Origin of the sequence: Ensifer sp., assembly GCF_035999135.1 — a bacterium.
Classification (GTDB): Bacteria; Pseudomonadota; Alphaproteobacteria; order Rhizobiales; family Rhizobiaceae; genus Ensifer.
Genome location: NZ_DASYGZ010000068.1, coordinates 1 through 43,036, shown reverse-complemented (window position 1 = coordinate 43,036; position 43,036 = coordinate 1). Strand labels below are relative to the sequence as shown.

The 43,036-nt window shown below is 61.4% G+C and carries 35 protein-coding genes and 1 pseudogene; 30 read left to right on the top strand and 6 right to left on the bottom strand.

Annotated features, from left to right (window positions below; translation table 11 throughout):
* The 6 genes and pseudogenes from VGO12_RS07790 to VGO12_RS07765 form a co-directional block, all read left to right on the top strand.
* Window positions 1-643: TonB-dependent receptor domain-containing protein (locus tag VGO12_RS07790; protein ID WP_327512154.1), on the top strand; the 643-nt coding region annotated here is incomplete at its 5' end.
* A 55-nt stretch (window positions 644-698) separates the two neighbouring features.
* Entirely contained in the window at window positions 699-1,616 is a 918-nt protein-coding gene (locus VGO12_RS07785; RefSeq protein ID WP_327512153.1) for an ABC transporter substrate-binding protein, read from the top strand.
* A gap of 27 nt (window positions 1,617-1,643) precedes the next feature.
* Window positions 1,644-2,633 carry an iron ABC transporter permease gene (locus tag VGO12_RS07780; RefSeq protein WP_327512152.1) on the top strand — a complete coding sequence of 330 codons (990 nt, stop codon included), beginning with the start codon at window positions 1,644-1,646 and terminating at the stop codon, window positions 2,631-2,633.
* Window positions 2,630-3,637, top strand: coding sequence for an iron ABC transporter permease (locus VGO12_RS07775; RefSeq protein ID WP_327512151.1), 1,008 nt, complete (start codon window positions 2,630-2,632; stop codon window positions 3,635-3,637). Before VGO12_RS07780 ends, VGO12_RS07775 begins: the two co-directional genes overlap by 4 nt.
* On the top strand, window positions 3,630-4,436 hold the full coding sequence (locus VGO12_RS07770; RefSeq protein ID WP_327512150.1) for an ABC transporter ATP-binding protein: 807 nt from the start codon (window positions 3,630-3,632) through the stop codon (window positions 4,434-4,436). Before VGO12_RS07775 ends, VGO12_RS07770 begins: the two co-directional genes overlap by 8 nt.
* 91 nt (window positions 4,437-4,527) lie before the next feature.
* Window positions 4,528-4,778, top strand: a pseudogene (locus VGO12_RS07765) (type II toxin-antitoxin system RelB/DinJ family antitoxin); the annotation flags it as partial.
* Between the two features lie 77 nt (window positions 4,779-4,855).
* Here the strand turns inward: VGO12_RS07765 and VGO12_RS07760 are convergent.
* Window positions 4,856-5,521 carry a Fe2+-dependent dioxygenase gene (locus VGO12_RS07760; protein ID WP_327512149.1) on the bottom strand — a complete coding sequence of 222 codons (666 nt, stop codon included), beginning with the start codon at window positions 5,519-5,521 and terminating at the stop codon, window positions 4,856-4,858.
* Window positions 5,522-5,665: 144 nt separating this feature from the next.
* On the opposite strand from VGO12_RS07760, the gene VGO12_RS07755 reads away from it, so the two are divergent.
* The 8 genes from VGO12_RS07755 to VGO12_RS07720 all read left to right on the top strand — a co-directional run bounded on the left by VGO12_RS07755 (window position 5,666) and on the right by VGO12_RS07720 (window position 16,446).
* Entirely contained in the window at window positions 5,666-6,898 is a 1,233-nt protein-coding gene (locus tag VGO12_RS07755; protein ID WP_327512148.1) for an imelysin family protein, read from the top strand.
* 71 nt (window positions 6,899-6,969) lie between these two features.
* Entirely contained in the window at window positions 6,970-8,391 is a 1,422-nt protein-coding gene (locus tag VGO12_RS07750; protein ID WP_327512147.1) for a hypothetical protein, read from the top strand.
* 127 nt (window positions 8,392-8,518) lie between these two features.
* Window positions 8,519-9,019 carry a DUF3016 domain-containing protein gene (locus tag VGO12_RS07745; RefSeq protein ID WP_327512146.1) on the top strand — a complete coding sequence of 167 codons (501 nt, stop codon included), beginning with the start codon at window positions 8,519-8,521 and terminating at the stop codon, window positions 9,017-9,019.
* 174 nt (window positions 9,020-9,193) lie between these two features.
* Window positions 9,194-9,715, top strand: coding sequence for an RNA polymerase sigma factor (locus VGO12_RS07740; RefSeq protein ID WP_327512145.1), 522 nt, complete (start codon window positions 9,194-9,196; stop codon window positions 9,713-9,715).
* 65 nt (window positions 9,716-9,780) lie between these two features.
* On the top strand, window positions 9,781-10,722 hold the full coding sequence (locus VGO12_RS07735) for a FecR family protein (protein ID WP_327512144.1): 942 nt from the start codon (window positions 9,781-9,783) through the stop codon (window positions 10,720-10,722).
* 110 nt (window positions 10,723-10,832) lie between these two features.
* Window positions 10,833-13,310, top strand: a complete 2,478-nt coding sequence (locus VGO12_RS07730) for a TonB-dependent siderophore receptor (RefSeq protein ID WP_327512143.1) — start codon at window positions 10,833-10,835, stop codon at window positions 13,308-13,310.
* On the top strand, window positions 13,304-15,364 hold the full coding sequence (locus VGO12_RS07725; RefSeq protein ID WP_327512142.1) for an alpha/beta fold hydrolase: 2,061 nt from the start codon (window positions 13,304-13,306) through the stop codon (window positions 15,362-15,364). The genes VGO12_RS07730 and VGO12_RS07725 overlap by 7 nt, the downstream gene beginning before the upstream one ends.
* Window positions 15,365-15,432: 68 nt before the next feature.
* The gene (locus VGO12_RS07720) at window positions 15,433-16,446 is read left to right on the top strand and encodes an ABC transporter substrate-binding protein (protein ID WP_327512141.1); all 1,014 of its coding nucleotides are present in this window, start codon (window positions 15,433-15,435) and stop codon (window positions 16,444-16,446) included.
* A 13-nt stretch (window positions 16,447-16,459) separates the two neighbouring features.
* On the opposite strand, the gene VGO12_RS07715 is transcribed toward VGO12_RS07720, so the two are convergent.
* The 3 genes from VGO12_RS07715 to VGO12_RS07705 form a co-directional block, all read right to left on the bottom strand.
* A complete protein-coding gene (locus VGO12_RS07715; RefSeq protein ID WP_327512140.1) occupies window positions 16,460-17,257 on the bottom strand; it encodes an ABC transporter ATP-binding protein in 798 nt (265 codons plus the stop codon).
* Window positions 17,254-18,300 carry an iron ABC transporter permease gene (locus VGO12_RS07710; protein ID WP_327512139.1) on the bottom strand — a complete coding sequence of 349 codons (1,047 nt, stop codon included), beginning with the start codon at window positions 18,298-18,300 and terminating at the stop codon, window positions 17,254-17,256. The genes VGO12_RS07715 and VGO12_RS07710 overlap by 4 nt, the downstream gene beginning before the upstream one ends.
* A 162-nt stretch (window positions 18,301-18,462) precedes the next feature.
* Window positions 18,463-19,353: an AraC family transcriptional regulator gene (locus tag VGO12_RS07705; protein WP_327512138.1), complete on the bottom strand. Its 891-nt coding sequence runs from the start codon at window positions 19,351-19,353 to the stop codon at window positions 18,463-18,465.
* Window positions 19,354-19,566: 213 nt separating this feature from the next.
* Here VGO12_RS07705 and VGO12_RS07700 point away from each other — a divergent pair, with 213 nt between their 5' ends.
* From VGO12_RS07700 to VGO12_RS07690, 3 genes are all read left to right on the top strand, one after another.
* Window positions 19,567-21,768: a TonB-dependent siderophore receptor gene (locus tag VGO12_RS07700; RefSeq protein WP_327512137.1), complete on the top strand. Its 2,202-nt coding sequence runs from the start codon at window positions 19,567-19,569 to the stop codon at window positions 21,766-21,768.
* Entirely contained in the window at window positions 21,762-23,351 is a 1,590-nt protein-coding gene (locus VGO12_RS07695) for an alpha/beta hydrolase-fold protein (RefSeq protein WP_327512135.1), read from the top strand. Before VGO12_RS07700 ends, VGO12_RS07695 begins: the two co-directional genes overlap by 7 nt.
* A 145-nt stretch (window positions 23,352-23,496) precedes the next feature.
* Window positions 23,497-24,396, top strand: coding sequence for an AraC family transcriptional regulator (locus VGO12_RS07690; RefSeq protein WP_327512134.1), 900 nt, complete (start codon window positions 23,497-23,499; stop codon window positions 24,394-24,396).
* A 39-nt stretch (window positions 24,397-24,435) separates the two neighbouring features.
* Here VGO12_RS07690 and VGO12_RS07685 read toward each other — a convergent pair whose 3' ends face one another.
* A complete protein-coding gene (locus VGO12_RS07685; RefSeq protein ID WP_327512133.1) occupies window positions 24,436-26,577 on the bottom strand; it encodes a TonB-dependent siderophore receptor in 2,142 nt (713 codons plus the stop codon).
* 304 nt (window positions 26,578-26,881) lie between these two features.
* On the opposite strand from VGO12_RS07685, the gene VGO12_RS07680 reads away from it, so the two are divergent.
* The 6 genes from VGO12_RS07680 (at window position 26,882) to VGO12_RS07655 (ending at window position 32,902) form a co-directional block, all read left to right on the top strand.
* Window positions 26,882-27,877 carry an iron-siderophore ABC transporter substrate-binding protein gene (locus VGO12_RS07680; protein WP_327512132.1) on the top strand — a complete coding sequence of 332 codons (996 nt, stop codon included), beginning with the start codon at window positions 26,882-26,884 and terminating at the stop codon, window positions 27,875-27,877.
* Window positions 27,874-28,920, top strand: coding sequence for an iron ABC transporter permease (locus VGO12_RS07675; RefSeq protein WP_327512131.1), 1,047 nt, complete (start codon window positions 27,874-27,876; stop codon window positions 28,918-28,920). Before VGO12_RS07680 ends, VGO12_RS07675 begins: the two co-directional genes overlap by 4 nt.
* Entirely contained in the window at window positions 28,917-29,957 is a 1,041-nt protein-coding gene (locus VGO12_RS07670; RefSeq protein WP_327512130.1) for a FecCD family ABC transporter permease, read from the top strand. Before VGO12_RS07675 ends, VGO12_RS07670 begins: the two co-directional genes overlap by 4 nt.
* Complete coding sequence (locus VGO12_RS07665) at window positions 29,954-30,793, top strand: ABC transporter ATP-binding protein (RefSeq protein ID WP_327512129.1); 840 nt, start codon at window positions 29,954-29,956, stop codon at window positions 30,791-30,793. The genes VGO12_RS07670 and VGO12_RS07665 overlap by 4 nt, the downstream gene beginning before the upstream one ends.
* Window positions 30,790-31,857: a DUF2218 domain-containing protein gene (locus VGO12_RS07660; protein ID WP_327512128.1), complete on the top strand. Its 1,068-nt coding sequence runs from the start codon at window positions 30,790-30,792 to the stop codon at window positions 31,855-31,857. Before VGO12_RS07665 ends, VGO12_RS07660 begins: the two co-directional genes overlap by 4 nt.
* A 130-nt stretch (window positions 31,858-31,987) precedes the next feature.
* Complete coding sequence (locus tag VGO12_RS07655; RefSeq protein ID WP_327512127.1) at window positions 31,988-32,902, top strand: DUF6929 family protein; 915 nt, start codon at window positions 31,988-31,990, stop codon at window positions 32,900-32,902.
* 68 nt (window positions 32,903-32,970) lie between these two features.
* Here the strand turns inward: VGO12_RS07655 and VGO12_RS07650 are convergent, their stop codons facing one another.
* Complete coding sequence (locus VGO12_RS07650) at window positions 32,971-33,471, bottom strand: hypothetical protein (protein ID WP_327512126.1); 501 nt, start codon at window positions 33,469-33,471, stop codon at window positions 32,971-32,973.
* A gap of 464 nt (window positions 33,472-33,935) precedes the next feature.
* Between VGO12_RS07650 and VGO12_RS07645 the strand changes: the two genes are divergently transcribed.
* From VGO12_RS07645 to VGO12_RS07615, 7 genes are all read left to right on the top strand, one after another.
* Window positions 33,936-36,008 carry a TonB-dependent siderophore receptor gene (locus VGO12_RS07645; RefSeq protein WP_327512125.1) on the top strand — a complete coding sequence of 691 codons (2,073 nt, stop codon included), beginning with the start codon at window positions 33,936-33,938 and terminating at the stop codon, window positions 36,006-36,008.
* Window positions 36,009-36,119: 111 nt separating this feature from the next.
* Window positions 36,120-37,874 (top strand): ABC transporter ATP-binding protein, encoded by a 1,755-nt coding sequence (locus tag VGO12_RS07640; RefSeq protein WP_327512124.1) that lies wholly within the window; start codon window positions 36,120-36,122, stop codon window positions 37,872-37,874.
* Window positions 37,871-39,604, top strand: coding sequence for an ABC transporter ATP-binding protein (locus VGO12_RS07635; protein ID WP_327512123.1), 1,734 nt, complete (start codon window positions 37,871-37,873; stop codon window positions 39,602-39,604). The genes VGO12_RS07640 and VGO12_RS07635 overlap by 4 nt, the downstream gene beginning before the upstream one ends.
* Entirely contained in the window at window positions 39,597-40,583 is a 987-nt protein-coding gene (locus VGO12_RS07630; protein WP_327512122.1) for an ABC transporter permease, read from the top strand. Before VGO12_RS07635 ends, VGO12_RS07630 begins: the two co-directional genes overlap by 8 nt.
* A complete protein-coding gene (locus VGO12_RS07625; protein ID WP_327512121.1) occupies window positions 40,580-41,530 on the top strand; it encodes an iron chelate uptake ABC transporter family permease subunit in 951 nt (316 codons plus the stop codon). Before VGO12_RS07630 ends, VGO12_RS07625 begins: the two co-directional genes overlap by 4 nt.
* The gene (locus VGO12_RS07620) at window positions 41,527-42,303 is read left to right on the top strand and encodes an ABC transporter ATP-binding protein (protein WP_327512120.1); all 777 of its coding nucleotides are present in this window, start codon (window positions 41,527-41,529) and stop codon (window positions 42,301-42,303) included. The genes VGO12_RS07625 and VGO12_RS07620 overlap by 4 nt, the downstream gene beginning before the upstream one ends.
* A partial coding sequence (locus tag VGO12_RS07615) for a siderophore ABC transporter substrate-binding protein (RefSeq protein WP_327512119.1) occupies window positions 42,300-43,036 on the top strand: 737 nt, incomplete at its 3' end. The genes VGO12_RS07620 and VGO12_RS07615, both read left to right, overlap by 4 nt.

Sequence of the window (43,036 nt, the reverse complement as noted above, 5' to 3'; positions counted from 1 at the left end):
AAAGGCAAAGACCTACGAAATCGGCACCCACTACGAAGGCGATGCCCTGAGTGGCGAGTTGACCGCCTTCTTCATCGATTTCGACCAGGAACTCTATCTGAGCCGCAACATCGTCGGCGAGGGGCTGTGGACCGATCTCGGCGCCACCAAGCACCAGGGCGTCGAAGCGGCGGCCCGCTATGATCTGGGCAGCCTCAGCAACACGCTCGACGGCCTGTCGCTCTATGCGAACTACACCTATACCGAGGCCACCTACGAAGCTGGCCCCTTCGCCGGTCGGGACCTGCCTTTCTATTCTCGCCATTTCGGCACGGTCGGCGCAAGCTACCGCTACGAGGACTGGGTGTTCAACGCCGATCTGTCGGCCCAATCGAAGCAGCGCTCGCCCGGCAATGCCGCCGAGGGTGCGCCCTACGTGGAAGACGAGGATGCGACCGGGCGTCTCGGCGACATCCCGGGATATGGAACGGTGAACCTTCGGTTGGCCTATCAGCCGGAAGACCAGGAAAATGCCCCGAAACTTGCGTTCGGCGTCAAAAACCTTCTCGACAAGGAATACTTTACACGCTCAACAGACAACAATGGTGGCAAGTTCGTCGGGCAGCCGCGGACCTTCTTCGTCAATGCGTCGGTCGCGTTCTGATCAACAGCGCTGCGCCAGTCCGGAGCAGCAAGACTACCAGGAATCGGATAAGCCAATGAGCAGCCTGACCCGCCGCGCCTTCAGCTTCGCCATCGTGACTGCGGCCTTAGCCGGGGCCCCCTTTGCCAAGGCCGAGGACGGACCGCGCACCATCGAGCATCGGCTTGGCACGACGGAACTGAGCGGCAAGCCGACAAAGGTCGTCGCTTTGGAATTCTCCTTCGTCCAGGCGCTCGACGCGCTCGGCGTTGTGCCGGCCGGCATCGCCGACGACAATCAGACGAAACGCATCGAGCAACTGCTCGGCAAGACAATCGACTATGCTTCCGTCGGCACCCGCCTCGAACCCAATCTCGAACTGATCAGCAATCTGGCGCCGGATCTGATCATCGCTGACGAAATCAGGCATTCGGCCATTTATCAGCAGCTTGGCTCCATCGCCCCAACCATCGTGCTCAACAGTTGGGAAGGGGACTACGAGACCATCAAGACTTCGGTCGTCACCATCGCCGATGCGCTTGGCGACAAGGCCCGAGGCGAACAGGCGCTCGCAGAGCATGAGGCGCGGATCGCCGCCCTCGTTGCGCATATCCCGAAGGGCGAAAAGCGGCGGATCTTGCTTGCTGTCGCCACGCCGGACTCCATGAGCCTGCATACCTCCGCCTCCTTCACCGGTTCGGTGTTCAAGGCCATGGGACTGACGCCCGCGATCGAATCGAGCGATGCCGTTGAAAGTGGCGCCGGCCTGGAGCGGCTCGTCTCGGTCGCTCCCGATATTCTGCTGGTCGCCACCGATCCGGGCGGTACCGTCCTCGACCAATGGCAGGACAACGCCGTCTGGAATGCCATCCCGGCCGTCAGGAACAAGATGGTCTTCGAGGTTGGTCGCAATCAGTTTTCCCGGTTCCGTGGCCTCAAAACTGCGGAGATGATCGCCGGTGAAGTTCTCGCCAAAGTCTATGATGCCAAATGAGCGCCGCCCGGCAATGATGGAGAAGGAATGACGGATCGTGCGCGCCATCCCGTTCTGATTGCGGCGCTTTGTCTTCTGCTCCTGGTTGGCGTGCTGATCGCCGCCGTATCGTTCGGCGCATCCGGCCTTTCGATCCGCCACGCCCTGTGGCTGCTGTTTTTTCCGGATGCTTCGCCCGAAGCCGCGCTTGTCTGGGATGTCCGCCTGCCGCGGGCCGTTCTGGCAATGCTTGTTGGCGCAAACCTCGCAATTGCCGGGGTCCTGATCCAGACGCTGACACGCAACCCGCTTGCCTCGCCGCAAACCTTTGGCATCAACGCCGGCGCCTCGCTCGCCATCGTCGCCTGTCTCATCGCCTTTCCTTCGCTCAAAGGTTCAGGCACCGTCGGGCCCGCCTTTGCCGGTGCCGCCGGGGTTGGGCTCGCTATGTGGGCGTTGTCCGTATCGCGCGTGATGAACGAATTGAAGCTCGCGCTTGCCGGCGTCTCCATTCAGCTTGTGCTGTCGGCACTCGTGCAGGCGATCCTGATCGCCAACAATGCCGCACAGGACATCGTCTACTGGCTCGCAGGTTCTCTCAGTGCAGCGCAATGGCCGAAGGTCTGGCTGATCCTGCCCTTCAGTCTGATCGGCGGCGGGCTCGCGCTTGCCGGTGCCCGTCACTTCGGCGTTCTCGCGCTCGATCAGACGACCGGCCTCTCGCTCGGGCAGAATGCCCGATACACCGGCGGCGTCGCGGCTATGCTGGTCGTCGTGCTCGCAGGATCGGCCGTAGCGGTATGCGGGCCGATCGGTTTCATCGGGTTGCTCGTTCCGCATGTCGTTCGCCGGCTTGCGGGCGGGGATATGGCGGTTGTCCTCGTGCTTTCCGCAATCGTCGGACCGCTCCTGCTCGGTACGGCCGATCTCGTCGGGCGCATCGTTGTCTTTCCGGCTGAAATGCCTGTCGGCGTGGTGACCGCGCTCATCGGGGCTCCAGCCTTTCTCGCAATCCTTTATGGCCGGAGAGCCAGATGAAGGATACGCACGAACACCATGAGGACCGGCGTGCTTTCGTGGTCGGCGGGGCCATGCTGCTTTTGCTCGGTCTGGTCTCGCTTTTCGGCATCATGATCGGTGCGGTCAACTTGAGCTTCAGCCAGGTGCTGGAAGCCTTCGGTGGCGGCAAGAATGCCTTCATCGTCACGGAGTACCGGCTACCGCGCGTTGCAATCAGCATCCTTGCAGGAGCCGCCTTCGGTCTCGCCGGGGTCTTTCTCCAGGGGGCGCTGCGCAATCCGCTCGCCTCTCCCGACGTCGTCGGTATCACGAAATGGGCGGGGCTCGGCGCCTTTTCCGCAGGGCTGTTGGCGCCTCCGGCCTGGTCTGCCTGGGCGATACCGCTTGGTGTGATGGCGGGTGCCCTTATCGGGGCTGCGGCCCTGCTTGCAATCGGTCGACGGTTCGGTGGCAGCACGACGGCGCTTGCGCTCACGGGCGTTGCTCTCGGCATGTTCGCGCAGGCGCTGATCCAGTATGCCATGGTTCTCTTCCCCAGCCGGGCCGACCAATCCATGGTCTGGCTGGCTGGCAGCGTTTATGGCAGCACCGGCGCCGATGTCGCCGCACTTTCACTCTGGCTTCTTCTCTGCCTGCCAGTGGTCGTGATTGCGGCCGGAAGGCTGGATGCCGGTGGCTTCGGCGACGACACATTGACGAGTATCGGACTTGCGCCGCCCTGGCTTCGCGGTGGCTTGATCGTCGTCTCGGTTCTTCTGACTGGCGGCGCGGTCGCAGCCGTCGGCAGCATGGGTTTCCTCGGGCTGCTCGCGCCGCATGCTGCCCGCCTATTGGTTGGGCCGCGCAGCCGGCACCTGGTTCCCGTAAGCGCTCTTCTCGGCGCGCTCGCACTGTCGATCGCCGATCTTGCCGGGCGCGTTGTTGCGCTTCCGAACGAAATCCCCGCCGGCATCGTCGCAGCCGTTATCGGTGGTCCCTACCTGGTCTTCCTGCTGTCTAAGGAAAAGAGCCGACATGATTGAACACCATCCAGCCCGGCTCTACGGCAGGAACCTCACGGTCGGCTACGGCCAGACGACGGTCCTTAAGGACGTCGACGTCACCATCCCGGACGGCCGGATCACGGCACTGATCGGCGCAAACGGCAGTGGCAAGTCGACGCTCTTGCGCACACTCGCCCGCGCGATCCGTCCTTCGGCCGGGACCGTCTATCTCGACGGTCAGTCGATTGCGGCCTTGTCCAACCGAACGATTGCAAGAACGCTGGCGCTCCTGCCGCAAAACCCGGTTTCTCCCGATGGCCTCACCGTACGCCAGCTCTGCCGCTTCGGCCGCCACCCGCACCGCCATCTTCTCTCCCGGCTCTCGGGGCACGACGAGGAGATTATCGAATGGGCACTGGCTGTCACCGATCTTCTGCCGTTGGCTAACACCAATCTGCCCCGGCTCTCCGGTGGTCAACGCCAGCGGGCATGGATCACGATGGCGCTCGTCCAGGAAACGCCAATTCTGCTCCTTGATGAGCCGACGACTTATCTCGATATGGCGCACCAGTTGGAGGTGCTCGAGGTTCTAAGGTCGCTGAACAGGGATCAAGGGCGAACGATCGTCATGGTGGTCCATGATCTCAACCACGCGGCGCTCTATGCCGACCACATCGTCTCCGTTGTCGATGGGAGCATTCATGCCGCTGGGCGGCCGGCGGAACTGCTGCGGCCCGATTTGATCAGGACGGTGTTCGGGGTCGAGTCGTTGGTCATTCCCCACCCTGTACACGGTGGTCCGCTATGCGTTCCACTCGCTCGACAAGGTGCAGGTTAGGATCGCTTAATGTATCGTCTGCAACGTCCTGATCCTGACTGGATTCTGTCATGCAATCGCATTGCATTGAATTCAGTGAAGGAGATTAGCGATGGTTTCGAATGCACTCATTCAAACGCGAATTGATCCCGACATTCGCGACCGTGCTACTGCAGTGCTGCAGAACATGGGTCTAACGGTTTCGGATGCCGTGCGAATCCTTTTGGTCCACGATGCCTAGTTTCGCGCCAAGGTGTTGCAGGCTCTTGAGGACACGCGACCCGACTGTGAGGATACCGACGCTGAGCGCGCTTCCGCAAGCGCCGGAAGGCGGCTGCGCGTAAAGCAGGAGCGGGCGATCGCGACGCTTCAAAAGCTCGATGTACATCGAGGATCCGCGCGCCGAGAATATTATCGCCATCTCCCGTCGACGTTCTCGATCACGAATCCACCCACATGCGTCGCAGATTTGCGGTCGACTTGTTGATGAGATCGAATGCTTCGGATTTGCCTTCTCTTTCGAAGATGGCGTGTCCGACCCGATCGAGATCAAAGAGGATCTCACGTTGATCGGCGCGGCGGACGAGGCTTTGGACCCATGTCACCGCAACCTCGCGCACGCCGCGCGTTACAGGCTCGACCCGGTGCAGCATTGTTGTCGGGTAGGCTATCGCGGAGCCGGCCGGCAACTTGTAGGCGGCCTCCCCGGAGTTGCTTTCCATCACCAGTTCACCGCCGTCATAGTCGTCAGGATCGGAGAGAAAGAGCGTCACCGAAACGTCCGTACGCAAATGGTCGGGGCCAATCACGGCGTTATCCATATGGGTCCCGAACTGCATGCCGGGTATGTATCGGGCAAAAAGCGGCGGCGCAAAACGGCGCGGCTGGACGCCGGCCGAGAACACCGGGTTGACTGAAAGGATCGAGATCACGATCTTTTGAGCGGCCTCGAGGGCAGGTCCTGCGCCCAGCTGTTCGTTGTTCTTGACAAGCCTCGACGCCCAGCCCGAGGTCAGCACGCCATCGACAAACACCCCGCTTGCAATGGTGTCGCGCAATTCAACCAGCGCCGCGCTGTCCAGAACGTCGCCGATGCACAGGATCATACAGGAAGCTCCAACCGCTCTCGGGGCGCCGATAAATGTTGACTCGTTTTCTCAGTTATTTTACCCGTTGATAATATTTCGGCAAGTCATGAACCAAACGACGTCGAGGGTCTCGTGCAGCGACGGACTCGCATTTGGATCGGATTGAGCACGACCCTGCTCGTCGGCGGCACGGGTCTTCATGACATGGCGAATGCCCGTCAAACAACCGAAACGGATATCGCTCCGGCGCGCGCGGACGTTCGGACGGCTTCGCCGGCGGCGGTTCTCGTCGCCCAGGCAGAAGCATCCGGCGAAGGCGGGCCGGGCGAGGGCGGTGGATCCGTGCTCGGCACGATCACCGAGTTTCGGCTTGCGAACAATGACCCCAATGCCTTCGGCTATGACGCCTCACGCCAAATATCGGCCTATGCCGATCTGGTCTCCAGAACCTATATGGCAGCACGGGATGCAGCATCGAACCTGAAGACGGCGATCGATACCCTGCGACATTCGCCGTCGGTCGCGACGCTCAAGGAGGCGAAAGCCGCCTGGCTCGCAGCACGCGCGGACTATCTGCTTAGCGAGGCTTTCCTCTTTTACGGCGGACCCGTCGACGGACCCGAGGGCCCGCTGCCGCGGCTGAACGGCTGGCCGGTGGACCCCGCCGTCATCGAAGGTCTCATTGCCGAGCCTTCTCAGGCCCTGGATTTCCGCTCGCTCGCTCGGCTCAACAAGGCGGAAGCACCGGTCAAGATCACCACCGGTCTGCACGTCCTCGAGTTCCTGCTCTGGGGGGCTGACGGCGAGGCCGCCGCTGCCGATTTCGAAGGCCCGCTCGGCTCTCGCCGCGGCGAATATGCGGCATCGGTCGCCAGGCTTCTCAGCAATGATCTCGGCCTTCTCGCGGCGGCGTGGTCGCCGGGCAACAACAATTATCGCGCGTCGCTCAACTCCATGGACAAGCGCAACGCTATGGGGCGTGCGTTCAACGGCATGGCGGTGCTAGTCGGCTACGAACTGCCGCTTCGCCGCATCGGCGCCGGGTTGTTTCCGGCAAACCGCAATTTCCAACCGTCGCCGTTCAGCGGGACGTCGGAGCTCGACAACCGCACCTCCTTTGAAGGGGCGAGGCTTGTCTATTTCGAAAGCGGGCTGGACCGTCTCGTCGACGCAACCGATGCGGCGTTAGCAAAGAAACTCACCGACGGCTTCGAGCGGGCAGAGACCGCATTGGCAGCTATGGACGCGCCCTATCAGCGATTCTTGACGCCCGCGCCGAGGAGTGCCGAGCGGGCGACGGCCGAAGCGGCTGCGCGTTCCCTGACCGATCTTGCCGCCGATCTTCGCCAGGCCGCGAACCGGCTCGGCGTGCTCGTCGTCATCCCTGGAATGTAGCTCCTGGCGGTTTCGCCATCGGCTTCCCGAAACACGGAAATCATCAGCGTACAATCAACAGGAGGAGATCGATGTTTGCTCGCAGTCTCATAGCGCTCAGCGCTATCGCTATGACCGGAACGGCCTTGGCCCAGGAGAGCACGCCGCTTGTTGATTTCACGACCGACAAGGCGAACGATTTCCGCGGGCTTGCCTATGGCGCCGACGGCAAAATCTACGTCTCCGGACATCGCGGCGACGTCGAGAAGGAAACGGCCGTTGTCGTCGGGCGGTTCAACGCCGATGGCGCGCCTGACCTAAGCTTCGGAGAGGATGGTTTCGCCGAAATCGATATTGCGTCCGGAAAGGTCGAACAATCGCTCGCCGTCGCACCGCTCGCCAATGGCGACGTCGTGGCAGCAGTCAATGCGTCCGAGGACGGCAAGGGCAGCTCGGTCTATCTCGTTCGTTTCGATTCCAAGGGCGCATCCAAAGCCGGATGGGGCGGCGACACCGGCGCCGTAGAGGTCGTGTTCGGCTGGCCAAACGCCAAGAACGACAGCTTTCCGGGTGTCGAGTCGCCGCCCGCGGATACCGCTTGGGATCTCAAGGTCGACAATTCGAACGGCGACGAGAAGCTTGTTGTCGCGGGTCACGGTTCGGCGCCGGACGGATCGGGGCGAACCGATGCGGATCGATACATCGTCCGGCTGCTTGCGGCGGACGGCAGCCCCGATCCATCGTTCAATGGCGGAAAACCGTTCACCTATCATTCGGCCCAGTCCTTTGCAGAAGGCGGACGACGGGTCACGCTTGAGCCCGATGGTGCGCTTGTCAGTGCCGGCTACACCAACCTGGGTGACACGCTCAGAAACCACGTCATCCTGATCCGACTAAAGCCCGATGGCACGCCCGATCCCGACTTCGGCGGCTTCGTCAGCCCGCAGTCGTCGGCCGATGCGGTAGGTCTGAAGCCGACACCGGGCGTTGCGGTGTTCAACCCCTTCGTCGGCGACGGCGGTTTTGCCGAGTGCTACGCTGCGGTGAAACTCTCAGACGGAAGCTATGTCACCACCGGCTATGGCGGCGCGACCGGTGAAGGTGTTGCCTCGAAACTTGGCTTCAAGACGACGGAGGGGCCCGATATCGTTTCGTTCCGGGTGTCCGGCAAGGTGCTCGATACCAATTGGGGTAACGGCGGCCTGCAGGCGATCCAGAGCGAGGGCGCAGGCAAGCCGTCCGTCGAGGATCGGGGGCGAATGCTCGTCCCGTTGCCGGGCGATCGCACGATGCATGTCGGGTATTTCGGCGGTATCCCCGCAGTGGTTGTTCTTGACGCCTCAGGCAAACCCGACACTTCGATCGGGAAAGACGGCATCATCGAACTCCCGAACCAGAAACTGTCGGCCCAGTTCTTTGGTGCCGCGGTCGCGCCGGACGGCAAGCATGTTGCGCTCACGACCAACAACAACAAAGGCGGAGCGCGCCTCGTCGTGCTTGAGATCAAAGGCTGACGCTTCGGGCCGGTTATCATGGGCGCGCCGGATGTGCGACGATGCTTGCGGTCGTCGCACATCGCCCGCTTTGTCCGTGAGTTGGCGGGCTTTCGGACTACATTTTCGATAATCGATGGAGGCTGCCATGCGCTGTGCAACCTGCTTTGCCTTTGCCGTAATCTTCGCGATGCTTTTTGGCGTCGCCGCGAATGCGTCCGTGTCTGTCGACTTTGTCCATCCCGAAAAGTTCCGGGATCCCGATTTCCGCAGCTTGAGCGAGCGCAATCGCCTGATCTCCGAGTTTCGCGGCTATTTCGAGAAACTCGCGGCGCGCTACTTGAAGAAGGGGCAGGCGCTGAAGATCGACGTTCTGGATGTGAGACTTGCTGGCCAGTACGAACCGTGGCGCCCCTATTTCGATGACGTGCGCATTCTTCGCGATTCGACCCCGCCGAGGATCAAGCTGCGGTACAAGCTCACGGAAGGGGGAAGGGTTCTGGCGCAGGGCGAAGAGGTGGTCAGTGACCTGAACTATCTCTGGAACTCGTCAGGCCGTTCCGCGATGGAGAGCCACCCTTATGAAAAGGAAATGCTGCGCGACTGGTTCCGCAAGCGTTTCGTCAAGCTTCAGCCTGCAACACGCTGATAACGGCAATGCGCGAGCGTTGATGCTCACGAGCGATCCTCACTCGATAAATCTTGACTATTTTACGAAGGTTATCTTGACGCGGGCGGATAGTGTGGCGAAAACGTGTCCGCGCTGCTGAGGCTGAATGACCTGTGCGGCGAGCTCAGACCATCGCCGGCAGCCTCGTGGGACATGACGATCGACCTTTCCGAACTAGCGACGCTCTATGTCGATGAGCATCAGCGCATGCGGCGAATGCTGATACGTCGCGGCATGAGCGCGGAAACGGCGTCCGACGCGGTGCAGGACGCCTTTCTGCGGCTTCTGGCCGCGAAACTCGCGGGGATCCGAGACCTCAGAAGCTACCTGCGCCGCAGCGTCAGCAACGCCGCAGTGGACATCGTCCGCGCCGAGCGACGCGCGGGCGAGACCATTGGCGTCGACGAGCTCGAGCAGGAAAAGTTGCGCGATCCCGCACCCCTGGCAGACGCCACGCTTGTGATGCGCGAGCAGATTGAGGCGTTGTCCAGGGCGATCGAGATGCTGCCACCAAGGAGCCGCGAAGTTCTCTTCCTTCACAAGTTCGAGGGTCTGAGCTACCAGGAGACCGCAGAGAGGCTCGGCATAGCGAAGAATACGGTCATGGTGCATATGGTAAAGGCGCTCGGACTTTTGCGGTCGCGTTTGCGGGCTGGCGATGAAGCTACAATCTGAAATACCGAACTGTCGACATTGCCCTGACGTCACCGGTTGCACAGATCCTGAAATCAGGTGTGATCATGGCCGGTGAACGGGATGAAAGCCTCGACGAAGAGGCGCTTGAATGGTTCGTCGTCATGCGCGATGACGAGATCACCGAAGAGGTTCGCTCCTCGTTCGAGCAGTGGCGAAATCGTTCAGAAGCCCATGAGCGCGCCTATCGTGATGCTGAACGTCTGTGGTCTGATCTCGATCTTCTTGCGCCGCACACTGTCGTGCCAGGCGGGGGGCGGGGCGGCGTGGCGCTTGGGCGTCGCAAGCGTATGTCTGTCCGCAGGGTCGCTGCCGCCGTTCCACTCTTGATCGCCGTCGCCTGGCTGGTGCTTCCGCAGCATCCGTTCGCTGATTACAGGACGGGGATCGGCGCGCGCGCGACCATTTCGCTTCCGGATGGCTCGGCTGTCGAGCTCGGGCCAGACAGCGCAATGGACCTCGACTTCGACGACCGGTCGAGGCGGGTCGTGTTGCTGGGCGGCGAGGCTTATTTCACAGTGGCGAAGGATGCCTCTCGCGCCTTTGAGGTTCGCGCCGGTGAAGGCGAGATCCGGGTGCTGGGAACGGAGTTCAACGTCGATATCCAAGAGGACGTCAGCGTTGCCGTGGCCCACAATTCGGTCGAGGTGACCGCCGATGGTGGCGCCGTCAGGATCGGGACAGGCGATATGGTGCGCTACGGAGCGTCTGGCTTGAGCGCGCCAATGCCGGCCGACATCGAAGCGATCCAGGCCTGGCGGCGCGACCGACTTGTCTATCGCGATGTGCAGCTCTCCGAAATCATCAAGGATCTGAAGCGTTACAAGCGCGGGCGGATAGAGATTGCCGGCGCCAATCTCGCGCAGGAACGATTGACCGCGGTCTTCGATGCGCGCGATCCCGACGAAGTGATCGCAAAGATCGCAGACGGTCTCGGGCTGCGCGTCTACACCATTCCAGGCGTGCTGACGGTCCTTGCGCGCCAGTAATTTTTTCGTCGCGCCGACTAATTGTTTTCCCACCCAGCTCCGTCTTTAGCTTCGGTGCCCCAAGCGGCGCCCGCTCGCCGAGCGCTCTGGAAGCCGATTTGGAGTTCGAAATGTATCTAAGGGGAATTGCGGCGGTGCTGCTTGCAAGCACTGTCCTCATGTCGTCACCGGTCGCCTCGCAGCAGGCGAGCGGCAGTGAGATTGTCCTTCATCAGACAGACATCCCCTCGCAGGCTTTGGCGTCTGCACTCATCACGTTTTCGCGCCAGACCGGCATTGAAGTGCTTGTCCGTTCCGAACACGCGTCGGGCAAGACCTCGAAGGCCGTTCGTGGCGAGATGACCGGCGATGCGGCCCTTCAACTTCTGCTTCAAGGCACCGACCTCGGGTTCCTCAGAACCGGCAACGACAGCGTCAGGATTGTTCCTGCAGGTGACGGTGGGATCCAAACCGGGGCGATCGAGCCAGACGGAGCGACGCGCCTGCAGCCGATCATCGCAACCGGCGCAGGCGAAACGGCAGGAGGACCTTTCAAAGGCTATGTCGCGCACCGAAGTGCGACGGCAACCAAGACCGATACACCGTTGATCGAGACGCCGCAGGCCGTCTCTGTCGTCGGCCGGGATCAGATGAACGCCCAGGGTGCGCAAACCGTCTCGGAAGCGCTTCGGTATTCCGCGGGTGTCCTGACCGGCACGGCCGGCGCACAGACGCGCTACGACAGCGTCTTCGTGCGCGGCTTCGGCGGTTTTGCGAGCCTTGCAAGCTATGCGGACTATCTCGACGGCCTGAAGATCGTCCGCGACGGGCGCATCTCGACACAGGTCGATCCCTACCTTCTTGAGCGGGTGGAGGCGTTCAAGGGACCCTCATCGGTGCTGTTCGGCCAGGCAAACCCCGGTGGCTTCATCAACATGGTGTCGAAACGGCCGACGGACGAACCGTTCCGGGAAGTGGAGTTGCAGTTCGGTCAGCACAAAAAAATCCAGGCCGGCTTCGATTTCAGCGGTCCGCTCGATGACGAGGGAGCGCTCAAGTATCGCCTGACCGGGCTTGGCCGATACGCGGAGACCTGGATCGATTTCAGCACGGACGAACGCCTTGCGATCGCGCCTTCGATCCAATGGACACCGGACGACGCCACCTCGCTGACGCTCCACGGCAGCTATCACAACGACCCCTCGCAGTTCAATTTCGTGACGCTTGAGACCCTCGGCACCCTGTTGCCGGGTAAGCCGAAGGTTCCGTCGAGTTTCTATGACGGCGACAAGGACTGGTCTGAATTCTCGAGAAAGCAGGCGCATGTCGGCTACGAATTCGAGCACGAATTCGATTCCGGTATCCAGATCCGTCAGAACGTGCGTTATCAGAAGTTCAGCGCTACCACGCGCGAGATCAGTGTGTGGGGCTTCAACGACTACAGCGATCCTCAGAGCACGCTCCTGGACCGGGCGGCGATGATCATGTTCCATGATTGGACCGGCCTGTCGACCGACACCCAACTGCAGGCCTCGCTCGACACCGGACCGATCGAACACACGTTGCTCTTAGGCTTCGACTACCGGCGGCTGTCGGCGGACCGCAGCTGGAGCCGCTACGATACGGGCGTGCCGCCGATCGACTATCTGAACCCGGACAATTCTCAGCCGATCGCCGATCCGGCACTCGCGATCGCCACGGATCTCGTGGACGCCCAGAAGGGGGTCTACGTCCAGGACCAGATGAGCTGGCAGGATTGGCACCTGATGATCGGTGCGCGCTATGACTGGGCACGCGAGAATTCGCTTCGAACGGACCTTGATACGGGCGAGGGCGAACGCTCGGTCACCAACGCCGACGCGCCGTCATGGCGCGTAGGGCTGGTCAAGGTGTTCGACAATGGTCTGGCGCCCTATGTCAGCTATTCGACGTCGTTCGAGCCAGCCTATGGCGAGGATTGGAAGGGTCGTCCGTTCAAGCCGACCGAGGGCCAGCAATATGAAGTCGGCGTGAAGTATCAGCCCCCGGAGATCGACGCATCGATCACCATCTCGGCGTTCCAATTGACAAAGCAGAATGTCACGACCACCGACCCCGATCCGACGCACCTTTGCGACGGCACCCCGGACTGCTCGGCGCAGACCGGCGAAATCCGAAGCCGCGGACTTGAGATCGAGGCGCAGGCAAGCCTCGACAACGGCTGGGATATAGCCGCCGCGGCGAACTACTGGGACGTTGAGAAGACCCGCGACGAGGACGGCTTCCTCGGCAAGCGACCGAACGCCGTGCCCGAGCACTCGGCCTCCCTTTGGCTGAACCATACGTTCCTCGGCGGCCGACTTGAGGGCCTGGCCGTTGGCGCCGGCGTTCGCTACGTCGGATCGACCTTCGCCGACAACGCCAACACGCTGAAGGTACCGGCCTACACGCTTGTCGATGCGGCCGTTTCTTACGATTTCGGCGAGACGAAACCGGAGTTGGTGGGCCTCAAGGCATCCCTCAATGTGCACAACCTCTTCGACGAGGACTATGTGGCATCGTGCGACGAGGGTTGGTGCCAGTATGGCGAGCGGCGCACCGTGTTCGGGACATTGCGCTACACATGGTGAAACATCGCCGTCCGATTGCGCCGCCCGCAGCTGCCCGCCACGACGTGCGGCATGAGACCCATGGCCGCCATCGTTTAGACCCCTACCAATGGCTGCGCGCTACCAACTGGCGCGATGTCGTTGCCGGAAACGGCGCCCTCGATGAAAAGATCCGCGCGCATCTTGCAGATGAAAACCGTTATGCAAGTGAGCTTCTCGGCGAAGCAGCGTCGAGCGAGCGGGAGCTTTTCGCCGCCATGGTCGCGCGCACGGCATCATACATGTCGGCTCCAGCCAAGCGGCGCGGAAGCTGGCTTTATGAGGAGGCGTACGACCCGGGCGCCGAGCACGCCCGGCACACCCGGCGTTCCGGTGACGACGTGCAATTGCTGCTCGACGAGCCGCTGCGCGCCAGAGGCCACGCCTATTATGCGTCCGTCGGCGCGAAGCCGAGCGATGACGGCGCTTATTATGCCTGGGCTGAAGACACATCCGGAGACGAGCGTTACACGATCCATATCGAGCGCATCGGCGCGGGTGCAAGCCGGCCGCCGATCGCAAATACCACGGGCCGGTTCGTGCTTTCGCCCTGCGCGAACTGGGTCTTCTATGTCACGCGCAACGATGATGGCCATCCGGACCGGGTGTGGATGGCTGCTCTCGACGGGACCGAACGGCGGCTCGTCTATGCGGAAAGCGATGCCGCCTTCTTCCTCGGGGTCACGAGGACAGCCTCGCGGTCCTTCATCGCGATCAACATCTTCAACGATGCCTGTAGCGAGGTCTGGCTTGTCGATGGCACGGATCCGACCGCTCCGCCCACATGCGTCGAGCCCCGCCGGGCGGGCGTGTTTTACGAGGTGGAGGATTGGGCTGGTTCACTGCTTGTCCGAACGAACCTTGAGCGCTCCGATTTCCGGCTGATGCAGGGCAGGTTGGGCGAAGGTGCTGCCGGCTGGCGTGAGTTTCTTGGCGACGGCCAGACGACCGCGGTGGAAGATTTCAGGCCCTATGGCGCGAACCTGGCCATTCTGGAAAAGCATGGGATGAAGTATCGCCTGCTCGTCATCGGGCAGGACAGGATTGGCGTCTCCGTTGTCTCGTTACCGGCGGGAGCGGCAGTGAGCCTGGAGCATGACGTCGAGCCGGGTGCGACGACAATCGCGTTTCGGTGCTGGTCACATGTCCTGCCACAGACGTTGATGGCCCACGATCCGCAGACTGGGGCAACCGAGACACTGTGGCAACGCGAAGCGCCAAACTTCGACGACAAACTCTATGAGACGCTGGAGTTGGAGGCTGCAGCCCCCGATGGTGTTCTCGTACCCATCAGCCTGTTGCGTCGCCTTGACCTGCCACGTGACGGCAAGGTCCTCCTCTACGGCTACGGCGCCTACGGGCATTCGGTTGGCCCCTGGTTCGATCCTTGTGAGCTCGCGCTTGTCGACCGCGGGTGGACCTATGCGATCGCCCATGTACGCGGAGGTGGCGAGAAGGGACACCAGTGGCACGAACAGGGAAGGGGGGCGTTCAAGCAGAACTCCTTCGACGATTTCGCGGCCGCAGCCCGCAAGCTGCTCGAGGCGGGAATTGCTACGCCCGGACGCATCGTCGCCCATGGGATATCGGCCGGCGGCCTTCTGGTCGCGGCAACCCTGGAGCAGAACCCCGATCTCTTCGGCGCAGTGATTTCAGAGGTACCGTTCGTCGATGTGCTCAACAGCCAGCTCGACTATTCACTGCCTTTGACCAGACCGGAGCGGGCGGAATGGGGAGATCCGAAACACAACGTCGAAGACTACGATCTGATTGCGCGCTACAGCCCCTATGAGCTCGTCGACGGCAAGGCCTATCCGCCGGTGCTTGCAACCGCGAGCGTGCGGGATGCGCGGGTTCCCTATTGGGAAGCGGCCAAGTGGATCGCGCGCCTTCGTCATGCGGCGCCCGCTCGGGGACCTTTCCTCATCGAAACACGGCTTGATATTGGCGGGCACGGCGGTGTCGCTGGTCGTTATGCCGAACTCGCCAAGGCCGCCCGGCTCTATGCGTTCGCAGAATGGGCGATAGACGAATGAGAACGGTTGTCCTTTTCTTAACCGCGCTCCTCTTCTTTCCTGCCAAGGCGGCGCAAGCTGAAGCACGGATGCTTGTGGACGCCTATCAACGCGAGGTGCGCCTTGACCGTAATCCGGTGCGGGTCGTCCTTGGGGACAGCATCGATCTCCTGTCTCTGTCGCTCGTGCACGAACGCCCTTTAGAAAGCCTTGTCGGCTGGGGGGGCCGGCGCCGTCTCGATGCGGGGTTCGCAGACGCGATCCGCCAAGACCATCCGGAGATCGATGCCATCGCCGATCTTGGCGATCCGAACGCGAGCGGTTTCCAGGTCGAGAGAGCGTTGACGCTCGATCCGGATGTGGCGATTTTCAGCGGTGGTTTTTCGCCCGACGATATCGCTGTCAGGCAGCTCGAGGCGGCGGGCGTTCCGGTCGTCTTCATCACGGGGCCGGAGGAAGCGATGCCAGCGGGCACCGATATCAAGGCGGCGATATCAATCCTTGGAACGCTATTCGAACGGCAGGCTGGCGCCGGTGCGTTTCTGGCTTTCTACGACGAACGCGTTCGGCGTCTCGAAACGCTGGTATCGGGTGTGCGGGACCGTCCGAAGGTTCTGGTCGAAGCGCATGCCAATTCAGCCGACTGCTGCTGGACGCCTGGCAGCAGCGCGAACTACATCGAGCGCGCAGGCGGGGACAATGTTGCGCGTTCGCTGGTTCCCGGGGCAACGGGCCAGGTCAGCCTGGATTTCCTGCTACAGACCAGTCCGGATGTCATCGTCGCCACCGGAAGCGGGACGGTCGGCGTCGGCGACGGGCTGGCGATCGGGCCCGGTGTGGATCTTCGTACATCGCAGGCGTCGCTGAGTGCGCTTTCCAGACGCCGAGGTTTCGACAGCGTCGCCGACAATGGCCGGCGCTACCATGGCATCTGGCATCAGCTTCTGGCCACGCCCTACAGCCTCGTTGCGCTCGAAGCGATGGCGGTCTGGTTCCATCCGGACTTTCGCTTAACGATCGACCCGGAGCTGACGCTGGCAGAAATCAACGACCGCTTCGCAGCACTACCGCTCCCCGGTACCGTCCTGGTGTCATTGCCTTGAGGAGGGTGCGGCATTAGCCGTGCCGTTTCATCGATGCCGGCGCCAGGTCCTTTACCGCGATCTGCAGGGCGCCATGCCAGAGCCCGACCGAAGCATCGACCCCGTAGACATCCGCAAGCAGCTGTTGCGAGATAATGTCGCCCGGCCTGCCCTCAGCGACGAGCGAGCCGCCGCAGATCACCGCCATATGGTCGGACCAGCGCGCCGCAAGCGCAAGATCGTGCAGCACGACCACGACGGCGTGGCCGGCCTCGGCGAGCGATCGCATGATCCGCATCACCGCGACCTGATGATGCAGGTCGAGTGCGCTGGTCGGCTCATCAAAGAGGAAGGCCTTGGGCTCCCGCACCATCGCCTGGGCGAACGCAACCATCTGGCGCTGACCGCCCGATAGTCTCGAAATCGGTTCGAAGGCAAGATCCGCTATGCCCGCGCGCGCAAGCGCCTCGGCCGCGTGCGTGATCGCTTCTCGCGACCCGGCGGAGCGACGGGAAATCGCATAGGCCGCGGTGACGGAATCGATCGCGGTCATCGCGACATTCGCTGGCAGCGCTTGCGGCATGTAGTTGACGAGCCTCGCCCGTTCCTCGAAATCGAGCGACGAAAGCAGCGTCTGCCCGATGCGCAGTTCACCGGTCGATGGCACCAGGCCAGCGATCGCTCGAAGCAGCGTCGATTTGCCGGCGCCATTCGGCCCGACAAGTGCGGAGATTGCCCCTGCCTTGAAGGGAAGAAACGTCTGTTTGCGAATGATCTGGCGCGACCGATAGCCAACGGTCACGTTTTCGAGCATGAGGTCGGCGTCGATCATCGGCTCGACCTCAAGATCAGCGTGAAGAACACCGGCAGGCCGACGAGCGAGGTGACGATGCCGATCGGAAGCACGACACCTGGAACGACCGATTTGGCGAGCAGCGCCGAAGCCGACATGATGATCGCGCCGACGAGTGCTGCCCCGGGTAGAAAGTAGCGGTGGTCCTCGCCGATCAGCAGGCGGGCGACATGGGGGCCAACCAGCCCGACAAAACCTATCGAACCGACGACCGATACGGTGGCCGCAGCAAGCAGGCTGGCACGAAACAGTGCCCAGAACCGAAGTCGCTGCACGTTGACACCAAAGCTCTGGGCGCGATCTTCGCCGAACCTGAGCGCAGTCAGTGCCCGTGACGCCATGAACGAGAAGGGCAGTGTCACGCAAAGAAGCAGCGCAAGCAGCACTGTCCGCGTGCCGTCCGTCGCCGTCAGGCTGCCCATGCTCCAGAATACGAACCGCTGCAGCGCCTGTTCGCTTGCGACATATTCCAGCATCCCGGTCATCGCATTGAACGTGAAGATCAGGCCGATGCCGACGAGGACCAATGTGTCGGTGGACCGCCCGCGAAAGCGGGCGATCGCTTGTACGATCAGCACCGATGCAAGCGCGAAAACGAAGGCGTTGGCCGGCACGATCCATCCGATGGAAACGAACGGGATCGTCAGGCCTGCCACGATCGCCACGGCGGCGCCGAACGAGGCAGCCGCGGAGATACCAAAGGTGAAAGGGTCGGCAAGAGGATTGTCGAGCACCGTCTGCATTTCGACGCCGCCGACCGCGAGTGCCGCGCCAACGAGCGCGGCCGTTGCCGCCTGTGGCAACCTTACGTCCTGGACGACCACAAGGATCCGCTTGTCGAGCGAGGATGGTTCGAACACCGCTGTGAAGACGTCGGCCAAGCCCAGCTGAAACGGGCCAGTCAGAACGTCCGCGATCGCCGTTGCGACGCAAAGAACGGCCAGGGCGAACACGATTAAAAGACGGATCGCGAGCTGACGGCGTTGCCTTTCGGCAATCGCGTCGATGACGCTCGTTTCCATATGTTCTCTCCCGCTAATCCTTTGAATCTTATTATCTTAAGTGCCGCATTCACCTTTGCAAGACAAGACGTTTTCGCCCTGGTTTTGGGCTTCCTTAGCGGTGTCGCATCGCGCGGGTCTTGGAAACCGCGGCGAGACCGTTGCAGCTGCCCGTAGATGCGCTCAAGCGCGGCGGTAACGCGGTGTTACGCCGTAGGTCTTCTTGAAGGCGGTTGTGAAATTGGCAGTGCTCGTATAGCCGGCAATGAACGCTGCTTGTGCGATCGTCGTGCCTTGCCGCTCCAGCGCGTCGCGCGCCTGTTCAAGTCGGGTACGCCGGATGAAATCGAACACGGTGATGCCGAAATGTTCCTTGAAGTGGCGTTGCACCGAACTGACGCTCGCACCGGTTTCACGCGCGATCGTATCGATGCTGAGCGGCTCCGAGAGGTGTTCGAGCACGTAGTCGCGCACGCGCTCGCTTTGGCGCAACGTGCTGATTGCGGGCTTTGAGGGCAGTTTTCCGGCGTCTTCCACCAGCGCGCCGCAGGCCAGACACATGAGTTCCATGGCCCGCGCCTTTTGAAACAGGATGCGCATTTCAGGCGTCATGGCGAAGGGCGGCTCGATGATCTCCTCGGCCAGCTGGATCGCGTGCTTTTGCAGCCGCCAGACGAAATGGTTGAGGTGGCCCGAGACGAACGAATTGAGTTCGGGAGAACGGGCCTCCTTCTCGATGCGCAGGTCCTCCATCCATCGCAAAGGCGCCGAAATCATCACCTTGCGCAGTGGGTTTCCGGCCTTCGGCACTGGCGTCAGCACGCTGCGGCGCGTGCGGCACATGATCAGTGCGATCGGTTGGCAGGCGGGACCGGTGCCCGCTTTCATGTCGAAAAGCATATCGTCGATGTAGAATTGCTGCTCGCCATAAAGGAACACGAAGAGCTGGAACCGTGGGGAAAGATCACGAATGTGAGGCACCGGCGCGGTTGCCGGCTGGTCGCTGGTTGTCGTCGTGGCGACATCGATCTGCCGCGGAAAATAATCGACCGCGACAAGCCTTCGTTCCTTCATGATGGTGTCCCCGAACCCCTTTCCGTCTTCCTTCCGTGGAAGAAGCGAACCCGTCAACGCGCTGCCTTTTTCGCAAAACTTTTTGCCGTTTTGGAAAAGCTGCTCGCCGTCGACAGTCCCCCAGACTTAGATATATATGACTACATTAGTCAAGTTTAAAAGGGTCGCATCCGACCCTGCGGCGGGGGCCGCATAAACGTCGAGGCAGATTGAATGCAGCATATCCTTTCCAGTCATGGACGGGCGGCAAAGACGCGCGTCTACACTTCCGGCAATCGGGCGGTTCTCGTCGCGCTCCTTGCGACAGCGAGCACCTTGACCCTCTCTGAGGCAACGGCGCAAAACGCCGCCTCGACGGAAGGCGCGACGCAGCTCGAAAAGATCACGGCGCACGGGGAAAAAGGGGACGGTCCGGTCGATGGCTACGTCGCCAAGCAGAGCCGGGCGGGGACGAAGACGGACACTCCAATCGCCAAGACGCCTCAGTCCATTTCGGTCGTGCCGCGTGAGCAGATGGAGGACCAGGCGGTGCGTTCGGTCGCCGAAGCGTTGCGCTACAGCGCAGGCGTCTTCACCGAATATCGCGGCGATTCCAACCTGCATGACGAAACCTTCCTGCGCGGCTATTTCTACGTGCCGCGTTACCTCAATGGGCTTGCCTATGGCACGGGCTCCCTTGGCCAAATCGACCCCTATCTGCTTGAACGGGTCGAGGTGATCCGCGGACCGTCGTCGGTGCTCTACGGCCAGGCGAACCCCGGCGGCATCATCAACCTGGTCTCCAAGAAGCCGACGATCGAACCCTTGAGAGAAGTCGAGATTGGCTTTGGCACGAACGGACAGCTTTTCACCGGTTTCGATTTCAGCGGCGCCGTCCCCGGTAACGAGGCGTTTTCCTACCGACTGACCGGTGCCGGTTCGAAGGCCGACACCCAGGAGAACTACCTGGAGAAGGAGCGCGTGGCGATCGCACCGTCGCTCACCTGGGCGCCCGATGCCGGCACCTCACTCACCGTGAGCGCGATCCACCAGAACGATCCGAAGGCCGGCTACCGCAATTTCATGGAAAAGGCGGGCACGATCGATCCAACGCCCTACGGCCACATCCCGAAGGAATTCCTGGTCAGCGATCCGGACTATGACATCACCAAGCGTCGGCAGGCCTCGATCGGCTACGAGTTTGAGCACGAATTGAACGACACCTTCACCTTCCGCCAGAACGCCCGCTACACCCGGATCGACACGGACTATCGCACGCTGATCTGGAACGCATTGCAAGCGGACGGCAAGACCATCACACGCATGGCAAGCGGCGGCATCGAAGACCTCGGGCAGTTCGTCATCGACAACCAGTTGCAGGCCGAATTCGACACGGGTGCTGCATCGCACACGGCGCTCATCGGCCTCGACTACCAGCATGCCAACCGGGACTATCGCTGGGGTTACAACTTCAGCGGCGTTCCTTCCATCGACTGGACAAACCCTGAGTACGGCAACCTGCCGCCGATCGCGCTCAACACCACCTCCGATACCGACACGACTGCCAGGCAGCTTGGCATCTACGCGCAGGAGCAGGTCGAAATCGGCAAGCTGAACTTGCTTCTCGGCGGCCGCTACGACTGGGCGTCGACCGACATCTCGAACAATATTTCCTCGAGCGAGACGGCCTACGACGACGAGAGGTTCACCTGGCGCACCGGTGCGATATACAACTTCGACAACGGCATCGCACCCTATGTCAGCTACAGCACGTCGTTTGAGCCGACCTTGCAGACATCGGCGACCGGCGCGCTGTTCGATCCGACGACGGCACAGCAGTTCGAAATCGGCGTGAAATACGCGCCCGAGGATGCCGATTATCAGGTGATCGCCTCCTACTACGACCTGACACAGCAAAACGCGATAACCTATGCCGACGTCCCGCCCTATGACGCACGACAGACGGGTGAGATCCGCTCACGCGGTTTCGAGCTCGAAGGCCATGCGCGGGTGACGGAGAGCCTTTCGCTTGTCGCGGCCTACAGCCACATCGACCAGGAGGTTACCGAATCCTCCGCAAGCGCCGAAATCGGCAAGGCGCCGGCGCGCGTTCCAAAGGACCAGGCGTCGCTTTGGGTGAAATATGACGTTCAGCACGGTGCCGCTGAAGGCCTCGGGCTTGGTGCCGGTGTGCGCTATATCGGCGAAAGCCAGGGCGATGCCGTCAACAGCTACCAGGTGCCCGATGTCGTGCTTTTCGATGCCTCGCTCAGCTACGATTTCGGCGCCATCAATCCCGACTACAAGGGTACCAAGCTGCAGGTGAACGCCATGAACCTCTTCGACAAGGATTATGTCGCTTCCTGCGCTTCGCGCTGGGCGTGCTTCTACGGCACCGGCCGGTCTGTCACAGCGAGCCTGAAAGTCTCATGGTAAGACGCATTTTTCTGACGCTCGTCATGGTCGCGATGCACTTTCCGACGCAGGCGTTTTCGGAACCTCGCCTGAGGGGCGGAGAAGCTGAAATAATTGCCATCGAAGAGCCGGGACAAACCCGGCTTTTCGCCATTGATGCAAACGAAGGCGACTATATTAAAGGAACTTTCAATGTCACCCGCGGCCGTATTCGGGTCGAACTCGTCGATGCCGTCGGCAACCCTCTTCGTCGCCTTGTTGAGCGTGCCGAGGGCGAGAGCGAATTCCAGTTCGTCGTCGGCTCACAAGACGAGCGTCTGCAAATCACGGCGGAAACAGCGACCGAAGCCCGGGTGTTGATCGTCAATCGGGTCGAAGTCGGCGAGCAGAAGGTCCCCAAAAGCCAGCCTGTCAGCCCGCGTATGCTCAAGCTGATGGCCGCGGTCGAACAGGGCGATACGACTGAAGCATTCTGGAACGAGATATCAGCGACCGGTACGCCCCTCGTCGAGCAGGCGGCAGACGGCCAAACCCTCGTGACGTTCCTCGGGCGAGGCGCGATGAAGAACATTCGCATGTTCGGAGCGCCATCCGGAGACCACGAGAACCTGGAACGGCTTGCCGAAACGGACGTCTGGTTCAAGACCTTTTCCGTGCCAGCCGACACGCGCCTTTCCTACCAGCTGGCGTTCGATGTGCCGGATTTGCCCGGAAGCGACCGCGATCGCCGTGTCGCGATTTTGGCAACTGCCGCCGCCGACCCGCTGAACCGGAAACTGTGGCCTGCAGAGGCGCCCGACCGCTTCAATCAGGACTCGATCCTTGAATTGCCCGGTGCCCCGGAACAACCCTTCGTGGTCGATCGCGGTCATCAAAGGGGCGCGATGTCCAACTTTCGCCTTGCCGCGAAAAAGCTCGGCAACGAACGGGATATCACGATCTACACGCCGCCCGCCTACGACCCAGGAAATGCGGACAATCTCCTGCTCTTCGTCTTCGACGCTCGGGAGTATCTCTCAAAAGTTCCGCTGCCGCTGATCCTCGACAACATGATTGCCGAAAAGCGTATTCCGCCTGTTGTCGCGGTTTTCGTCGCCAACCCGGACCGGCGGGCACGCGGTCGCGAACTGGCCGGTAATGCCGCCTTCGCCGATTTCATGGCGAAAGAATTGCTGCCGGAAGTCGTCCGCCGGACCGACATCATCCAAACGCCGGGACGTACCATTCTCGCCGGGTCGAGCTATGGCGGCCTTGCCGCGGCAACGGTCGCCCTTCGCCATCCCGAGGCATTCGGCAACGTGCTGAGCCTGTCGGGTTCTTTCTGGTGGAGCCCGCCCGGTACCGACGCCGACAAGGCCGAACACGTGGCCTGGGAGGTCGCGACCGGACCACAGAGAGAAATCCGCTTCTTTCTCACGGCAGGACTTTTCGAGACGAAAGGCTCGCATACGGTCGGCGGAATTCTCGAAACCAACCGGCATCTGCGCGACGTCCTTACGGCCAAGAATTACAACGTGACGCTCAAGGAGTACGCAGGCGGTCACGACTATCTTGTCTGGCGCGGTGCCTTTTCCGACGGGCTGGAAATCCTGTTCGGGCACTAGATGCGCGCGGCAAGCCCGGCTTGAAACATCCGGAAAAATATGACAATTGGAGTCAACTTACTGATCTGTGGTGACGGCGTCAGCGTCAGTGCATTCCCTGCCGGTGACGGCATCCGGCGCCTGAAGAGGAAGAGCTGATCGAAAAATGGGCTTCTGGCATTCAATGTCCTGGAGAACCGACGGCATCCGGGTCACCGCACCAGTACAATGGCGTCAGTATGATGGCATGGTCAGCGTTCTCTGGGAGGCGGAAAGCCAGGCCGGTGCCAGCGGCTACTACCTCGCGGACGATCCGCGCATCATGTTCTTCTTCAACGACGTCTCGCCGAATGTCCGCATCTCGAACCTCAACAACGATCTGACAAGGAATTCGCGCCCCATGGCGCGCGCCGTATATGTTCCGGCCGGTATTCCCTTGTGGACTGGGAGCCGAAGGGCACACAGCTTCTCCCACCTCAATCTGCATCTCCATAAGGATCGGGTGTTACGCTATCTGGCACCGTCGGTCGGGAGTTCGGTCGCGCAGTCGGCGTTGCGCCGCCCGGTCGAGCTTCAAAACGTGGCGGCAATCGACGCGCTGGCGAAACTGCTGGCCGACGAGATCAGGAGCCCCTCCAAGCATGAAGTCTATGCCGAGAGCCTGATAGGAAGCATCGTCGCCGGGCTTCTGGATATTCCTGCCTATCGTGAGGAAAGGGCCGACGGCAGGCTAACACAGGCCCAGATGAACCGGCTCATCTCGCATGCCGACGCGCTTGGCGATTATCGCATGTCTGTCTCCGACATGGCTGACGTCGTTGGGCTATCGGAAAGCTGGTTTGCCAATGTCTTCAAGCAAACGACTGGCACCACGCCTTGGCAGTGGCAGCTCTCGAAGCGTGTCGAGCTCTCGAAGCAGTTGCTCGGTGAAAGTGATCTTCCCGTTGCCAGCATCGCCGCCCAACTCGGCTTTTCCGATCAGGCGCACCTCACGAAAGTCTTCCGCCAGATCGTTGGCGAAACGCCGGCGGCTTGGCGGCGGATGCGGCAACTCCGGCAACCGTGAGGATCCCGCCCGGTTTATCGCGGGCGGGATGATGCGTTCCTACCAGGTCTGGCGCAGCGTCGCGAGAATGCTGCGACCCGGATTGTAGTACACCGCGCCGGTATCCTTGCTCGCCACGTGTTTCTCGTCGAACACATTGTTGACGTTCAGCTGGAATGTCGTGTTTTCCTGGACCTTGTAGGTGAAGGCGGCGTCGAACACGACTGCGCTGTCCGAAGACGTGGTGTTGGTGATGTTGGTGTAATAGGCGTCCGTGTAGCGAGCTCCGAGCCCGAACATCATGTCGCCCCGTGCGCCTTCGCCTTCCAGCGTGTAGGTGCCCCACACCGAGGCGATGTTCTTGGGAACACGCATCAGCCGGTTGCCGTCATTCACACCGCCAGGTTCTTCAATCTTGGAATCGATGTAGCTATAGGCGGCAATCACGCTGATATTGTCCGTCACCTCCGCCTTGGCTTCGAGTTCGAAACCGCGATGTCGGACCTTGTCGACCGTTTGCGGCAGATAGGTCACCTGGTCGAAGACGGTGATGTTACCCTTCGTCAGGTCGTAGACGGATGCGGTGAACAACGCCGGAAATGCGTCCGGGCGATACTTGATGCCGACCTCATACTGCTTTCCCGTCGTCGGATCGCTGCCGACAGCAGGCGGTGCCGCCGACTCGGCGTAGCTGATATAGGGAGCCAGTTCCTCGGTGATCTTGTAGCTCGCACCAACGCGTGTTGTGAATTCGCTGTGGTTGCCACTCCGTGTGGTTCCTGCAAGAAGGTTTGTCTCGCTCAGATCCAGCCAATCGTTGCGCAGACCGACGCTGACCGTCAGCTTGTCAAAGAAGGTCAGGTCCTGCTGAAGATAGATGGCGTTGGTCTGCTGGTCGTTGTTGGTTTTGGCATAGGGGGACATCGCGCCTGGACCACCCGAATAAACAGGGTTTTCCCAATCGATAGACGGTGCGGCCGTATAGAAATTGGCGCTGTCGGCCGAGTATTTGTTGTAGTCGGCGCCGAACAAAGTGCGACTCTCGACATTGTCGAAACCCGCCTCGTACATGAGGTGTGCGTCGATGACGAATTGTTCGGTCGATTTGTCGTTTCCAAAGAAATAGCGGCCGGCCACGGTCGACCCGTTGGTCGGTGTACTGCCAATATAGGCGCTGCCGAACCCGTCCTTCAGGTTGCTGTAGCGCGCATTGGAGCTGAAGCTGAGGCCATTGCCGAAATCGTGGTCGAAGAGGACACTATAGGTGTTGCGGTTGGTTTCGGTGAAATAATAGTCCGGCTCACCGAAAAACGTGTCCCTGTCGAAATCGGTACCGAGCGGATGGCCGCCGCTGCCAGGCACGCCATCCTTGTCGAGATGATCGAAGACAAATGTCAGACTTGTCGTGTCGGTGGGACGCCATGTCAGGCCGCCCATGAGGAAGTTCTCGTCATCCTGGGAATAGTCGTATTCGGCATCCGAGCGCTGGAATTTTCCGGTCAATCGATAGGATAAGGTGTCATCCTCGGTGAAGTTGTCGCCGAAATCGAAGCCCAGTTCCTTGTGCGCGAACGATCCGCCCGTGCCGTAAACCTCACCGAAACGATCGTTTTTCGGCGTCTTCGTGACATAGTTGACCGATCCGCCCGGCTCCGCCGCTCCAAAGCTCGAGGAACTTGCACCCTTCAACACCTCGATGCGCTCGAACGCGTAGGGTTCTTCCCGAACACCGGCAAAAGTCCTGCCGATGGCCAGGCCGTCGCGATAGGTGTACGGCGTGAAACCGCGAATGTCGAAATAATCAAACCGGTCGTCAGAACCATAAAAGTCGGTCACCACACCGGCTGTGTACTGGACGACCTGCTCGACCGTGTCGGCGCCGCGCTCTTCAATTTCCTTGGACGTAATGACGGAAACCGAAGCGGGCGCGACAAGGATGTCGGTCGGCATCTTGCCGATGCCGGTCGTTTCCGTGGCAACGATCGATTTCGAATCGTCATCGGTGTTCAGAACGCTGCCGCCGCGTGTTCCTTCGGCAACAATCTTCTCCAGCGTCGTTGCTCCGCCTTGCGTGTCTGCCTCCTGTGCAAACGACAGGGCAGGTGCCAAAGCAAAGAGTGTCGTGCAACCGAGGAGAAGCGCGTTGCGGTAACGGATCGGCGCCCGCTTCGAGCTGCGGCTTATCTGAATATCCATGTCCATTTTCCAGTTGACGTAAACGCTGAAGCGATTTGCCTCATGAATGCCGTTGGAGGTCGCCGAACCGCATCGCGTCTTCCCGTCCGGTCGGCATCGAAGCGGCGCCGGACGTCCCCGTCTTGAAGTCGTTGTCCCACATTGCCGCTATTAACTGGAGCGCTTTTGTCCAGTATTGTATATTTCCCCGGTTTTGTACGATCCTCCGGGAATCTCTGCCCACTTTCTGGAGATCGGCCGCTTTGTCGTTGACGTCGGGTAATTAAGCTGAGACTTGGGGTCAACTTTTAAGATCAGATGGAGTGGGGCGATGAAGCTAGTTCGTTTCGCCGTGTTGGCGATGATCGCCTTTTGCTGGACCGGTAGGCACGACCTCGTGCTCGCTGCCGAAAGCGCGACCTACCCCATCACGATCAAGCATGCCTTCGGTACGACCGTTCTGGAAAAGAAGCCGGATCGGGTCGCAACCGTTGCCTGGGCGAACCACGAAGTACCGCTGGCCCTCGGCATCGTTCCGGTCGGTATGGCGCGCGCCAACTTCGGTGACGATGACGGTGATGGCGTTCTGCCATGGGTCACCGCGCGGCTGGACGAACTCAAGGCCGAAAAGCCGGTGCTTTTTGACGAGGGCGATGGCATCGATTTCGAGGCGGTCGCCGCTACGCGGCCGGATGTCATCCTGGCGGCCTATTCCGGCCTTAGCCAGGCGGACTATGACACCTTGAGCGCGATCGCACCTGTCGTCGCCTATCCGGACGCTCCGTGGTCGACCGACTGGCGCGAAACGATCCGGTTAAACAGCACGGGGCTCGGGATGGCTGCTGACGGGGAAGCGCTGATCACCAGCATTGAAGCCGACATCGCCCGAACGCTTGCCGGACATCCGGAACTCAAGGGCAAATCTGCGATGTTCATCACGCATCTGAGCTCCTGGGACCTCAGCACCGTCAATTTCTACACGACCAACGATACCCGCGTCAGGTTCTTCGCAGACCTTGGACTTGCATCGCCGAAAAGCGTGGTGCAGGCATCGCAGCCTGGAAAGTTCTCAGGTTCGGTCAGCGCCGAAGAGATCGATGCCTTCGATGACGTCGATATTCTCGTCACCTACGGCGACGGAGTGCTTTTCGATGCTTTAAAAGCCAACGCGCTGATGCTGCACATGCCCGCCGTTGCCCAAGAATCGATCGTTATGCTCGGCAACAACGCGGTCGGCAATGCTGCCAATCCCACGCCTCTGTCGATCGGTTGGGTCCTCAAGGACTATGTGAAGCTGCTGAGCGAGGCAGCCAAAAAGGCCAAATGAACGCGGGGATCCTCAAGACATCGGACGGGCGTTGGTCGCCGGTTTCCCGATCCCACCGCATGCGAAGTGTTTGGCTGGCAGCGCTTTTCGCGCTTCTCATCCTCTTGCTTGTCGCCTCTGTTACGGTCGGCACGCGCTATGTCGAGTGGAGCGATATTGCTGCGGCGCTGGCAGGTGACGAGGACAACATCGGCCGCGCATCCGTGGCATTGCGCATACCTCGGACCTTGCTGGCGGCGCTTGCCGGTGGTGCCCTTGGCTTGGCTGGAGCAATCATGCAAGGCGTGACCCGCAATCCGCTCGCCGACCCCGGAATTCTCGGCGTCAACATGGGCGCATCCCTTGCTGTCGTCGTCGGCGTCGCCTGGTTCGGGATGTCGTCGCTCTATGCCTATATCTGGGTGGCGATCCTCGGCGCCGGGTGCGCAGCAACCTTCGTCTACGCGATAGGTTCGCTCGGTCGAGGTGGTGCAACCCCTCTCAAAATGGCGCTTGCAGGCGCGGCAACATCGATTGCATTCGCGTCCTTGGTTATCGCGATCGTGCTGCCGCGCGGCGATATCGCGGGTGGGATCCATTCCTGGCAGATCGGTGGCGTTGGCGGCGCGACGTACGAGCGCATCGTTCCCGTCTTGCCGTTTCTGCTTGCAGGTTTGGTGATCGGACTGTTGTCGGCAAGAAAACTCAATTCTCTTGCGCTCGGTGACGAGCTCGCGACCGGCCTTGGTGAAAGCGTTGCAACCGCACGCGCGATCGCCTCCCTTAGCGCCATCCTTCTGTGTGGTGCAACGACCGCCGTGTGTGGGCCGATCGGCTTTCTCGGCCTGGTCGTGCCGCATGCCTGCCGCCTGCTGATCGGCGTCGACCATCGATGGCTGCTGCCTTTTTCGACGCTCGCAGGTGCGTGCCTGCTGCTTGCAGCGGACGTTCTCGGGCGCATCGTTGCACGCCCCGCGGAGATAGATGTCGGCATCGTCACTGCACTGATCGGTGCGCCTTTCTTCATCTGGATCGTCCGGCGCCAGCGTGTGAGGGAGCTGTGACAACTCCCTCAACAACCCTTGGTGCCGTCATCGCACACCGTCGCAGGCGCGCGCGCAGGCACACGTTCATTCTTGCCGTGTTGCTGAGCCTGATCGCAGGGATCTTCGCCGTCACCTTGTCGGTTGGGCAATCCATCACGCCCCCGGGCGATGTCTTGCGGGTGTTGATGGGCGAGGCGGTTCCTGGCGTATCCTTCACGGTGGGACAACTGAGGTTACCGCGCGCGGTCATGTCGATTCTTGCAGGCTTGTGCTTCGGACTGGGCGGCGTGGCGTTCCAGGTCATGTTGCGCAATCCGCTCGCCAGCCCCGATATCATTGGGATCAGCTCCGGCGCAGGGGCGGCTGCCGTTTTCGCCATTGTCGTCCTGTCGATGAACGGGCCGATGGTTTCGGTCATCGCCGTTGTTGCGGGCCTGGGGGTTGCGTTGCTCGTCTACGGCCTTTCCTTCCGCAACGGCGTCGCCGGCACCCGATTGATCCTTGTCGGCATCGGCATCTCCGCGATGCTGCAAAGTGTCATCGCCTACATCCTGCAGTCGGCACCAGCCTGGAACTTGCAGGAAGCGATGCGTTGGCTGACGGGCAGCGTCAACGGCGCTCAGCTTGGCCAGGCGCTGCCGCTCGTGCTTGCGCTCTTGTTTTTCGGCGGCCTGCTGCTCGCTCGCGGTCGCGACCTTGAAACATTGCGGCTGGGTGACGATATGGCGGCGGCGCTTGGAACGAGGGTCGCGCAAACCCGGATGGTGGTGATCGTGGCAGCGGTCGGGCTGATCGCGTCGGCGACCGCTGCGACGGGCCCGATCGCGTTCGTGGCATTCCTGTCGGGCCCGATTGCCGGCCGGATCGTGCGAAACGACGGTTCGCTGCTGATATCGTCTGCGCTGACAGGCGCCGTTCTCGTGCTTGTCGCCGATTACGTCGGGCAGCATCTGCTGCCTGGCCGTTATCCGGTGGGCGTCGTCACCGGGGCGCTTGGAGCGCCTTACCTCATCTACCTCATCGTTCGCATCAACCGGATCGGAGGGTCGTTATGACCGATCATCTGCTCGTCGCCAGCGGATTGACGGCCGGCTACGACAAGACCGAAATCCTGCATGGGCTGGACCTCACAATCCCCCCGGGCAAAGTCACGGTGATCGTTGGCGCCAACGCCTGTGGCAAGTCCACGTTTCTTCGCGCGCTTTCGCGGTTGGTCGCGCCAAGCAAAGGGCAGGTCCTGCTTGACGGCAAGTCCATCCACCGGACGCCGTCGCGAGAGCTCGCCCGGACGCTGGGTTTGCTGCCGCAATCGCCGATCGCGCCGGAAGGCATCAGCGTCGCCGACCTTGTCAGCAGGGGGCGGCATCCGCATCAGAGCCTCTTTTCCCGCTGGACGAGGGAGGATGATGAGGCTGTCGACGGCGCGCTTGCGGCGACAAGAACAATCGACCTTGCCGAACGGCCGATCGACGAGCTTTCCGGGGGGCAGCGGCAACGTGTCTGGATCGCTATGGCGCTGGCCCAGCAGACCGACATCCTGCTCCTCGATGAGCCGACGACGTTTCTCGACATCAACCACCAGATCGAGGTGCTCGATCTTCTGACCGATCTCAACCGCGATCGTGGAACGACGGTCGTCATGGTGCTGCACGATCTCAACCTTGCTGCCCGCTATGCCGACCATCTCGTCGCGATTGCCGGTGGGCGCGTTCACCTTTCGGGCACGCCGGAACAAGTCCTCACCGAAGAGACCGTGCGGCATGTTTTCGGGCTCGAAAGCCGCGTCATCGGTGACCCTACGTCAGGTCGGCCGATCATGCTGCCGATCGGGCGACATCGGATGGCCGCCATCGGCGACGCGGGCGACGCATCACAAAAGGAGAGCGCATGAACGCGGTTAATTTCAAGCTGTCCGGTATAGCCGTCCCCGTCAGCCCAGCCGACATGCTCGAGGAGATCTGCGAGCATTTCATCGAACACGCCGAGGTCGAGCGGAAAGATGGCCTTGCGGTGTTGCGAAGCAAGCTCGGTACCGCGCAAATCAAGATTGAAAACGCGCGGCTGCGGATCGAGCTCGACTGCCCGACACGCGAAACGTTGCACATGAGCCGCACAGTCCTGGCCGAGCATCTCTTCTATTTTGCCGAAAACCAGCCATTCGAATTGACCTGGTCGGAGCCAACGTCTCTGTCGGCGCTTCCGAACCTCCACGAGGTGACCGTCGTTTCCGCCTACGATGTCACGCCGCATATGCGTCGCGTGATTTTTTCCTGCGCCGATGTGATGCCCTTCGTGGATGGCGATATGCATGTGCGCCTGTTGGTGCCGCCGAAGGGCAGACCGCCGGTCTGGCCAGGCTTTCGGGATGACGGTCGCATTGCCTGGCCGGAGGGCAAGAACGAGCTACTTGTTCGGGTCTACACCATCCGCGCTCTCGATCGCGATCGGAGGGAGTTGTGGATCGATTTCTTGCAACATCCTGCTCCCGGCATGTCGACACCAGGTGCGGACTTTGCCCGCGACGTACGGCCCGGAGATGTCGCTGCCCTGCTTGGCCCGGGCGCAGGCGGTCTACCAGAGGCGCGGACCATTTTGCTAATAGGGGATGAGAGTGCGCTGCCAGCCATAGCGAGGATTGCGGCGGAGGCTCCGGCCGAAACCAGAATGCGCGCCATCATTGAAGTCGAGGACGGCGCGGAAGAGCAGCCGCTTCAATCTAAAGGCGCGCTCAGCGTGCAATGGTTGCACCGGGCGAGCTATCCGAACGCCGCCGCCGATATGCTCGTGCGCGAGGCGAAAGCAGCGATTGAAGCGGCAAACGACGAGACGTTCGTATGGGTTGCGTGCGAAAAATCGGATGTGCGAACGATCAAGACATCTCTCAAAGCGCGGAACCATGATCGCAGGATGATGTATGTTGCCTGGTACTGGGAACGCGATATGAACACTGCATGAGGTGCTGATGGGAGCTGGTTATTCTGCGGGCGGAAAGATCAGCGACGCGGCCGGTAACGGAACCGCTAGACGCCGTCTGCAGCTTGAGAATAGACACGCAGACGAGGTTGTTTCGAAGGAGCAATCGGCCGTGATCACGCTTGAGAAGCTGCGCGACCTCGACATCGATGTGGGCTCGAATTCTCGCTCCTTGCACCTGAGTGCTGCAAGCGGGCTGCAATGCCTCGGTACGGCGCTCTATGTGATTGCGGACGACGAGTTGCACCTTGGCGTGTTTCCGGTTGCTGGCTCAGGTCGAGGTCATCTGTTCCGCCTTTTCGATGGTGAACTGCCAAAGACGAAAGGCGACCGCAAGAAACGGAAGCCTGATTTGGAGGCGTTGATCTTTGTCCCGCCCTTCAGCGACTTTTCGTATGGGGCTCTCCTTGCGATCGGTTCCGGCTCGCGGCGCAATCGCAAAAGAGGTGTCCTTGTCGGTGTTGATGCGCAGGGCGCCATCGTCACACCTGCGAGAAGCGTCGATCTCTCGTTCATTCTGGATCCGCTCGCGGAGGAATTTGGCGAACTCAACATCGAAGGCGCGGTGGTTGTTGGTGAAGAACTGCGGTTGCTTCAGCGCGGGAACAAGCGCTGCAATGACAACGCCATCGTTCGATATCCGCTCGATGATATACTGAATGCGCTTTCGAACGATCAACTTGAGCCGCTCGGCCCCTCAGCGGTCGATCGTTTCGATTTAGGCGCCATCCAGGGAACGCCGTTCGGTTTTACAGATGCGGCAGCCCTGTCCAATGGCGACATCGTCTTCAGTGCGGTGGCGGAGGATACGGAAAACACCTACCTGGACGGTCCGTGTCTCGGCGCTGGCATCGGCATTATCGACGAACGAGGCATCCTGGTTGCCTTTGATCTTCTCGAATACCCGCACAAGATAGAGGGCATACATGCGGCCGAGGGCGACGCCGTTGTCGACCTTCTGCTCGTGACGGATGCCGACAACCCCGATATCCCTGCGGGACTGTTTTCAACACAGATCGCCCGGTAGCCGGATCGAATGGTTGGGGACATCGGTCTGAGCTCAAGCCGCCGTCGGGGATCTTCCGAAGCTACCAATCAAATTGTGTCGAGAATGGCCAAAGTGCCGATGATCAGTGCGTCGACTCCCTGGACGTGGTCCGAATCGATCGGGCGATGGCTCGGCGCATCTGTTTCGGGCGCTTCAGGAGCCGACTTCGGGAGGACTGTGTCGGCGATTGCAACGCAGTGATAGGCAATCGTGAACAGCAGCCAGGTCGATTGTCGCATTGTGAGGCCGAAGGCGTCTGCGACCAGTCGCTGATGCGCGGCGATCTTGGCCATCATCTTTTCGGTGATCATGTCCCTTCGAAGCATGTAGGGGGCGATGCCCGCATGTGCCTCGACAAGGTTCCACATCGATAGGCTGAACGGCGTGAGATAGGCTTTCAGATCGGCGCGGTCGCCCCGAAGTGGTATCGGCAGCGACCATCGCAGAAAAATCTCTTCGGCAACCAGGGTCTTTAGCGCATCGAGCCCGCTGATATGTTTGTAGAGCGCCACCTGGCTGACGCCGAGTTCGGCTGCGATTGCAACCATCGTGACGTTCGGAAGACCTAGTCTGATGCCCGCGTCCGCAAGGCGTTCAAGCGTGAGCGTCGCGGGACGCCCCCGCCGATTGCTTTCTATCATGGCCACACTTTCAGTTGCGCTGAGTCGCGGCGCGCTCGCCTGCCGTGTCTTATAGAGTGATAGGCGAAGTTGTTCAATGATTTCTGATGGTTGTAAGAGATTTCGTTAGAAACATGACTTTGCAAGTCAAGAATGTTGACGGCTTTCGGCAATTAGTTTAGTGGGCATAAACTAATTAAGCGGAAGGCAGGGGCATGGGTTCGGATCACACCACAAATCGTCGTTGCGATATCAGGCGCGGCGCCAGAATTGGCCACGGCTTTGGCAGGCTGCTGGCTGGAACGGCGCTCGCAGCGTTCGTTGCGGCGCCGGTCATGGCGCAGGAGACACACAAGGCGAAACGCAACGCAAAACCCGCGGATCAGACAGAGGTGTCCGGAAGCGCAGATGGTACGACCGCGCTTGCTCCCATTGTCGCCACGGGTGTTGGAGATCTCCCCGCCACCTACGCCGGCGGTCAGGTCGCGACGGGCAGCCGCGTTGGCATGCTCGGCAACAAGGACCTCATGGAGACGCCGTTCAACACGGTCTCCTACACGGAGGAATACATCCAGAACCGGGAGGCGCAGGATGTCGGCGCCGTCATTGGCGCGACCGATCCGTCAGTTTTCGTGCCCAACAAGCGCAACATCTATGAGACCTACTTCATCCGCGGCTTCAACAGCTCGGTGGACGATGCGACCTTTGCTGGCCTCGTCGGCATGGCGCCCAACATGCGCGGCTCGACGGAGTTTGTCGAACGGGTCGAAGTACTGAAGGGCCCGGCGGCATTCCTTTATGGCATGCCGCCAGGCGGCACGGTCGGTGGAAGCGTGGCGCTTGTGCCCAAGCGCGCCGACGACGAGCCGCTGACCCGCCTGACCACCACCTATGCATCGGACAGCCTCTGGGGCACCCATGTCGATCTCGGCCGGCGCTTCGGCGATGAGAACGAATGGGGCGTCCGTCTCAACGGCGTGTTGCGTGGTGGCGATACCGCCGTCGACAACGAAACGGATCAGGTGGCGCTAGGCTCCGCCGCACTTGATTGGCGCGGCGAGAATGCACGGTTCTCCTTCGACTACTACAAGCAGAAGGAGGACATGGACGGCGTAAACTACTTCGGCCTCTCGGGTCTCGGAACTGCGGTCACCGCGCTGCCGGAGCCTCGCACGGGCGACCATTCGCTCGCCGCGCCCTGGTCGTTCACCACGAACGAGACTGAAGCCTTCGTGCTGCGCGGAGAAGTCGACCTCACGGACGCCATCACGGCCTATGCCGCATGGGGATGGCGCTTTGGAGGGTATGACGCCCTGATCACGCAGAACACGCTTCTGAACAATGCCGGCGATATCAGCGTCACCGGCCTGCGCTCGGCGCGCGATGGCCGACAGGATTCCGGCGAGGTCGGCCTTCGGGGCGAATTCTCGACGGGAGAAATCGAACACGAGTGGAATGTGGCGGCGACCCGGTTCAGCGCGCACAACGTCTTCAAGGATCGACGGTATGCCAACCTCGCCTTGACGAACTACTATGACCTCGACTTCGGTCAAGCGCCCGATCTGACGTCCTACAACGCGATGGGGCCTACCACGTCCGCGGCCCAAGAGCTTTCCAGTGTCGCCGTGTCGGACACCATGAGCTTCTTTGAAGATCAGCTGCAGCTGACCTTCGGGTTGCGCTATCAGAACGTCGAGAGCGCCAATCATAACCTTGTCACGGGCGCGCTGACGTCGAGCTACGATTCCAGCCGTGTGACGCCTGCGATTGCCGCCCTCTACAGGGCGAATGAAAGCCTGTCCTTCTACGCGAACTACATCGAAGGTCTGAGCCAGGGAGCGACAGCACCGCTCACCGCGAAGAATTCAGGCGAGGTTCTGGCACCCTATCAGACCAAGCAGGTCGAGGTCGGAACCAAATGGGATCTCGGCGACTTCACCACGACCCTCAGCCTGTTCCAGATTGAAAAGCCGAGCGCCTATACCGATCCCGTCACCAACGTATTCGGCACCTATGGCGAGCAGCGCAATCGCGGCGTCGAGCTGAACGTCTTCGGTGAGGTCCGCTCTGGTCTGCGCCTCTTGGGCGGCGTTTCCTACACTGAGGCCGAGGTGACGAAATCCCTCAACGGTCTCCAGAACGGCAAGACTGCCGTCGGGGTGCCGGCGGTGATGGCCAAGCTCGGGCTGGAATACGATGTGCCGTCGGTTGAGGGGCTGACGCTGTCTGGCAACATCAACCATGTCGGCAAGCGCTACATCAATGGCGACAACACACTCTCACTGCCTGCCTTCACCACGCTCGATATCGGCGCGCGCCATACCTTCGACGTCGACGGCAAGCCGCTGGTCGTGCGCGCTTCCATCCAGAACGTCACGAACGAAGCCTATTGGGGCGGAAACAGCCTGGCCGGAGGCTTCGGCGCACCGCGCACCTTTCTGCTTTCGGCATCCGTCGACTTCTGAAGAGCGAGATAGCACTGGGCGCCAGGTGCTGGCTCCGCCGATATCCTTCACATCAGCGAGAAGAAAATGCGTGAAGACAAGGTTATATCCGGGGCGGAGCGACGGTCTCCGGTGAGACGGCTGTTACATCCGGTCCGCACCAGATTGGCCGTGGCGGTGATCCTCGCCACGGTCGGGCAGGCTCTCGTGCTCGTCCCGCTGGCGGGGATTGCCCTCATTGCAAAGCTTGCGCTTGTCGACGGCGCTGGGGACGCCTCAGGCGACATCCCCGATGTCGTTGCCATCAGCCTCGCCTGCCTCGTAGCCGGCATGGCGCTGGTGACAACGGGCGAGCTTCTGGCTCATCTTGCCGATAACTGGCTTACGGTGCGCCTTCGCAAAGCGCTGGTCGACAGGCTGTCCAAAGTCCCGCTCGGATGGTTCTCCACTCATGCCTCGGGCGCTGTCAGGCAGGCCATACAAGACGACATCACGACACTGCATGAGCTGACCGCGCATTACTATACAACGTATGGACGCTGCATCGGCGCCATTGCGATTTCGGTTGTCTATTTGCTCGCCATCGATTGGCGCCTTGCCGTCCTGGCATTGCTGCCCTTCCCGCTGTTCCACCTGATTTTCGGTGCCGCGAAGAAGTCGATCACCGAGGAGCGCCTCAAGGATTTCATCGCCGGCCAGAGCCGCATCAGCAACGCAGTCGTCGAATTCATAAGCGGCATTCCGGTCGTCAAGGCGTTCGGCACTGCGGGCAGGGCGCATGAGGGCTACCGCGACGCGGTCGATGGCTTTCAGAAAGCCTTTCTGCGCTTTACCGGGCCGCTCGTCGTTCCGCTCGCCAACGCCAACGCAATCATCACGCCGGTGACGGTGCTTGCGGTCACTCTGGCGTTCGGCTCGCTCTTCGTTCACCTCGGCTGGATTGCGGCGGTCGATGTTTTGCCCTTCGCGCTCGTCGCGCCCGGTATTTCCGGCCCGATGATGCTTCTCGGCTTCCTGGGACATGCTGTTGCGAATGCCACCGGCGCTGCTGAAAGAGTGCAGGACCTCCTCGACACGCCGCTGCTCGAACAGCCGGCGCCCGGGACGAGCGTGCGACCCGAAGGCACTGAAATCCGTTTCGAGGGCGTGCGCTACGCCTATGACGGGCCGAACGACGTCGTTTGCGATATCGATTTTACCCTCGAGCCCGGGACGGTCACCGCGATCGTCGGTCCTTCGGGCGCGGGTAAATCCACGATCGCCCGGTTGCTCCTCCGGTTCTTCGACCCGGACCGCGGACGGATCACGCTTGGTGGTGTCGATCTGCGTCAGATCGCATCGACCGATCTCTATCAACGGATCGGTTTCGTCCTGCAGGACGTTCGTCTGATCCATGCGAGCCTCAGCGACAATATCGCGCTCGGGCGTCCATCAGCGAGCCGTCAGGCGGTCGAGGCCGCGGCGCGCCTCGCCAACATTCACGACCGGATCATGGCATTGCCGCGCGGCTACGATACGGTTGTCGGTGAGGATGCGCGTCTGTCTGGAGGTGAAGAGCAGCGTATCGCCATCGCCCGGGCGATCCTGCTTGATCCTCCCGTATTGGTGCTCGACGAGGCGACGGCCGCTGCCGACGCCGAGAGCGAGGCTGCCGTCCAATCGGCCCTTTCCGGCTTCGCATCGGGGCGAACTCTCCTCGTCATCGCACACCGGCTGGACACCATCACGCATGCCGACCGCATCATCGTCATGGAGCGGGGGAGGGTGGTTGAAGTGGGCAAACATGCCGATCTCCTGGCGCTCAACGGCTGCTACGCCCGACTTTGGCGGGCGGGGGGCTATGGCGACCACCTGCCGGAGACAGCGATCTGCGAGGTCACGCCATGATAAGAGCACTCTTGCTGCTGCTTTCGGACGATGCGCCAGTGTTCAGGCGCTATGTGTTGATGGCGGTATCCTACGGTCTTCTGAGCGGCGTCACGATCGCCGCTGCGGTGCCCGTTCTCGGCGGTCTGCTGCGAGGGGACGGCGAAGGAGCGGGGCGCTGGCTCGTTATCCTTCTCATGGGTGTGGTCGCCTGCTGGCTACTGCGGCGGCGGGTTGAGATAGCCGGTATCGGCGTGGGTCTCGCCATTCTTGGCGGCGCTCGTCTGCGCATCGGAGACCACGTCGCGCGTCTTCCCGTCGGATGGTTCACGGCCGAAAACACCGCGAGGCTCGGACATATCGTTACGCATGGGATGATGGAGATCGCCCAGCTTCCGGCCCATGTCGTCACGCCACTCGTCAGCGGGGCAATCACTCCAATCGTTATGGTCTCGGCGCTTTTCGCGCTCGAAACGAGCATGGGGTTGATAGCTCTCGTCACCTTACCGCTGATGGTCGGCGTTTTCGTGCTGTCCGCGTGGCTTGGCCGTGCCGCCGACACCGCCTATCAACTGAGCGCCGCCGAAACCAGTCAGCGCGCCGTCGAGTTCGCACAGGCGCAATCCGTCTTGCGCGCCTTCAACGGCGAGGGTGGTGGGGTCAGGTTCCTCGAGGGCGCGATCGACAGTCAGCATCGTTCGGGTCGGAGGCTGATATGGCTCTCCACACTCTCGGTCGTGCTGAATGTCTGGATCCTGCAGGCCGCCTTCGCGGCATTGGTGATCGCCGCCTCTTCCCGGCTGAGCAATGATGTCTCCGTTCCCGAGATCGTGGCCGTCGTCGCTGCAATGCTTCTGGCCGTCTGCTTCGTGGATCCGCTCCTTGATGTGGCGGCCTTTGGCGCGGCGGTGCGCGGCGCCAGAAACCAGTTGGCGGAAGTCGATCGCGTCCTCACCGAAGATCCGCTATCGGAACCGGTCAATCCGGAGCGTCCCCGGGATGCATCCGTTGAACTGCGCGACGTCACCTTTGGCTATCGGCGGGGCGAGCCTGCGGTGGTCAGCGGCGCTAGCTTCAGGGTCGAGCCGGGCAGCATGCTCGCGTTGATCGGAGCGTCAGGTTCCGGCAAGACCACGCTGATGCGCCTGATTGCGCGTTTCTTCGACGCGGATGCCGGTAAGGTCATGATCGGCGGCGTCGATATCCGCGACATCAGCTCACGGGACCTCTCTGCGCAGATCAGCCAGATTTTCCAGGACAGCTGGCTCTTCCAGGGCAGCATCGCCGACAATATCCGTATCGGTCGTCCGGATGCGACGGATGACGACGTCCGCGCTGCCGCGCAGCTGGCCGGTGTCGATGAGATCGCAGATCGCCTGCCGGATGGCTTCGACACGATCGTCGGCGAGGGTGGGGCGCGCCTGTCCGGCGGAGAGCGCCAGCGTGTCGCAATCGCCCGCGGGCTGATCAAGGATTCCCCGATCCTGCTGGTGGACGAAGCGACAGCGGCGCTCGATGCCGAAAACCAGGAAGCCATCGCCAGAACACTGTCTCGGTTGCGTGGCAAGCGCACCGTTCTCGTTATCGCCCATCAGCTTTCGACCGTTCGAATGGCGGACGCCATCGTCGTCATGGAAAATGGGCGGGTTGCCGAGCAAGGTTCGCCTAGGGAACTGGAGGCCAGGGACGGACTTTATCGACACTTTCTGCAGCAGCGTCAGGCCGCCAAAGGATGGCGGATCGGTGCCTAGTCGTGACGTGTTCCTCGGCGTCGGTAGCGTCGCTTTAAAGCGGGCCGCCATTCCTGTTGCCTTTACGGCGCTTTGTGTGGTCTCGCTTACGGTTGGCGTCAATCGGATGAGCCTCGTGGCGCTCGCTTCGCTCTCCGACGAGGCATGGTTGACACTGACGGCGAGCCGGTTGCCGCGGCTTGCCGCCCTCGTCCTGACCGGCGTGGGGCTCGCCACCTGCGGCGTGATTCTGCAGCACGTGGTCCGAAACCGCTTCGTCGAACCGGCCACCACCGGCGGAATGGAGGCGGCCAAGCTCGGCATCCTGGTTGCCCTGTCCGTAGCGCCGGCCAGCGGCGCCCTGGTGCGTGCATCCCTGGCACTTGGCTTCTGCTTCGCGGCCAGTCTCATCTATGTGGCACTCGTCGGACGCCTGCAGGTCAAGAACACCATCCTCGTTCCCGTCATCGGCCTGATGTACGGCAGCGTGCTCGGCGCGATCGCGGAATTCTACGCTTACAGCCGAAACATGCTGCAGAGCATGCAGGGGTGGCTCATCGGCGACTTCTCGAAAATCGTTGAGGGAAATTACGAGATCGTCTGGCTCATTCTGCCCGTCGTCTGTGCAGCCTACGCGTTCGCCCATCGCTTCACGCTGCTGGGCATGGGCAGCGACATGGCGACCAGCCTGGGGATCAGCCATCGCGCCATGGTCGCGCTTGGTCTGCTGCTGGTGTCGACCACGGTCGCGGCGACCGTCGTCGCTGTCGGTGCCGTCCCCTTTGTCGGCCTCGTCGTGCCGAACGTCGTTGCGCTGAGACAGGGGGATAATCTCGCTCGAACACTGCCGTCGGTGGCGCTCGGAGGAGCGTCGCTCGTCCTTGTCTGCGACATCCTCGGCCGGCTGTTGATCTACCCGTTCGAAGTGCCGATCGGTCTCACGATGGGTGGCGTGGGCGGTCTTCTGTTTCTTTTCTTGATCGTCAGGCAGAGACGATGAGGAGACGGGTAAGTTTGCTGGTCGCCTTTGTCGGCATTGCAGCGTTGTCGATCGCCTTCGTCCTCGTCGGCTCCGGACTGGACTTTGCCTACATCATCCCGCGCAGGCTGACCAAGCTCGCCGCAATGATCGTCGGCGGCATTGCCGTCGGCCTGTCCTCGATCGTCTTCCAGACCATTGCCGGCAATCGTATTCTCACACCTGCCGTGATGGGATACGAGGCAGTCTATCTGCTGCTGCAGGCCCTTTTGGTACTGATCCTCGGCACGTCCAGTCTGATGGTGTTGGGGGACTACGGCAACTTTCTGGCCTCGATCCTGATGATGGTCGCCTATTCGCTGGTCATCCATCACTGGCTGTTCAAGGGGCCGCAGGTCGACACCGGCCAGCCGCTTCTGGTTGGGCTGGTGCTGACCATGGTGATCGGCACCTTCACTCAATTCGTCCAGCTCCGGATCAGTCCAGGCGAGTTCGCCATTTTCCAGGGCTTCTCGCTGATTTCGTTCGATCGTGTGGAGCCGGTGCAACTGCTCTGGTCGACAGGGCTCGTCACGCTGGTTTGCCTTGCCGGCTCAAGGAGCCTTGCCGTTCTCGACCTGATGGCCCTTGGGCGCGACCAGGCGCTTTCGCTCGGCGTCGATTATCAGCGGCACGCGCGCCTTTTGCTCGGCCTCATCGCGGTCCTTGTGGCAGTCTCCACCAGCCTCATCGGGCCAACGGCGTTCATGGGCGTCTTCGTGGCGAACCTTGCCTATGCGTGCGCTAAAAGCGAACGCCATCGGATGACGCTTCCTCTCGGCTGCCTGACTGCGATCGGCATGTTCCTCATCGCGCAGCTGAGCGTCGAGCATGTCTTCAACTATCGCACCACCGTCGGGATCCTGATCAATCTTGCCTGCGGCGCATGGTTCCTGGTGCTCACGCTGCGTTTCCGGGACATCGCATGATCAAAGTCACTGCACTCTCCAAGAGTTACGGCAATCGTCCGATCCTGTCGGATGTGCGGGCCGAGTTTTCAAAGGGGCACCTGACGTCGCTGATCGGGCCCAACGGGGCGGGCAAGTCGACGTTGCTGATGTTGATCGCCCGGCTTCTCGCGCCGACGAGCGGCATCATTACCATCGACGGAACGGATATCGCCAGCCTTGCGGTAGGCGACTATGCAAGGCGCGTCGCCACTTTGCGACAGCGGCCCGACTGCAATCTGCGGCTGTCGGTGGAGGAGCTCGTGACCTTCGGCCGCTTTCCGCACAGTCGCGGGCGGCTGACCGCCGAAGACCGCCGCGCCGTCGACGAGGCGATCGACTTCCTTTCCCTCGAACCGCTGCGCAGTGCCTTGATTGACGAGATCAGCGGCGGCCAGCGCCAGATGGCCTTCCTTGCCATGACGATCGCGCAGGAAACAGAGTGCCTTCTGCTCGACGAGCCCCTCAACAATCTCGACATGAAACACGCGGTCCAGATCATGCAGGCGCTGCGGATGCTTTGCGACGAGCTGGGACGCACGGTGATCGCCGTCATTCACGACATCAACTTCGCTGCCAACTACTCCGACCATATCGTCGCCATGAAGGACGGCGCCGTGCACACAGCCGGCTCCGTTTCCGAGGTGGTTACGGGAAGCGGTCTCGGAGAGCTCTATGGCCTCGATCTCGAGATCGTAGAGCGGCAGCAGGGGCGTCTCTGCAACTACTTCACTCAGAAAGGAAAGACACGATGATCCGAGGCATGAAGTTTGGCCGCTTGGCCCTGGCGCTGGCTGTGGCGGCGGCAGTGTTTGCGGTGGCTCCCGTCGCCACGGGGAGCGCTGGTTCCGTCGACAGTGCTGCGTTCGAACCGGTCACCGTGGAGCACAAGCTCGGCAAGACCGTTATTGAACGGCGCCCGGAGCGGGTGGCCGCGCTCGACATGAACGAGCTGGACTTCCTTGATCAACTGGGCGTGCCCGTGGCTGGGACTGCCAAAGACTTCGTCCCGCATTTTCTGTCGAAATATCGGGACGATCCTGACGTCGTGGATCTGGGGTTCATCGTCAAGCCCAATATCGAGCGCGTCTACGCCCTCCATCCGGATCTTGTTCTCATCACATCACTACAGGCCGAGCATTACCGCGAGCTGAGCCGCTTTGCGCCGGTCATCCATTTCGACGTCGACTACCGGGATAGCGGCGCCGGCCACATCGAGGTCGTGAAAGACCATCTGATGACGCTTGCCCATATCTTCGGAAAGGAAGGGGTCGCGCGCGAGAAAATTGCCGATCTCGACGGGAAGCTTGCCGACCTGCAAAGTGTCACGCGGACAAGTGACAAAACGGCGCTGATCGTGATGCACAACAATGGCGCCTTCAGTGCGTTCGGCGTGCGCTCGCGATACGGCTTTGTGTTCGATGCCTTCGGGGTCAAGCCTGCCAATGAAGCGGCCGAGACCGGTCTCCACGGACAACCTGTAACCAG

What these genes read in the sequence shown, in the direction of transcription:
- VGO12_RS07650 (WP_327512126.1), bottom strand. Translation starts at nt 33,471, where the DNA reads ATGGTTGCAATCGCAGCCGAACTCGGCGTCAGCCAGGTGGCGCTCTAC.
- VGO12_RS07760 (WP_327512149.1), bottom strand. Translation starts at nt 5,521, where the DNA reads ATGATCCTGTGCATCGGCGACGTTCTGGACAGCGCGGCGCTGGTTGAA.
- VGO12_RS07620 (WP_327512120.1), top strand. Translation starts at nt 41,527, where the DNA reads ATGATCAAAGTCACTGCACTCTCCAAGAGTTACGGCAATCGTCCGATC.
- VGO12_RS07685 (WP_327512133.1), bottom strand. Translation starts at nt 26,577, where the DNA reads ATGGACATGGATATTCAGATAAGCCGCAGCTCGAAGCGGGCGCCGATC.
- VGO12_RS07705 (WP_327512138.1), bottom strand. Translation starts at nt 19,353, where the DNA reads ATGAAGGAACGAAGGCTTGTCGCGGTCGATTATTTTCCGCGGCAGATC.
- VGO12_RS07665 (WP_327512129.1), top strand. Translation starts at nt 29,954, where the DNA reads ATGACCGATCATCTGCTCGTCGCCAGCGGATTGACGGCCGGCTACGAC.
- VGO12_RS07735 (WP_327512144.1), top strand. Translation starts at nt 9,781, where the DNA reads ATGGCCGGTGAACGGGATGAAAGCCTCGACGAAGAGGCGCTTGAATGG.
- VGO12_RS07730 (WP_327512143.1), top strand. Translation starts at nt 10,833, where the DNA reads ATGTATCTAAGGGGAATTGCGGCGGTGCTGCTTGCAAGCACTGTCCTC.
- VGO12_RS07690 (WP_327512134.1), top strand. Translation starts at nt 23,497, where the DNA reads ATGGGCTTCTGGCATTCAATGTCCTGGAGAACCGACGGCATCCGGGTC.
- VGO12_RS07700 (WP_327512137.1), top strand. Translation starts at nt 19,567, where the DNA reads ATGCAGCATATCCTTTCCAGTCATGGACGGGCGGCAAAGACGCGCGTC.
- VGO12_RS07740 (WP_327512145.1), top strand. Translation starts at nt 9,194, where the DNA reads ATGACGATCGACCTTTCCGAACTAGCGACGCTCTATGTCGATGAGCAT.
- VGO12_RS07775 (WP_327512151.1), top strand. Translation starts at nt 2,630, where the DNA reads ATGAAGGATACGCACGAACACCATGAGGACCGGCGTGCTTTCGTGGTC.
- VGO12_RS07780 (WP_327512152.1), top strand. Translation starts at nt 1,644, where the DNA reads ATGACGGATCGTGCGCGCCATCCCGTTCTGATTGCGGCGCTTTGTCTT.
- VGO12_RS07720 (WP_327512141.1), top strand. Translation starts at nt 15,433, where the DNA reads ATGCTTGTGGACGCCTATCAACGCGAGGTGCGCCTTGACCGTAATCCG.
- VGO12_RS07680 (WP_327512132.1), top strand. Translation starts at nt 26,882, where the DNA reads ATGAAGCTAGTTCGTTTCGCCGTGTTGGCGATGATCGCCTTTTGCTGG.
- VGO12_RS07750 (WP_327512147.1), top strand. Translation starts at nt 6,970, where the DNA reads ATGTTTGCTCGCAGTCTCATAGCGCTCAGCGCTATCGCTATGACCGGA.
- VGO12_RS07695 (WP_327512135.1), top strand. Translation starts at nt 21,762, where the DNA reads ATGGTAAGACGCATTTTTCTGACGCTCGTCATGGTCGCGATGCACTTT.
- VGO12_RS07625 (WP_327512121.1), top strand. Translation starts at nt 40,580, where the DNA reads ATGAGGAGACGGGTAAGTTTGCTGGTCGCCTTTGTCGGCATTGCAGCG.
- VGO12_RS07710 (WP_327512139.1), bottom strand. Translation starts at nt 18,300, where the DNA reads ATGGAAACGAGCGTCATCGACGCGATTGCCGAAAGGCAACGCCGTCAG.
- VGO12_RS07635 (WP_327512123.1), top strand. Translation starts at nt 37,871, where the DNA reads ATGATAAGAGCACTCTTGCTGCTGCTTTCGGACGATGCGCCAGTGTTC.
- VGO12_RS07745 (WP_327512146.1), top strand. Translation starts at nt 8,519, where the DNA reads ATGCGCTGTGCAACCTGCTTTGCCTTTGCCGTAATCTTCGCGATGCTT.
- VGO12_RS07715 (WP_327512140.1), bottom strand. Translation starts at nt 17,257, where the DNA reads ATGATCGACGCCGACCTCATGCTCGAAAACGTGACCGTTGGCTATCGG.
- VGO12_RS07675 (WP_327512131.1), top strand. Translation starts at nt 27,874, where the DNA reads ATGAACGCGGGGATCCTCAAGACATCGGACGGGCGTTGGTCGCCGGTT.
- VGO12_RS07770 (WP_327512150.1), top strand. Translation starts at nt 3,630, where the DNA reads ATGATTGAACACCATCCAGCCCGGCTCTACGGCAGGAACCTCACGGTC.
- VGO12_RS07725 (WP_327512142.1), top strand. Translation starts at nt 13,304, where the DNA reads ATGGTGAAACATCGCCGTCCGATTGCGCCGCCCGCAGCTGCCCGCCAC.
- VGO12_RS07785 (WP_327512153.1), top strand. Translation starts at nt 699, where the DNA reads ATGAGCAGCCTGACCCGCCGCGCCTTCAGCTTCGCCATCGTGACTGCG.
- VGO12_RS07660 (WP_327512128.1), top strand. Translation starts at nt 30,790, where the DNA reads ATGAACGCGGTTAATTTCAAGCTGTCCGGTATAGCCGTCCCCGTCAGC.